Here is a 57,671-nt window from a genome sequence, read left to right as displayed (position 1 = left end):
TCCGGTCCCGCCCCGACGGCGAGCGCGCCTGGACCGACCACGCCTGCGGCACCCTCACCACCGGCGCCCGTCCCGCCGACTTCGACGCCACCGTCTGGCCGCCCACCGGCACCGAACCGGTCACCATCGATGGCATCCACGACACCCTGGCCGCGGCCGGCCTCTCCTACGGCCCGGCCTTCCGGGGCCTGCGCGCCGTCTGGCGCGACGGAGACCGCCTGTACGCCGACGTCGAGCTCCCGGCCGACGCGGAGTCCTATCTCCTGCACCCGGCCCTGTTCGACGCCGCTCTGCACATCCTGGCCCTCGACAGCGGCGAGCAGCGGGCCGCCGTCCCGTTCGCCTGGCAGGGCGTCGCCGTGCACGCCATCGGCGCGACCGCGCTGCGGGTCCGGCTGACCCGCGACGGCGACACCATCGCCCTCGCCCTCGCCGACCCGCGGGGTAACCCGGTCGCCACCGTCGACTCCCTCGTCGTACGCCCGGTCCAGACCACTGCCGCCACCGACCCGCTGTACCGCGTCGAGCACGTCGCGGTACCGCTACCCGCCGCCGGCGACCTCGATGTCGATGTCGATGTCGTGCACGTTCCGGCTGTCGGCGACGACGTGGTCGGGTCGGTGCACGAGGCTGCGGCGTGGGCGCTGAGTCTGTTGCAGGACAAGATGGCCGGTGATCGTCGTCTGGTGGTGGTCCTGCGCCCGGCGGAGTTGGCTTCGGCGGCGGTGCGTGGTCTGGTGCGGTCGGCGCAGTCGGAGAATCCGGGCCGGATCACTTTGATCGAGGGGGAGCCGACGCCGGAGGTGCTGGCCTGCGAGGAGCCTGAGCTGGTGGTGCGTGATGGTGTGGCGTACGCGCCGCGTCTGGCCCGCGTCGCCGGTGTGGGAGAGCCGCCGGAGTGGCGGGGCACGGTGCTGATCACTGGTGGTACCAGCGGCGTCGGTGCCGCGATTGCGCGGCATCTGGCCGGTCAGGGTGTGACTGATCTGGTGCTGGTGAGTCGTCGTGGCCCGGAGGCTGCGGGTGCTGGGGAGTTGCCCGGCCGGGTGCTCGTCTGCGACGTCACCGACAAGGCGGCGGTGGATGCGCTGGTGGCGGGTCTGCCGGAGCTGCGCGCGGTGATTCATTGCGCGGGTGTGCTGGATGACGGGGTGATCGGTTCGCTCACGCGTGAGCGTCTTGCCACGGTGCTGGCTCCGAAGGTGGATGCCGCCTGGAATCTGCACACCGCTACCCTCGGCCGCGACCTCGACGCCTTCATCCTGTTCTCGTCCGTCGCCGGCGTGTTCGGCGCCGCCGGGCAGGGCAACTACGCCGCGGGCAACGCCTACCTGGACGCACTCGCCGCCTTCCGCCACGAGAACGGCATGGCGGCCACCTCGCTCGCCTGGGGACCGTGGGCGCTGGGCATGACCGGCACGCTCAGCGGAGCCGACGCCGACCGCATCGCCCGCTCCGGCATGCCCGAGCTCAGCACCGACCGCGGACTCGCCCTGTTCGACACCGCCGCCGCGGCCGGCGGCCCGGCGTACGTCACGGCCCGCCTGGACCTGACCGCGATGCGCGCCCACGGCGACGTACCCGCCCTGATGCGCGGCCTGATCCGCACTCGCACCCGGCGGAACGCGGCGGCCACCGGCGTCGCCGCGCAGAACCTCACCCCGCGCCTCGCCGGCCGCCCGGAGGCGGAGCAACGAGAGATCCTGCTCGACGTCGTCCGCGCCGAAATCGCTGTGGTCCTCGGCCATTCCGGCGCCGGCGCGATCGACCCGGAACGCGCCTTCCAGGATCTCGGCTTCGACTCGCTCACCGCGGTCGAACTGCGCAACCGTCTCGGCGCCGCCACCGGGCTGCGGCTGCCCGCCACGGCGGTCTTCGACTACCCCAGCGCCCGGCAGCTCGCCGAATTCCTGCGTGACGAGCTGCTCGGCACGGTGGCCGAGATGGTTGCTCCCGCTGCGGTGTTGCCGCCGGTGTCGGACGACCCGGTCGTCATCGTCGGCATGGCCTGCCGCTTCCCCGGTGGTGTCACCTCACCGGAGGGTTTGTGGGACCTGGTCTTCGAGGGCGTGGACGCGGTCGGTGACTTCCCGGCCGATCGGGGCTGGGACGTGGACAGGCTCTACAGCACCGACCGCCACGAGCCGGGCACCTCGTACACCCGGTGGGGTGGCTTCCTGCACGACGCGGCCGGCTTCGACCCGGAGTTCTTCGGGATGAGCCCGCGGGAGGCCCTGGCCGCCGACGCCCAGCAGCGGCTGCTCCTCGAATCCACCTGGGAAGCCCTCGAGCGGGCCGGCATCGACCCGTCCACTCTCAAGGGCAGCCCCACCGGCGTGTTCGCCGGCGTCATGTACAACGACTACGCGGGCACACTCGACCCGGCTCAGTTCGAGGGACAACAGGGCAGCGGCAGCGCGGGCAGCATCGCCTCCGGCCGGGTCTCCTACACGTTCGGTTTCGAAGGCCCTGCCGTCACGGTCGACACGGCCTGCTCGTCGTCGCTGGTCGCCCTCCACCTGGCCGCGCAGTCGCTGCGCGCAGGGGAGTGCGACCTGGCCGTCGCCGGCGGTGTCACGGTCATGTCGACACCGCGGACGTTCGTCGAGTTTTCCCGGCAGGGTGGCCTGGCGGCGGATGGGCGGTGCAAGCCGTTCGCGGACGCGGCCGACGGGGTCGGCTGGGCCGAGGGTGTCGGCGTTCTGGTGCTGGAGCGGCTGTCGGATGCGCGGCGTCATGGTCATCAGGTTCTTGCGGTGGTGCGGGGTTCGGCGGTCAATTCCGATGGTGCGTCGAACGGGTTGACCGCGCCGAACGGGCCGTCGCAGCAGCGGGTGATCCGGCAGGCCCTGGCCAACGCCGGTCTGAGTGCCCGGGACGTGGATGTGGTGGAGGCGCACGGTACCGGTACCACGTTGGGTGATCCGATCGAGGCGCAGGCGTTGCTGGCGGCGTATGGCCGGGATCGTGAGCTGCCTTTGTTGCTGGGTTCGGTGAAGTCGAACATCGGGCACACGCAGGCGGCTGCGGGTGTCGCGGGTGTGATCAAGATGGTGATGGCGATGCGGCACGGGGTGGTGCCGCAGTCGCTGCATGTGGATGCGCCGTCGTCGCACGTGGACTGGGAGGCCGGTGCGGTGTCGCTGGCGCGGCAGAACATGGCGTGGCCGGAGTCGGCCCGGCGCCGGGCCGGTGTCTCGTCGTTCGGCATCTCGGGCACCAACGCGCACGTCATCCTCGAACAGCCCGACCCGCAGGAACACCCGCAGGAGCGGCCCGCTACCGGCGAGGTCGTCCCGCTGGTCGTCTCCGCCAAGTCCGCGGGCGCCCTGCGCGACCAGCTCGCCCGCCTCGCCACCGTCGACGCGGACCCGCGCGACGTCGGCTGGTCGCTCGCCACCACCCGGGCCCGGCTCCCGCACCGCGCGGTCCGCATCGGCGACCAACTCGTCCAGGGCACCGCCCGGCTCGGCCGCACCGCGTTCATGTTCACCGGTCAGGGCTCCCAGCGCGCCGCGATGGGCCGCGACCTGTCCGCCCGGTATCCGGTCTTCCAGCACGCCCTCGACGAGGTCACCGAACACCTGGACATCGACTGGAACGACCTGGACGCCACCGGTAACGCCCAGCCGGCGATCTTCGCGGTCGAGGTGGCCCTCTACCGGCTCCTCGAATCGTGGGGCATCACTCCGGACGTGGTGATGGGCCACTCGGTCGGCGAGATCGCCGCCGCCCATGTGGCCGGCGTGCTCAGCCTGCCCGACGCCTGCACCCTGATCACCGCCCGAGGCCGGCTCATGCAGGCGCTGCCCGCCGGCGGAGCGATGATCGCCGTCGAGGCGTCCGAGGCCGAGGTGCTGCCGCTGCTCAGCGACGGGGTCTCACTGGCCGCCGTGAACGGCCCGGAGGCGGTGGTGCTGTCCGGCGCCGAGGACGCGGTCCTCGCCGTGGCGGCCCGCTTCGAGCGCACCAAGCGGCTCAACGTCAGCCATGCCTTCCACTCGGCGTCGATGAACCCGATGCTGGCCGACTTCGGCAGGATCGTCGCGGATCTCGCCCTGCTCGTGCCCACCATGCAGCTGGTCTCGAACGTGACCGGCCGGGTGGAGACCGACCTGTTCACCGACCCGGCCTACTGGGTACGGCACGTCCGCGACACGGTCCGCTTCGCCGACGGGATCGCGGCCGCCACCGCCGACCGGTACCTCGAGGTCGGTCCGGACGCGGTGTTGTCCGCCATGACCGGAGGCACCCCGACGATGCGCCGGGACCGTGACGAGGTCACCACCCTGCTCGCCGCGGTCGGCGCCCTCTTCACCCAGGGCCAGCCGATCGACTGGGCCGCCGTCATCGGCCGCGGCCGCCGCGTCGACCTGCCCACGTACCCGTTCCAGCGGCAGCGCTTCTGGCCCGCGCCGCTGGTCGCGACCGCCGGTGACGTCGGAGCTGCCGGCCTGTCCGAGGTGGCCCACCCGCTTCTCGGCGCGGCCGTGCGCCTGCCCGAGGACGGCGGCCTGATCGCCACCGGGCGTATCTCCACCCACTCGCAGCCGTGGCTGGCCGACCACACCGTGCACGGCTCCGTGCTCGTCCCCGGCAGCGCACTGGTCGAGCTGGCGCTGCGCGCCGGCACCGAGGCGGGCACGCCCCACCTGGAAGAACTGACCCTGGCCGCACCGCTGGCGCTGCTGGCCGGCGACGCCGCGCAGATCCAGGTCCGCGTCGGCCCGGACGACGACGGTGGCCGCACCGTCACCATCCACTCCGGGCGCGAGGGAGTGTGGACCCGCCACGCGCAGGGCTTCCTCACCGCGAGCACCCCGGTCGCCCCGGCCGCCCTGGCCGAGTGGCCTCCACCGGGCGCGCAGCCGGTGCCGGTCGACGACGCGTACGCCATGTTCCGGGCGCACGGCTACTCGTACGGGCCCGCCTTCCAGGGCCTGCGCGCCGCCTGGCGGGCCGGCGACGACCTGTACGCCGAGGTCGCCCTGCCCGGTGCGGCCGCGGACGCCGACCGTTTCGGCATCCACCCGGCCCTGCTGGACGCCTGCCTGCACGCGGTCATCCTGGGCAGCGGCGAGCAGCAGACGATGATCCCGTTCGCGTGGAAGGACGTCACCCTGCACGCGGTCGGCGCGTCCGCGGTCCGGGTCCGGCTCACCAAGCCCGGCGACGACGCCACCACGATCGAGGTCGCCGACACCACCGGCCGCCCGGTGCTGTCGGTCCGGTCGATGACCGGCCGTCCGGTCACCGCCGATCAGCTTGCGGCCATCACGTCCGCCCCGCTCTACACCGTCGAGTGGCAGCCGGCGTCGGCCGGCGTCGAGGCGGTTGCGTCGGTGGTGCACGAGGTCGTCACTCCGGCCGGTGATGTGCCGTCCGCGGTGCGGGCGTTGACCCATGAGGTGCTCGGGGTGGTGCAGCGGCATCTGGCCTCGGACACGGTCGAGCGTCTGGTCGTGGTGACCCGTAATGCGGTCGCGGCGCGGGTGCCGGACGTGGTGCAGACGCCGGTGTGGGGTCTGGTCCGGGCCGCGCAGGCGGAGAATCCCGGTCGTATCGTGTTGGCCGACTCCGATGGCAGCGTGTCGGTGGACGGTGTCGACGAGCCGGAGTTCGCGGTCCGCGACGGCGCGATCCTCGTGCCCCGCCTGGTCCGTACCGAGCCCGCCGTCGACGCCCCCGCGTTCGACGGCCCTGTGCTCGTCACCGGCGGTACCGGCGGCATCGGCGCCGAGATCGCCCGCCACCTCGTCGCCTGGAACGGTGTGCGTAGCCTGCTGCTCACCAGCCGCCGCGGCCCCGACGCGCCCGGCGCCGCCGACCTGGTGGCCGAGCTGACCGCGGCCGGTGCCCAGGTGCGGGTCGTCGCCTGTGACGTGTCGGACCGTGCGGCTCTGCAAGCCCTTCTCGACGGGGAGAACCTGACCGGCGTGGTGCACGCGGCCGGGGTCGGCGACAACGGACTGATCACCGCGCTGACGCCCGAGCGCCTCGACGCCGTGCTCGCCCCCAAGGCGGACGCCGCCTGGTATCTGCACGAGCTGACCGCCGACATGGACCTGACCGCGTTCGTGCTCATCTCCTCCGTCGGCGGGCTTGTCCTCACGGCCGGGCAGGGCAACTACGCCGCCGCCAACATCTTCCTCGACGGCCTCGCCGAGCTACGCCACGCCCAGGGCCGGCCGGCCACCTCCATGGCGTTCGGCCTGTGGGACATGGACGCCGGGCTCGGGCAGCACCTCGCCGACGTGGACCGCCGCCGGATGGCCGCCCAGGGCGTGCCCGCCCTCGGCCGCACCGAGGGGCTCGCCCTGTTCGCCGCCGCGCTGCGCGCCGTCCCGGCCGCCGTCGCCCCGATCAAACTCGACAGGACCGCCCTGCGCGCCCGGACGGACGAGGTTCCGGCACTGCTGCGGGGCCTCGCCCCCACGGCCCGCCGCGCGGCCGCGGCCGTCGTCCCACCGGCCGCCGCCACCGCCGGGCACCAGGAGATCCTCGCCCTGGTCCGCGGGCAGGTCGCCGCGGTTCTCGGGCACGGCTCCGCCGACGCGATCGCCCCGGACCGCGCCTTCCAGGAGCTCGGCTTCGACTCCCTGGCCGCCACCGAGCTGCGCAACCAGCTGAACACCGCGACCGGCCTGCGGCTGCCCGCCACCCTGGTCTTCGACCACCCGAACGCCCGCGCGGTCACCGACGAGATCATGAGCCGGCTCGGCACCCCCGCCGCAGCCGCCCAGCCGGACCGGCCGGCCGTGAGGGCCCGCGTCGACGAGCCGATCGCCATCATCGGCATGGCCTGCCGCTACCCGGGCGGGGTCGCCTCCCCGGAGGATCTGTGGCGGCTGGTCTCCGAGGGCGCCGACACCGTCGCCGATCTGCCGACCGATCGGGGCTGGGACCTCGACGGCCTGTACGACCCGGAACCCGGCCGGGAGGGCAAGAGCTACACCCGCAAGGGCAGCTTCCTGTACGACGCCGGCAACTTCGACCCGGCCTTCTTCGGCATCTCGCCGCGCGAGGCCACCTACATGGACCCGCAGCAGCGTCTGCTCCTCGAAACGTCCTGGGAGGCCCTGGAACGCGCCGGGATCGACCCTGCGACCCTCAAGGGCAGCGCCACCGGCGTCTTCGCCGGCGTCATGTACCACGACTATGCGCTCAACGTGTCCCCGAGCGGCACGAGCGGCGGCAGCGTCGTCTCCGGCCGCGTCTCCTACACGTTCGGCTTCGAGGGACCCGCGGTCACCGTCGACACCGCCTGCTCGTCCTCGCTCGTCGCGCTGCACCTGGCCGTACAGTCGCTGCGGTCCGGAGAGTGCGACCTGGCCCTGGCCGGCGGTGCGACCGTGATGGCCACGCCGGGCATGTTCATCGAGTTCTCCCGCCAGCGCGGCCTGTCCGTCGACGGGCGCTGCAAGGCGTTCGCCGACTCCGCCGACGGCGTCGGCTGGTCCGAGGGCGTCGGTGTGCTGCTCGTGGAACGGCTTTCCGACGCGAAGGCCAACGGCCACGAGATCCTCGCGGTCGTCCGGGGTTCGGCGGTCAACTCCGACGGTGCCTCCAACGGCATGACCGCCCCGAACGGACCCTCGCAGCAGCGTGTCATCCGCGCCGCGCTGGCCGACGCGGGTCTCACCCCCGACCAGATCGACGTGGTCGAGGCGCACGGCACCGGCACCACCCTCGGCGACCCCATCGAGGCGCAGGCGCTGCTGGCCACGTACGGGCAGAACCGTACCGAGCCGCTGCGGCTGGGTACGGTCAAGTCCCACATCGGGCACACTCAGGCCGCCGCCGGGGTGGCCGGCGTGATCAAGATGGTTCAGGCCATCCGGTACGGCGAGATGCCGCGTACCCTGCACGCCGAGGTGCCGTCGTCGCACGTGGACTGGACCGAGGGCGCCGTCGAGCTGCTCACCGACGCCCGGCCGTGGCAGACCGGCGACCGGCCGCGCCGGGCCGCGGTGTCCGCGTTCGGCATCAGCGGCACCAACGCCCATGTCGTCCTCGAGGAGCCGCCGCCGACGGCGCCGGCTGCGATCACCCGCACCGAGGGCGTCCTTCCGTGGGTGCTGTCCGCCCGCTCGCCGGAAGCCCTGCGCCAGCAGGCGGCGCTGATCGCCGCGGTCGACGCGGATCCCGCCGACATCGGCCGCAGCCTGGCCCTGCGCGCCACGATGGACCACCGGGCGGTCGTGATGGGGCAGACCCGCGACGAGCTACGCGCCGCACTGGAGAACATCGAGCCGTCCGTCGCCACCGAGGGCTCCCTCGCCATGATGTTCACCGGTCAGGGTTCGCAGCGCGTGGGCATGGGTCGTGGGTTGTATGAGCGGTATCCGGTGTTCGCCGCTGCCTTCGACGCGGTGGTCGAGAACCTCGCCATCGACTGGGAGGATCTGGATTCCACGGGTAACGCCCAGCCGGCGATCTTCGCGGTCGAGGTGGCCCTCTACCGGCTTCTCGAGTCGTGGGGTGTGAAGCCGGATGTCTTGATCGGGCACTCGGTCGGGGAGATCGCCGCCGCGTACATCGCCGGGGTGTTCTCTCTGGAGGATGCGTGCACGCTCGTCTCTGCCCGCGGGCGGCTGATGCAGGAGCTTCCGGCCGGTGGGGTGATGATCGCCGTGAAGGCTGCCGAGTCGGATGTGTCGCCTGTGGAGGGGGTGTCGATCGCGGCCGTCAATGGCCCGGATGCGGTGGTCCTGTCCGGGGAGGCGGCGGCGGTCGAGGCGGTCGCGGCCGGTTTCGCCCGGGCCAGGCGTCTCAAGGTCAGTCATGCTTTCCATTCGGCGTTGATGGACCCGATGCTGCCGGAGTTCGCTGCGGTGGTGGCGGGTTTGACGCTGAACGAGCCGTCGGTCCCGCTGGTCTCCAACGTGACGGGGCAGATCGAGACGACGCTGTTCACGGATCCGGCGTACTGGGTGCGGCACGTGCGGGAGGCGGTGCGCTTCGCTGATGGGATCGCGGCGACCGGCGCGGAGCGGTTCCTGGAGGTGGGCCCTGACGGTGTGTTGTCCGCGATGACCGAGGGCATCGCGACGCTGCGCCGCGACCGTGACGAGGTCACCACCCTGCTCACCGCCGTCGCCCGGGCCTGGACCGTCGGCCTGCGGGTCGACTGGGCCGCCGTCGTCAGCGGCGCTCGCGTCGCCCTGCCCACCTATCCGTTCCAGCGCCGCCGCTACTGGGTCGACGCGACCACCGGCAGCGCCGACCCGGCCGCGCTCGGCTTCGGGGCCGACGAGCATCCGCTGCTCGGCGCCGCGCTCGACCTGCCCGGCACCGGCGGGCGCCTGTTCACCGGCCGGCTCTCCCTGGACGCCCAGCCGTGGCTGGCCGACCACGCCGTCCTCGGCGCCACCCTGGTGCCCGGCTCGGTCCTGGTCGAGTTGGCCCTGCACGCCGGCGCCGCCAGCGGCACCCCGCACCTGGAGGAGCTGACCCTCGGCGTCCCACTGGTGCTGACCGGCCCGCTGCCGCTGCAGGTCACCGTCGGCCCGGACGAGGACGGCCGCCGCACCGTGGCCATCCACACGCGCCGGGACGACGAGTGGCTGCGCCACGCCTCCGGCTCCCTCACCGCCGTCGCCCCCACCCCCACGTTCGACCTGGCCACGTGGCCGCCACCCGGCGCGCGGACGGTCCCGGTCGACGACGCCTACGCCATCGTCGCCGAGCACGGCTACGCCTACGGACCGGTGTTCCAGGGCCTGCGCGCGGCCTGGCGCGCCGGCGACGACATCTACGCCGAGGTGGTCCTGCCCGAGCCGGCCGCCGCGGACGCCGCCCGCTACGGCATCCACCCGGCCCTGCTCGACGCCACCATGCACGCCACCCTGCCCGGCCTGCTCGGCGACGCCGGCGCACCCACGTCCATCCCGTTCGCCTGGACCGACGTCACCCTGCACGCGATCGGCGCGACCGCCCTGCGGATCCGGGTGCGCCGCGCGGACACCGGCGGCATGGCCCTCGACCTGGCCGATGCGACCGGCCGCCCGGTGCTGTCCGTCGCCTCGATGGTGGGCCGCCCGCTCTCCGCCGACCAGCTCAGCCGCGACGAGTCCCTGTACGCCGTCACCTGGCGAACCGTCCCGGCCGGCGTCGAGGCGGTTGCGTCGGTGGTGCACGAGGTCGTCACTCCGGCCGGTGATGTGCCGTCCGCGGTGCGGGCGTTGACCCATGAGGTGCTCGGGGTGGTGCAGCGGCATCTGGCCTCGGACACGGTCGAGCGTCTGGTCGTGGTGACCCGTAATGCGGTCGCGGCGCGGGTGCCGGACGTGGTGCAGACGCCGGTGTGGGGTCTGGTCCGGGCCGCGCAGGCGGAGAATCCCGGTCGTATCGTGTTGGCCGACTCCGATGGCAGCGTGTCGGTGGACGGTGTCGACGAGCCGGAGTTCGCGGTCCGCGACGGCGCGATCCTCGTGCCCCGCCTGACCCGCGTGGCAGCGGACGGCGCGATGCCGGAGTTCGACGCCGGCCGCACCGTCCTGATCACCGGCGGCACCGGCGGCATCGGCGCCGTCGTGGCCCGCCGTCTCGTCGCGGAGCACGGTGCCCGACGTCTGCTGCTCACCAGCCGCCGCGGCCCCGACGCGCCCGGCGCCGCCGACCTGGTGGCCGAGCTGACCGCGGCCGGTGCCCAGGTGCGGGTCGTCGCCTGTGACGTGTCGGACCGTGCGGCTCTGCAAGCCCTTCTCGACGGGGAGAACCTGACCGGCGTGGTGCACGCGGCCGGGGTCGGCGACAACGGACTGATCACCGCGCTGACGCCCGAGCGCCTCGACGCCGTGCTCGCCCCCAAGGCGGACGCCGCCTGGTATCTGCACGAGCTGACCGCCGACATGGACCTGACCGCGTTCGTCATGTTCTCCTCGGCCGGCGGCACCGTCCTCACGGGCGGGCAGGGCAACTACGCCGCCGCCAACGTGTTCCTCGACGGCCTCGCCGAGCTGCGCCACGCCCAGGGCCGCCCGGCGACCGCCATGGCGTACGCGCTGTGGGAGGTCGGCGCCGGCCTCGGCGAACTGCTCGGCGAGGCCAATCGCCGGCGTATGACCGGACTCGGCATTCCGCCGCTGAGCCACGAGCAGGGTCTCGCCCTGTTCGCCGCCGGGTTGCGCTCCGGCCGGCCCGCGGTCGCGCCCATCCGGGTCGACACGGCGGCTCTGCGCGCCCGGACGGACGAGGTTCCGGCCCTGCTGCGCGACCTCGTCCCCGCCGCTCGCCGCGCCGCCGCGACCCTTACCGCGGCCCCGGTCACCGGCCTGGCGGCCCAGCTCGCCGGCCTGGACCCGGCCGAGCGGCACCGCGCGATCCTGCAGGTCGTCCGATCCCGCGTCGCCGCCGTGCTGGGCCACGAATCGGCCGACCCGATCGCCCCGGACCGTGCCTTCCAGGAGCTCGGCTTCGACTCCCTGGCCGCCACCGAGCTGCGCAACCAACTGAACACCGCGACCGGCCTGCGGCTGCCCGCCACCCTGGTCTTCGACGAGCCGAACGCCGCCGCGGTGGCCCGGTTCATCGACGCCGAGCTGGTTCCGGCCGGGCGGCGCGACCCGGAGCTCGCCCTGGTCCGCGCCGCCGACCCGCAGGAGCCCATCGCCATCGTCGGCATGTCCTGCCGCTTCCCGGGCGGGGTCGCCTCCCCGGAGGACCTGTGGCGGCTGGTCACCGAGGGCGCCGACGCGATCTCCGACTTCCCCGTCGACCGTGGCTGGGACCTCACCCCGCTGCGTACCCCGGACGGCGGCACCTACGCCGGCACCGGCGGGTTCCTCGACGACGCGGCCGGGTTCGACCCGGCGTTCTTCGGCATCTCGCCGCGCGAGGCGCTCGGCATGGACCCGCAGCAGCGCCTCACCCTGGAACTGACCTGGGAGGCGCTGGAGCGGGCCGGGATCGACCCGACCTCGCTGCGCGGCAGCCGCACCGGCGTCTTCGCCGGCGTGATGTACCACGATTATCCGGGCGCGGACGGCAACGGCAGCGTGGTCGCCGGCCGGGTGTCGTACAAGCTCGGCCTGGAGGGCCCGGCGGTGGCCGTGGACACCGCCTGCTCGTCGTCGCTGGTGTCGTTGCACCTGGCCGTGCAGGCGCTGCGCCAGGACGACTGCACCCTCGCCGTCACCGGCGGCGTCACCGTGCTGTCCACCCCCGGCGTGTTCGCCGAGTTCGGGCGCCAGGGCGGCCTGTCCCCGGACGGCCGGTGCAAGTCGTTCGCCACCGCGGCGGACGGCACCGGATTCGCCGAGGGAGCCGGCTTCCTGGTCCTGGAACGGCTCTCCGACGCGCGGGCCAACGGCCACGAGGTCCTCGCCGTCGTGCGGGGCTCGGCGGTCAACCAGGACGGGGCCTCGAACGGGCTGACCGCCCCGAACGGGCCGTCCCAGCGCCGGGTGATCCGGCACGCGCTGGCCCACGCCGGCCTCACCGCCGCCGACGTCGACGTGGTGGAGGCGCATGGCACCGGCACCACGCTCGGCGACCCCATCGAGGCGCAGGCGCTGCTCGCCACGTACGGGCAGGACCGCGGCGAGCCCCTCTACCTGGGCTCGGTCAAGTCCAACATCGGCCACACCCAGGCCGCCGCGGGCGTGGCCGGCGTGATCAAGATGGTCATGGCGATGCGGCAGGAGACGCTTCCGGCCAGCCTGCACATCGACGAGCCCTCGTCCGAGGTGGACTGGACGGCGGGCGCGGTCGAGCTGCTGACCGAGGCGCGGCCGTGGCGCCGCGACGACCGGCCGCGCCGCGCGGGCGTCTCCTCGTTCGGCATCTCCGGCACCAACGCGCACGTCATCATCGAGTCCGTCCCGCCCACCCCGGCCGAGCCGGAGCCGGCCGGCACGGTCGTCCCGTGGGTGCTGTCCGCCCGGTCCCCGCAGGCGCTGCGCGAGCAGGCCACCCGGATCGCCGCCGTGGACGCCCACCCGGCCGACATCGCCCGCAGCCTCACCACCCGTGCCGCCCTGGACCACCGCGCGGTGGTCGTCGGCACGACGCGCGACGAGCTGCGCGCCGCCCTGGCCACGGTCGAGCCCTCCCTGGCCGCCGACGGCCGCCTGGCGCTCATGTTCACCGGTCAGGGTTCGCAGCGCGCCGGCATGGGCCGGTCACTGTACGCCCGATACCCGGTGTTCGCCGAGACCTTCGACGCGGTGACCGAGCACCTGAACATCGACTGGGACGACCTGGACTCCACCGGCAACGCGCAGCCGGCCATCTTCGCTGTCGAGGTCGCGCTCTACCGTCTCCTGGAGTCGTGGGGGATCACGCCGGACGTGATGCTCGGCCACTCGGTCGGTGAGATCGCGGCCGCACACCTCGCCGGAGTCCTGAACTTGGTGGATGCCTGCACATTGATCTCGGCTCGTGGTCGCCTGATGCAGCAACTTGCGGCCGGCGGGGTGATGGTCGCGGTCGAGGCGTCCGAGGAGGAGGTTCGGTCCCTTCTGGTCGACGGGGTGGACATCGCCGCCGTCAACGGATCGAACGCGGTCGTGCTGTCGGGTGTGCAGGATGCCGTGGAGAAGGTCCGAGAGCAGATCCCGGGGCGTAGCACGGCGTTGAGGGTGTCGCACGCATTCCACTCGGCGTTGATGGACCCGATGCTCGACGCCTTCCGGCAGGTGGTCGACGTGCTGACCCTGAGCCGTCCGAAGGTCGCTCTGGTCTCCGGTGTGACCGGACGGGTCGAGACCGACCTGTTCGCCGACCCGGAGTACTGGGTCCGGCACGTACGCGAGGCGGTCCGCTTCGCCGACGCAGTTGCGGCCGCGGGTGAGGCATGCTTCCTGGAAGTGGGTCCGGACGCGGTGCTGTCGGCGGTGGCCGAGGGTGTCCCGGTGATGCGCCGTGACCGTGATGAGACAACCACCCTGCTCACGGCAGTGGGCGCGCTCTACGCGCAGGGGCAGCACGTCGACTGGGCCGCGGTCGTGGACGTCGGACGTCGGATCGATCTGCCCACCTACCCCTTCCAGCACCAGCGTTTCTGGCCGGCCAGCATGACCCTCGGCGGCGCCGTGCCCGGCCTGGACGCGTCCGGGCACCCGCTGCTCAGCGGCGCCACCAGCCTGCCCGGCTCCGACGCGCTGCTGTTCACCGGCCGCCTGTCCACCACCGCCCAACCGTGGCTGACCGACCACGAGATGCACGGCACGGTCATGCTGCCCGGCACCGCGCTGGTCGAGCTGGCCCTGCACGCCGGCGCCGAGGCCGGCACCCCCGGCCTGGACGAGCTCACCCTCGCCGCGCCGCTGGTCCTGCCCGAGCGCGGCGCCGTGCAGGTGCAGGTGTGGGTCGGCGCCCCGGACGGCTCCGGCCGCCGCGCGGTGACCATGCATTCGCGCCCGGACGGCGACACCGACGCGGTCTGGACCGAGCACGCCACCGGCCTGCTCGGCGCGACCCGCAGCCCGGTCGCCTTCGAGGTGGCCGTCTGGCCGCCGCCCGGCGCGCAACCCGTCGGCGTCGACGGCCTCTACGACCGGCTCGCCGACGGCGGATTCGTCTACGGCCCGGTCTTCCAGGGATTGCGCGGCGCCTGGCGCGACGGCGAGCACGTGTACGCCGAGGTCACCCTCCCGGACGGCGCCGACGACGAGCGGTACGGCCTGCACCCGGCCTTGTTCGACGCCGCCCTGCACGCCCTCATGCTGGACGCCGCCGACGGCCCCGCGGGCATCCCCTTCGCCTGGCACGGCGTAGCCCTGCACGCCACCGGCGCCGCCACCGCCCGGGTCCGCCTCACCCGGATCGGGGACGGCTTCGCCATTGCCGTGGCCGACCCGGCCGGTACACCGATCGCCTCGGCAGACTCGCTGCGCGTACGCGCCCCGCAGCGGATCACCGCCACCGACCCGCTGTACCGCGTGGACTGGGTGCCGGTGCGTCTGCCGGACGCCACCGCCGCGGCCACCGTGGCCGTGGTCGAGGCGGGCACCGAACCCCGTGCGGCGGTCCTGGACGCGCTCGGCCGGGTGCAGGCGTTCCTGGCCGACGCGGACCCGGAGCACCGGCTGGTCTTCGTGACCCGCCCCGGCGACCTGGCCGGGGCGGCCGTGTCCGGGCTGATCCGCTCGGCCCAGTCCGAGCATCCCGGCCGCTTCGGCCTGATCGAGACCGGCGGTGACGTACCGGAAACCGCCCTGGCCACCGACGAGCCCCGCCTCGCCCTGCACGACGGCGTCGCCACCGCCCCGCGCCTGGCCCGTGTCCCGGCCGCGACGTCGGAGCCGGACCCGCTGAGCGGCACCGTCCTGATAACCGGCGGCACCGGCGGCCTGGGCGCGACCATCGCCCGGCATCTGGCCGGTCAGGGCGTCACCGATCTGGTCCTGGTGAGCCGCCGCGGCCAGGACACGCCCGGCGCCGGCGAGCTGCCCGGCCGCGTGGTCGCCTGCGACGTCACCGACCGGGCGGCGGTGGACGCCCTGATCGCGGACCTGCCGGACCTGCGTGCGGTCATCCACGCGGCCGGCGTCCTGGACGACGGTGTCATCGAGTCGCTCACTCCCGAGCGGGCCGACAGGGTCCTGCAGCCCAAGATCACTGCGGCCTGGAATCTGCACGCCGCCACCCGTGACCGGGACCTGTCCGCGTTCGTGCTGTTCTCCTCGGTCGCCGGCCTGCTCGGCAACCCCGGACAAGCCAGTTACGCGGCCGCAAACGCCTACCTGGACGCGCTCGCCGAGTCCCGGCGCGCGGACGGCCTGCCGGCCACGTCGCTGGCCTGGGGACCCTGGGTCCGCTCCGGCGGCATGACCGCCGAACTGACCGACGAGGAGGTGGCCCGGATGACCCGCGGCGGCCTGCCGCCGCTGACCGAGGAACAGGGTCTCGCCCTGTTCGACGCCGCGCTCGCCATCGACGCCGCCACCCTCGTCCCGGTACGCCTGGACACCGCCGCGCTGCGCGCCCTCGGCGACGTCCCGCCGATGCTGCGCGGCCTGGTCCGCGGGCCGTCGCGCCGGGCAGCGGCCGCGGGCGGGGCCGCCCTGATCCAACGACTCGCCGCACTCGGACCGCAGGAACGCACCGAGGCCCTGCTCGACGTCGTCCGCGCCCAGATCGCCCAGGTGCTCGGCCACACCGGCACCGGCCAGGTGGATCCCGGCCGGGCCTTCCAGGATCTCGGCTTCGACTCGCTCACCGCGGTCGAACTGCGCAACCGTCTCGGCGCCGCCACCGGGCTGCGCCTGTCCGCCACCGTGGTGTTCGACTACCCGAACGCCGCCGCCCTGGCCGCCTACCTGTGTGACGAGCTGCTCGGCACGGTGGCCGAGATGGTTGCTCCCGCCGCGGTGTTGCCGCCGGTGTCGGACGACCCGGTCGTCATCGTCGGCATGGCCTGCCGCTTCCCCGGTGGTGTCACCTCACCGGAGGGTTTGTGGGACCTGGTCTTCGAGGGCGTGGACGCGGTCGGTGACTTCCCGGCCGATCGGGGCTGGGACGTGGACAGGCTCTACAGCACCGACCGCCACGAGCCGGGCACCTCGTACACCCGGTGGGGTGGCTTCCTGCACGACGCGGCCGGCTTCGACCCGGAGTTCTTCGGGATGAGCCCGCGGGAGGCCCTGGCCACCGATTCGCAGCAGCGGTTGCTCCTCGAGTCGGTGTGGGAGGCGGTGGAGCGGGCCGGCATCGATCCGCACACCCTGCGCGGCTCGCAGACCGGCGTCTTCGCCGGCGTCATGTACAACGACTACGCGAACCTGCTGGGCGGTGGCCAGTACGAGGGCTACCAGGGCAGCGGCAGCGCGGGCAGCATCGCCTCGGGCCGGGTTTCGTACACGTTCGGTTTCGAGGGTCCGGCGGTCACGGTGGATACGGCCTGTTCGTCGTCGCTGGTGGCGTTGCATCTGGCCGCGCAGGCGTTGCGGGCGGGGGAGTGCAGTCTGGCGTTGGCCGGCGGGGTGACGGTGATGTCGACCCCTACCACGTTCGTCGAGTTTTCCCGGCAGGGTGGCCTGGCGGCGGACGGGCGGTGCAAGCCGTTCGCGGACGCGGCCGACGGGGTCGGCTGGGCCGAGGGTGTCGGCGTTCTGGTGCTGGAGCGGCGCTCCGACGCGCTGCGGCACGGGCACCGCATCCTCGCCGTGGTGCGGGGTTCGGCGGTCAATTCCGATGGTGCGTCGAACGGGTTGACCGCGCCGAACGGGCCGTCGCAGCAGCGGGTGATCCGGCAGGCCCTGGCCAACGCCGGTCTGAGTGCCCGGGACGTGGATGTGGTGGAGGCGCACGGTACCGGTACCACGTTGGGTGATCCGATCGAGGCGCAGGCGTTGCTGGCGGCGTATGGCCGGGATCGTGAGCTGCCTTTGTTGCTGGGTTCGGTGAAGTCGAACATCGGGCACACGCAGGCGGCTGCGGGTGTCGCGGGTGTGATCAAGATGGTGATGGCGATGCGGCACGGGGTGGTGCCGCAGTCGCTGCATGTGGATGCGCCGTCGTCGCACGTGGACTGGGAGGCCGGTGCGGTGTCGCTGGCGCGGCAGAACATGGCGTGGCCGGAGTCGGCCCGGCGCCGGGCCGGTGTCTCGTCGTTCGGCATCTCGGGCACCAACGCGCACGTCATCCTCGAACAGCCGGCCGACGTCGCGACGTCCGCGTCGTTCACGAAGGCCGACGGCATCGTGCCCTGGCCGGTGTCCGGCAGGAGCCCGGCGGCGCGCCGCGACCAGCTCGCCCGCCTCGCCGCCGTCGACGCGGACCCTCGCGACGTCGGCTGGTCGCTCGCCACCACCCGGTCCGAGTTCCCGCACCGCGCGGTGCTGCTGGGTGACACCCTGATCGAGGGGGAGGCGCGCACCGGCCGTACGGCCTTCATGTTCACCGGTCAGGGTTCGCAGCGCGTGGGCATGGGTCGTGGGTTGTATGAGCGGTATCCGGTGTTCGCCGCTGCCTTCGACGCGGTGGTCGAGAACCTCGCCATCGACTGGGAGGATCTGGATTCCACGGGTAACGCCCAGCCGGCGATCTTCGCGGTCGAGGTGGCCCTCTACCGGCTTCTCGAGTCGTGGGGTGTGAAGCCGGATGTCTTGATCGGGCACTCGGTCGGGGAGATCGCCGCCGCGTACATCGCCGGGGTGTTCTCTCTGGAGGATGCGTGCACGCTCGTCTCTGCCCGCGGGCGGCTGATGCAGGAGCTTCCGGCCGGTGGGGTGATGATCGCCGTGCAGGCTGCCGAGTCGGATGTGTCGCCTGTGGAGGGGGTGTCGATCGCGGCCGTCAATGGCCCGGATGCGGTGGTCCTGTCCGGGGAGGCGGCGGCGGTCGAGGCGGTCGCGGCCGGTTTCGCCCGGGCCAGGCGTCTCAAGGTCAGTCATGCTTTCCATTCGGCGTTGATGGACCCGATGCTGCCGGAGTTCGCTGCGGTGGTGGCGGGTTTGACGCTGAACGAGCCGTCGGTCCCGCTGGTCTCCAACGTGACGGGGCAGATCGAGACGACGCTGTTCACGGATCCGGCGTACTGGGTGCGGCACGTGCGGGAGGCGGTGCGCTTCGCTGATGGGATCGCGGCCACCGGCGCGGAGCGGTTCCTGGAGGTGGGCCCTGACGGTGTGTTGTCCGCGATGACCGAGGGCATCGCGACGCTGCGCCGCGACCGTGACGAGGTCACCACCCTGCTCACCGCCGTCGCCCGGGCCTGGACCGTCGGCCTGCGGGTCGACTGGGCCACGGTGATCGGCCACGGCCGCCGCGTCGACCTGCCCACGTACGCCTTCCAGCACCAGCGGTTCTGGCCGCAGGGCTCGGCGATGCCCGGTGGCGACGTGCGCCGGGCCGGCCTGAGCGACGCCGGGCATCCCATGCTCGGCGCCGCCCTCGACCTGGTCACCTCGGACGGCTACCTGTTCACCGGCCGGCTCTGCGCGCAGGCCCAGCCGTGGATCACCGACCACGAGGTGTTCGGCAGCGTGCTCGTGCCCGGCACCGCCCTGGTCGAGCTGGCGCTGCACGCCGGCGCCCGGGCCGGTGCCCCCGGCGTCGAGGAGCTCACCCTGGCCACGCCGATGGCGCTGCCCGAGCGCGGCGCCCTGCAGGTGCGGGTCAGCGTCGGCGCGGCGGACGACACCGGCCGCCGTCCGGTCGCGGTGCACTCCCGCCCCGAGAACGACCCGAACGGCGACTGGACCGAGCACGCGAACGGTGTGCTCGGCGCGGCAGGCGCCGCGGAGACCTTCACCGTCACCGGCGAACGGATCGACCTGACCGGCGCGTACGAGCGGATGGCGGACGCCGGGTTCGCGTACGGGCCGCTGTTCCAGGGCCTGCGCGCGGCCTGGCGCGACGGCGACGACCTGTACGCCGAGGTGGCCCTGCCGGACGATGCCGGTGCGGACCGCTACGGCCTGCACCCGGCCCTGTTCGACGCCTGCCTGCACGCGGTCATGGCGGCCGGCGGCGAGGGCCCGGCCGGTGTCCCGTTCGCCTGGCAGGGCGTCACCCTGCACGCCGAGGGCGCCACCACGGTCCGGGTCCGGCTGCGCCGCACCGGCGACGCCCTCGCCCTGGCGGTCGTGGACCCGGCGGGTGCTCCGGTGGCCACGGTCACCTCGCTGATCACCAGGCCGTGGGACGCGAGCGCGCTGAGCGCCCGCGACCTCTACACCGTGGAACGGAGGGCGGCGCGGCTGCCGGAGACCGGTCCCGCGTCGGCCGCCGTGCTCGGCGCGGATGGGGAGGCCTTCGCCGGACTGGACGCCAAGGCGTACCCGGACCTGGACGCCCTGGCCGCCTCCGGGCCTACCGAGGTGGTGCTGACCCCGGTCGCGGCTGCCCCGGGTGCGGACGCCGCGGATGCGGTGCACGCCGAGACCGCGCGGGTCCTGGCGCTGCTGCAGGACTGGCTGAGCGACGACCGCTTCGCCGCGACCCGGCTGGTCCTGGTCACCCGCACCGGCGACCTGGCCGGAGCCGCGGTGCGCGGCCTGGTCCGCAGCGCCCAGACGGAGAATCCGGACCGGCTCGCACTGATCGAGCTGGACGGAGGGACACTCACCGCGGCGGCGCTGACCTCCACCGAGCCGCACCTGATCCTGGCTGCCGACGGCCCGTACGCACCTCGCCTGACCCGGACCACGGCAGGCCCGGAACCGACCCGGTGGGCCGGCACCGTCCTGATCACCGGCGGCACCGGCGGCCTCGGCGCGACCATCGCCCGGCATCTGGCCGCCCAGGGCGTCACCGATCTGGTCCTGGTGAGCCGCCGGGGCCCGGACACGCCCGGCGCGGACGAGCTGCCCGGCCGCGTGGTGGCCTGTGACGCCACCGACCGGGACGCCGTCGAGGACCTCGTCGCGAGCCTGCCGGAGCTGCGCGCGGTCATCCACGCGGCGGGCGTCCTGGACGACGGTGTCATCGGCTCGCTCACCCCGGACCGCCTCGACGCCGTGCTGCGTCCCAAGGTGGACGCCGCCTGGAACCTGCACAAGGCCACGAAGGACCTCGACGTCTTCGTGCTGTTCTCGTCGATGGCGGGCCTGCTCGGCAACCCCGGGCAGGCCAGCTACGCCGCGGGCAACGCATTCCTCGACGCCCTCGCCGCCGAACGCGCTGCGAACGGCCTGCCCGCCACCTCACTCGCCTGGGGACCGTGGGTGCGCACCGGCGGGATGACCGGAACGCTCAGCGACGAGGACGTGGCTCGGATGGCGAAGGGCGGCATGCCGCCGATCACCGTGGAGCAGGGCCTGGACCTGTTCGACGCGGCCCTGACCACAGGCGCCGCCACGGTGGCGCCGGTGCGGCTCGACCCGGCCGCCCTGCGGGCACGCGGCGAGGTACCCGCGATCCTCGGCGGGCTCGTCCGCACCCCGGCGAAGCGGGCCTCCGCGGCCGGGGACGGCGGCGCCGACCTGGCCCGCCGGCTTGCCGGACAGTCCGTGCCGGAGCGGCGGGAAACCCTGCTGGACCTGGTCGCGACGCAGGTGGCCGTGGTGCTCGGGCACACGGGCGCGGAACGGATCGCGGCGGACAAGGCGTTCCAGGACCTCGGATTCGACTCGCTCACGTCGGTCGAGCTCCGTAACCGGCTCACCGCGCTCACCGGAGTGCGGCTACCCGCCACCCTGCTGTTCGACCACCCGACGCCGGACGAGCTGGTGGCCTATCTGCACGCGCAGGTGGCCCCGGCGCCCGTGTCCGGCAGCGAGGCCCTGCTGGCCGAGCTGGAACGCCTGGAAGGCACCTTCGGCGAGATCGACGCCTCCGAGAGGCAGCACGAACAGATCGCCGGACGGCTCGAGGTGCTGCGCACCAAGTGGAACGACCTGCGCTCACGCTCCGGCGAGGAGCAGTCGTTCGACTTCGACAGCGCTTCCGACGACGACGTCTTCGCCCTGCTCGACAACGAACTGGGACTCTCCTGACCTTCCCGAGGGAGCAAGCCATGACCATCGGCACACTCATCGACGCGGCGGTCGGTCCGATAGCGGAGGGCATGAGCCCCACCCCGCACCGCGACGCCGAGGAGCTGTACGCGCTTGCGGCCGGCATCGACGTCGCGGACATCGATCGCGACGGCGAGCCGGACGAGCAGACCACCGACGAGTTCCAGCGCCTCACCCGCAGCCGCGTCTCCGGAGTGCCGATGGCCTATCTGACCGGTGTGGCCCCGTTCGCCGGGCTGGAGCTACGGGTCGGCGCAGGCGTCTTCGTGCCCCGGCGTGACTTCAGCGACGTTGTTGAGCCCGTCCTGTCCCACCTCACCGGCGTCACCGCGCCCGTGGTCGTCGACCTGTGCGCGGGCGCCGGGGCGCACGCCCTGGTGATCGCCCACCGCCGCCCCGACGCCGAGGTGCACGCGGTGGAGATCGACGAGGAGGCGTACGGCTTCGCCGAGCTCAACGCCGCCGAGCGCGTGGCCGGGGGCGACACCGGCATCCACCTGCACCGGGGCGATGTCACGCGTCCCGGCGTGCTGGCCGATCTGGACGGCACGGTGGACGTGGTGGTGTCGAACCCGCCGTTCGTGCCCGAGCAGGCGCAGCTTCCGCCCGAGTTCGCGGTGCACCAGCCGCGGATCGCCGTCTTCGCCGGCGGCGACGGCCTGGAGGTGATCCGCGGCGTCATCGACACCGCGGCCCGACTGCTGCGGCCCGGCGGCCGGCTCGTTCTGGAACACGGCCACCTGCACGGCGAGACGATGCCGGCGCTGTTCGCCGCGGACGACCGCTTCACGGACATCGCGCTGCACACCGACCAGTTCGGCTACCCGCACTACGTGGTCGCCACCCGCGTCTGATCAGGACGCGTCGTCCATCAGGCGGAACAGCTCGTCGTCGCTGGCGGAGTCAAGATCCAGGCGTCCGCCCGCGAGCGCCCGCAACCGCCCGGACGCCGCCGCGTCCAGGGTCGCCCCGTCGGCCAGCCTGCGCTCCAGGCGGGTGATCAACTCGTCCACCGAGGTCTCCGCGGTGGACGCGAGGGACTTGCGGATCAGCCGCACGACCGCGTTCGGCGTCGGGTGGTCGAACACCAGCGTGGCGGGCATGGTCACCCCGGTCCGCGCCATCAGCCGATTGCGCAGCTCGATCGCGTTGACCGAGGTGATGCCCAGCTCGACGAGCGGACGGGAGGGGTCGATCACGGCAGGGATGCCGTCGCCCAGCACCGCCTGGAGCTCGGCGGAGACGATGCCGAGGACCACATCGTCCTGCTCGACCTCGCCGAGCCCGGCCAGGCGGGTCGTCAGCGACGGCGCGGCCGCCACGGCCGGCTCGGGGATGCTCAGCGACGCGGACGGGGCGGCGCAGACCCAATACCGTTGGTGCTGGAACGCGTACGTCGGCAGCGGCACGGCCCGCGCGCCGGGCAGCACCGCGGCCCAGTCCACCCGTACGCCGGCGCCGTGCAGGCGGGTGACCGCCTCCAACAGCGCCGAGTCCTCGGCGCGGTCCCGGCGGGCGGCGGGGATGACCGTGCCCTCGATCGCGGGCGCGAGCACCGCGTCCGGCCCGACCTCGAGGAAGGTGGTGACCCGCTGGCCCTTGAGCGTGGTGACCACGTCGGCGAAGCGGACCGTGTCGCGCACGTGCCGCACCCAGTGCTCGGGGCCGGCCTCGGTGACCGGCGCGCCGGTGGTGTCCGAGATCAGCGTCAGCGCCGGCGGATGGTAGGTGAGTCCCTCGATGGCCGCACGGAAGTCGGCCAGCATCGGCTCCATCAGCGCCGAGTGGAAGGCGTGGCTGACGTTCAGCCGCTTGGTCCGTGCGAAGCCGGCCGCCATCGCCTCGACCGCGGTCGCCTCGCCGGACAGCACCACGGCGTCCGGGCCGTTGATCGCCGCGAGGGACACCCCGTCGGTGAGCGTGATGTCCGCCTCGGCGGCTTGCACGGCGATCATCGTGCCGCCGGGCGGCAGCGCCTGCATGAGCCGGGCCCGCGCAGCGACCAGCGTGCACGCGTCGGTCAGCGACAGCACCCCGGCGACGTGGGCCGCGACGATGCCGCCGATCGAGTGCCCGGCGACCGCGTCCGGCCGTACGCCCCACGACTCGAGCAGGCGGTACTGCGCCACCTCGAAGGCAAAGATGGCCCGCTGCGCATCGCCGGTGCGGTGCAGGTCGTCCCAGTCGATGTCGCCGAGGTGTGCACAGGTCTCCTCGAAGGCGGCCGCGAAGACCGGGAAGCGGGCGGCGAGCGCCCGTCCCATTCCGGCGCGTTGGCTGCCCTGCCCCGAGAAGACGACACCTAGCTTGCCGTGTACGTACTCACGCCGGGTGATCTGCGGTCCGCCGGCCCCGTCGGCGAGCGCGTCGAGCTGCTCCGCCGCCGTGATCACGGCCTGATACTCGTGCACCGCGCGTCCGGTCGCCAGCGCGTATGCCACGTCGGCGGTGGCGGCGGGCATCCGCGCCCGATGGTCGGCGAGGCGGCGGGCCAGGGCCCGCAGGGCGGCCTCGCTGCGGGCGGTGAGCAGCCACGGCGCCGCGCCGGTCCCGGTCGTCGCCGGCGCCGTGGCAGGCACCTCCTCGAGGACCACATGGGCGTTGGTGCCACTGATCCCGAACGACGACACGGCCGCCCGGCGGCGATCGGTGGCGGGCCACGGCCGGGCCTCGGTGAGCAGCCGCACCGAGCCGCGCGACCAGTCCACCTTCGTGGACGCGACCTCCGCGTGCAGGGTTCGCGGCAGCACTCCGTGCCGCATGGCGAGCACCGCTTTGATCACCCCGGCGACGCCGGCGGCCGCCTGGGTATGGCCGATGTTCGACTTGACCGAACCGAGCCACAGCGGACGGTCCGCGGGGCGGCCCTCGCCGTACGTGGCCAGGATCGCCTGCGCCTCGATCGGGTCGCCCAGCGCGGTGCCGGTGCCGTGCGCCTCGACCAGGTCCACGTCGGCGGGGGAGAGCCCGGCGTCGGCCAGGGCCTGCCGGATGACGCGCTGCTGCGACGGGCCGTTCGGGGCGGTCAGGCCGTTCGACGCGCCGTCGGAGTTCACCGCGGAGCCGCGCACCACGGCGAGCACCGGGTGCCCGTTGCGGCGGGCGTCGCTCAGGCGCTCCAGCAGCAGCAGTCCGGCGCCCTCGGACCAGGCCGCGCCGTCGGCGCCGTCGCCGAACGACTTGCACCGCCCGTCCGGCGCCAGGCCGCGCAGCCGGGAGAACTCCACGAACGATTCCGGGGTGGCCATCACCGCGGCGCCTCCGGCCAGCGCCAGCGACGACTCGCCACGGCGCAGCGACTGGCAGGCCAGGTGCAGCGCGACCAGCGACGACGAGCAGGCGGTGTCGATCGTCATGGCCGGGCCGTGCAGGCCGAACTGGTAGGCGATACGGCCGGACATGGCGCTGGCCGAGCGCCCGATGGCGAGCAGGCCCTCCAGCTCACCGGCCGCCCCGCCGGCGTAGTCGTGGTACATCGCGCCGGTGAAGACGCCGGTCTGCGATCCCCGTACGGTCTGCGGGTCGATCCCGGCCCGCTCGAACGCCTCCCACGCCGCCTGCAGCATGAGCCGGTGCTGCGGATCGGTGGCCAGTGCCTCGCGGGCGGAGAAGCCGAAGAAGCCGGCGTCGAAATCGGCCGCGTCGCGCAGGAAGCCACCCTCGCGGGCGTACGTGGTGCCGGCGTGGTCCGGATCGTCGTCGAACAGGGTGTCCAGGTCCCAGCCGCGGTCGTCCGGGAAGGCGGAGATGGCGTCCACCCCGCCGGTGACCAGATTCCACAGCTCCTCAGGGGAGCCGACGGCTCCGGGCAGGCGGCAGGCCATGCCGATGATCGCGATCGGTTCCCCGGGCCCGGCCGTGCGGATCGGCACCGGGTCGTTCTCGTGCCGGCCGACCAGATGCCGGGCCATGGCGATGGGGGTGGGGTGGTCGAAGGCGATGGTGGTGGGCAGGTTCAGGCCGGTCGCCTCGGCGATCGCGTTGCGCAGGCGGATCGTCCGGATGGAGTCCAGCCCGGCGCCGCGGAAGCTGTCATCCGGTCCGATGCCGACGCCCTCACCGACCTCCGCGACGCAGGCGAGGACCAGGTCCAGCGCGTCCTGCAGGTCGCCCGGGTACGCCGCCGGGCGATCCGGGCGTGTGCGCAGCAGATCCTCCAGCGCGCGCCGGTGCAGTTTGCCGGCGGGCGTACGCGGCAGTTCCGGCAGGAAGATCAGGTCGAGCGGGATCTTGTAGTCGGCGACGCCGAGCCCGCGCAGGAAGTCGGTGACCGTCGCGATGTCGACGCGGCCGCGGGCAGCCTCGGTGACCACCAGGCACGGAAGCTCGCCGAGGCGAGGGTCGGCCTGAGCGACGACCGCCTGCGGCCCGATACCGGGCAGGTCGGCGAGCAGGCTCTGCACCTCCACCGCGCTGACCTTGCGGCCGCCCACGTTGATGATCTCGGCGGATCGGCCGTGGAAGACGATCCGGCCTTCCGGGCCGACCGCGGCCATGTCCCCGGTTCGCAGCCAGCCGTCCGTGGTGAGCGACGCGGCGGTCAGTTCGCGGTCGCCGTAGTAGCCGCGGAACAGGTTCGGTCCCCGGTATTGCAGCTCGCCGGCGACGCCGTCCGGAACCGGACCACCGTCGGAATCGCGGATCCGCAGCTCGGAACCCGGGCCGGGCCGGCCGATCGTGGTGGCCGCCACCATCGGATCGTCGCCGGCACGGGTACGCGTTCCCGTCCCCAGCTCCGACATGCCCCAGACGACGACGACCGCGGTGCCCAGCGCCGTGCGGACGTCGCTCACCGCGGCCGGCGGCAGGGCGGCACCCGCGGTGCGCAGTTCCCGCGGTGCGAAGCCGGCGGGCTCGCCGCATTCGGCGAGTCGCGCGACCAGGTCGTAGATCTGGGTCGGGACCAGGAACACCACGCCCGGCTGCGCCGACCGCCCGAGTGCGAGGAAGCGGTCCGCGTCCCAGCCGTCCAGGATGGTCTGCGGACAGCGGGCGAACAGCGCATGGTGGACCGACTGCAGGCCGAAGAGGTGGCTCATCGGGCATGCGGTGATGATGCCGGCCGCGAAGGACTCGGCCGCCTCGGCGGTCACCGGGGCGATGTTGGACAGCAGCCCGTCGTGGTGATGCACGCAGATCTTCGGACGCTGAGAGGTGGTGCCGGACGACGGGATCAGCACCATGGGCGACTCCGGAAGTACCTCGACCGGTTCCGGCCGGTGCCCCTGCCACCGCGCGGCGGCGGTCCACAACGCGTCCAGGGAGAGGACGACCCGCAACGACGGCACCCCGGCCTGCACCTCGGCCGCCGACCCGTCGGCGGTCAGGACGAAGGCGACCGGGTCGACGCGGCGCAGCAACGCGAGCACGTCGCGGGTGCCACTGCCCATGTGCACCGGCATCAGCACCGCGCCGATCTCGGCGACGGCGAGATGCACCGTCTGGAAGCCGGTGCCGTTCGGCAGCTGGACGGCGACCACGTCACCGGGTCCGACGCCCGCCGCCTGGAGCGCACACGCCACCGCGTCCACCTCGGTACGCCATTGGCGCCACGTGGACGACCGGTCCCCCTCCCGCAGCGCGACCGCGTCCGGGTCGGCGGCCACCGCGGCGGCGAACACGGCGGGCAGGGTGTATCCGCCGAGATGGTGGACGAGTTCCTCGGGCGGGTCCAGATGGTAGTCCGCGGTCGTGATCGGCATGGTGTCTCCGAAGGTCAGGCCTGGGCGAAGGCGGGCGCGGCTCCGCGCTCGGGAAACTCCGCACCGAGCAGGGTGAGCACGGGACGGGCCTTGACGGCGGTCTCCTCGTACTCGGCCGCGGGATCGGACAACGCGATGATCGCTCCGCCGACGCCGTAGCGCAGATGGCCGTCGTGCAGCACCACCGTGCGGATCACGATGCTCAGATCGGCGGCACCGGTCAGCGAGAAGTACCCGATCGCGCCCGAGTAGAGGCCGCGCGGACCCGCCTCCAGCCGGTCGATGATCTGCATCGTGCGGATCTTCGGCGCGCCGGTCATCGAGCCGCCCGGGAACGCGCAGCGCACCCCGGCCACCGACGTGCTACCCGCGGCCAGCCGGGCCCGCACGGTGCTGACCAGCTGGTGCACGGTGGCGTACGTCTCGACGTCGAAGACCTTGGCCGCGTGCACCGAGCCGATCTCGGCGCGGCGGCCCAGGTCGTGCCGCACCAGGTCGACGATCATCAGGTTCTCGGCGCGGTCCTTCTCACTCAGCGCGAGATCCTCGACCAGCAGGGCGTCCTCCTCCGCCGTACGCCCTCGCGGCCGGGTTCCCTTGATCGGCTTGGACTCCATGTCGCCGTGCCGGTCGATCTGGAGGAACCGCTCCGGTGACGTGCTGAGCACGGACACGCCACCGAAGTCGAGGAACGCGGCGAACGGCGCGGGGCTGTACCGGCGCAGGAAACGGTATGCCTGCCAGGGGTCCAGGTCGGTGTCCGCCTCGATCATGTTGGTGAGGCAGACCTCGTACGTCTCGCCGTGGAGGATCTCCTCCTGGCACCGCTCGATCAGGGCCAGATATGCCTCCCGATCGTGCCGCAGGCGCAGCCGGGAGGTCACCGCGTCCGGCGGCCCGTCGCACGGCTCGGGCTCACGGCCGGTGAGTGACCGCAGCGCCGCGGCGGTGTCGGCCAGCCACGCGCGTGCCGGGGCCTCGTCGCCGTCCTCGGCCAGGGCGAGCAGGTAGGTGCACCGCGTGCGGTGGTCGAGGACGATCGCCCGGTCGGCGAAGACCATGACGGCGTCCGGCTCGGCCGACGGGTGCCCGAGGTCGCCGTCGCACTCGGCCTTCAGTTCGTAGCCGAGCGCGCCCACCCAGCCGAGTCCGAAGTCGAACGGGAGGAACGGCACCCGGGTGTCGAGTGACCGGAGATCGGCCTCCAGCCAGTCGAGAAAGGCACCGGACAACACCTCCGTACCGGACGCCGCGCGGATCGTGACGGTTCCGGCGGCGACGTCGGCGGAGGCGATCCGGGCCAGCGGGCCGCCGGCGTCACCCATGACCGACACCTCGCCGGGGCCTCCGGTCCGGCTGCTGTCCAGCCAGTACGGGTGCTCTCCGCCTCGCAGAAGCGTGTCGAACACCACCTCGGCGTCCCAGCGGGTGCCCATCGCCTCGACGAGTACCTCGAGCCGGCGGCGCCGTGCGGACTCGGCGATGGCGGGGCCGGCCGCCGGTGCGACCACCTCGATGGTCTCCCGCGTCCCGCGGTGCCGTTCGGTCAGCCGGCCGAAGTTGGCCAGCAGCCGGCGGCCGCCGACCGTGCCGATGGACTCGGGATGGAACTGCACGCCCCACAACGGCAGGTTGCGGTGCCGCAGCGCCATGACGACGCCGTCGTCGGCCCAGGCGGTCGCCTCCAGATCGCCGGTCACGCCGGTGACGGCCAGCGAGTGGTAACGGACCACCTCGAGCGGGGACGGCAGGCCCTCGAACAGCTCCGTGCCGTCATGGCGGATCAGCGAGACGCGGCCGTGACGTGGTTCCGGCGCCAGGCTCACCTGCGCACCGTGCGCCAGGGCGATGCCCTGATGCCCGAGGCAGACGCCGAGTACGGGCAGCCGGCCCTCGGCGGCGATGGCGGCGCAGAGGCCGAAGTCCGCCGGCCGGTGCGGGGTGCCGGGGCCGGGGGAGAGAACCACGTTGTCGAACTCCGACAGCCGCTCGGGCCGCCACGCCGGGTCGTCGTTGCGGATCACCTCGGGTCGTCGGCCGTTCACCTCGGCCAGGTAGTGGACGAGGTTGTACGTGAACGAGTCGTAGTTGTCGACCAGCAGCGTGCGCATGTGCGGTTCCTAACCTGGTCCTCGGAGCGGCGGAGGGTCAGCCGACGGGCGTGACGGCGGCTCGGTGGGCGGCGGCCAGGTCCCTGGCGATCTCGGCGTTCACCGCGGCCTGGTGTGCGGCGATGAAGAAGTGACCGCCGGGAAATCCGGCCATCCGGAAGGGGCCCGCGGTGTGGCGCTGCCAGGCTGCGGCCTCGTCGGTGGTGGTGAGCGGGTCGGCGTGTCCGGTGAGGACGGTGATGCCGGCCTTCAGCCGGGCGTCCGGGGCACCCCGGTACGTCTCGATGGCCTCGTAGTCCGCGCGGATCGCGGGCAGCGCCATCCGGAGGATCTCGTCGTCGCCGAGCAGGCCGGAAACGGTCCCGTTGAGGCGCCTCAGCTCGGTGATGACGCCCTCGTCGTCGCGTGCGTGGACGGTCTCGGCACGTACCGTCGAGGGTGCCCGGCGGCCGGAGGCGACCACCGTGTGCGGTCCGGAGAGCGTGCGTTCGAGCCGCAGCGCGGCCTCGTACGCGAGGATGGCTCCCATGCTGTGCCCGAAGAACACCGTCGGTTTCGGGCTCAGCACGCGCAGCTCGGCGACGACGGCGTCCGCCAAGGAGGCGATACTGGTGTGACAGGTCTCCAGGCGGCGGTCCTGCCGTCCCGGGTACTGGAGACAGACGACGTCGGCCGTTGCTCGGTGCGCGGCGGAGACCGGATGGTAGAAGCTGGCCGATCCGCCCGCGTGCGGGAAGCAGACCAGTCGCACCGGCCGTCCCGGGTTCGGGTGGTAGCGGCGCAGCCACGCAGTGGTCACGTCATCGGCGATGGTCACGGCAAGTCTCCTTCTCGCGGGGATGTCGCTCATACAAACCGAGCGCCGGCACGGGGATTGCTAGTCCTCGACAGTGACCGCCCCGGCCGGGCACAGGTCCCGGGCCAGGTACACCGCCTCGGCGTGGCCGGCGCCGGGCTCGGCGTCCAGCACCTCGACCACGCCGTCGTCGTCCTGGTCGAAGACATCGGGTGCGGACAGCACGCACTGGCCCGCGCCGACGCAGGTCTGGGTCGACACCGTGATACGCAACTCGTCCTCCAGGGATGTGGCTGGTAGGCCTACCAGCGGACCGGCAGTGCGTGCAGTCCGTGCAGGACTCCGTCGTACTTGTAGGGCAGGCCTTGCTCGCCGACCGCGAGCCGCAGTCCGGGGATCCGCTCGAACAGCGTCCGGTACGCCAGCTCCATCTCCACCCGGACCAGGTTCTGCCCGAGGCACTGGTGCACGCCGTAGCCGAACGCGACGTGCTGCCGGGCGCTGCGTCCGGGATCGAACAGGTGCGGGCAGCCGAACACCGTCTCGTCGTGGTTGGCCGCGGCCACCAGCGGCACGACGCCCTCGCCCGCCCTGATCATCTGACCGCAGATCTCGACGTCCTCGACGGCCACCCGCAGCGACACCAGGTCGGCGACCGAGTGCAGCCGCAGCAGTTCCTCGACGATGCGGTCGTCGCCGATCCACCGGGGGTTCTCCAGCAGCGTCACGATGCCCAGGCCGATGTTGTTGGCCGTGGTCTCGTGCCCGGCGATCAGCAGGAGCAGCAGCACACCGGGCAGCTCCCGCGGCTCCAGCGCGCCGCCGGCCAGCAGCCGGCTGGGCAGATCGTCGCCCGGCCACTTCGACTTGATCTCGATCAGCCGGTTGATGTAGCGCAGCAGCTCCCGGCTGGCCAGGTCGCGCTGCTGGTCGGTCGAGGCGCGGATGGCGATCAGGGTGCGGGTCCGTGACTCGAAGAACTCGCGGTCCGCGACCGGCACACCGAGCAGCGCGGAGATGACCAGCGACGGGATCGGCAGCGCGAAGTCCGCGATCAGGTCCGCCTCCGAGCCGCCCGCGAGCAGGTCGTCGACGACCTTGTCCACGACGCCCTGGATCGCCGGGCGCATCGCCCGGATCCGGCGCACGGTGAACTCCGGGATCAGCGCCTTGCGGAACCGGTCGTGCTCGGGCGGATCCAGGCCGACGAACCAGCCGGGGATCTGGTCCTGGCGCGGCACCCCCATCGTTTCGCCGATGTGGGGGAAGCCCTCACGGTCCGGATTGGAGCTGATCTTCCTGCTGGTGAGGATCTCCCGGACGGCGGCATGCCGGGTGACGAGCCAGACGGGCTTGCCGTCCGGCAGGTACGACAGCACCAGCCCGTCGCGTTCGCGGTATTCCACGTACCGCGGGGGTGGAAACGACTCGCCCTCCTTGCGGAGCGGAAAGTCGACCACCAGCGGTTCGGAGTCGGTCACGTCCGGCGTCCTTCCTGGCGACTCGGTGCGCTCGGTCATGCCCGCTCGCAGAACCCGCGGACGGCGGCCACGATGGTGTCGATGTCGGTGGCACTCAATGACGTGTACGTGGGCAGGTAGAAGCCGTCCTCGCTGAAGCGGGTCGCGTTCAGGTGGTGCCAGCGCTCGTCGTAGTAGCCGGGCTGGCGGCTCATCGGCTTGAAGAACAGGCGCGTCTCGATGCCGTTGGCGCTCAGGTGCGCCCGCAGCTCGTCGCGGCGTTCGGCGCGGACGTCGTACATCCACAGCACATCGCGAGGCGGCATGAGGGTGATGCCGGGGATGCCGCGCAGACCCTCGTCGTAGCGCCGTTCGATCTCCCGGCGGGCCGCCAGGATGTCGTCCAACCGTTCCGTCTGGGCCAGGGCGACGGCGGCCTGCATGGCGGTCATCCGGAAGTTGTAGGCCAGCTTCTTGTGCAGGAAGCTGTGGTCCCGGGTGAACGCCATGGCGCGGAGGTGGGCCATCTGACCGGCCAGGGCGGCGTTCTCGGTCACGCAGATGCCGCCCTCACCCGAAGTGATGATCTTGTTGGCGAACAGCGAGAAGCAGGCGATGTCGCCGACCGGGCGGACTCCATGGGCCTCGGCGGAGTCCTCCACCACCCGCAGGTTGTACTGGAACGCGAGATCCATGATCGCGTCCATGTCACAGCGCCGGCCGTAGATGTGTACGGGCATGATGACCTTGGTCCGCGGGGTGATCGCCGCCTCGATGAGGGTGACGTCGAGGTTCAGGTCGTCGCCGCAGTCCACGAAGACCGGCGTGGCGCCGGTGTAGGTGACCGCCCACGCCGAGGCGATCATGGTGAACTCGGGGACGATGACCTCGTCTCCCGGCCCGACGTTCAGGGCTCGCAGCGCGAGGGTCAGCGCGGCGGTGCCCGAGGAGCAGGCCACGCCGTGCGCGACGCCGTTGAACTCCGCGAAGGCGCTCTCGAAGCGGCCCACGGCCGGCCCCTGTGAGGAGATCCAGCCGTCGGTGAGGGTGTTGGTCACGTACTCGAGCTCGCGTCCGTCCAGCGTCGGCATGGAGACGGGGTACTTGAAGGTCATCGCGTCACCACCTGGTTGATCAGATCGGCCGCGGCCCGGACACCGCCGGCCTCGCGCTGGCGAGCGCCGAGCTGAGCGGCGCGGGCAGTGAAGGAGGGGTCGTCCAGGACCCGGTTGAGCTTGTCGAGCACGTCGTCGGGATCGACGGTCTCCGGGTGGTCCAGGGTCAGGCTCACGCCGGCGTCACGGCCCCGGATCGCCTGGTCGAAGCAGTCCACCCAGAGCGGCCGCACCACCAGGGGCTTGCCGAAGTAGACGCCCTCGTGGAAACCGTTGCCGCCGCCGTGGGTGAAGAACACCTTGACCGCCGGATGGGCGAGCACGTCCAGTTGCGACGGCAGCCAGTTCTCGATGCGCAGGTTCGCCGGCAGGGGACCGGCGTCCGCCAGGAGGTGCTGTTGCTCCGACGGCAGTCTCCACAGCACCGAATGCGTGCCGTCGAGCCGTCGAGCCACTTCCACCAGCGCACCGGCCTGCGCGGTGCTGAGGCGGGTGATCGTGCCGAAACCCATGTAGACGACCGACCGCTGGGCGGCGAGCCAGCGCATCACCTCGTTGTCCGTGGAGGCCTCGGGCAGCGGCGGCATGAGCGCGCCGACCAACTTCAGCTTGTCCGGGATGTCGAACGGGTAGTCCAGCTCCGGGATCGAGTTGCAGATGACCATCTCGGCGCGATCGACCCGCGTCATCGGGCTGGGGACGGAGAGGCCGAGCTCCTTGCGGATCCGGGCGTCCTCGGAAAGGACCCTGCCCATGGCCGGATGGAAGAACATCGCGAGGGTGCGCAGCTTGAACATCTCGTTGCTCAGCCGCTGCCACGGTGTCATGCGGGCGGGCAGGCCGGAGTGCGGCACCGGGAAGCCGCGCGGCGTGTAGGACCTGGCGAACGGATTGTGTGCGGTGAGGACATTGCTCGGCAGGAACGGAACGCTGAGCACGAACGGGATGCCCCGGGTCAGGGCGAGGTCGACGGCGAAACTGCACAGCGACTCGATGACCATCAGCTCCGGCTGGATCTCGTCCACCGCGGCGGCGAGAGCCCGGAACTTGGTCGCCTGAAGGTCCGGCCGGTACGTGTGCCGGATGACCGCGCGATGCGCCTTGAACCGCGACCGCTGGGTGACCCTGCGGTAGGTGGCGTCGTCCCAGGTGACGGCGGACAGCTCGGGGACGACCTCGCCGAGTGACGCGAATCGCACCGGGTGGTCGCCGGAGATCGTCTCGATGTCCGTACGGCGGGACTCGTCGGTGGCGAAGGACAGGCCTGGCACGCCGCGGCGTGCCAGCTCGGCGGCGAGCACCAACATCGGGTTCAGCAGTCCGCTTTCGGGCAGGCTGACGAACATGACGGCGCGCGGGTCGGTGTTCACCCTTCCTTGATCCCACGAACCGGACGGGGGTTTTCCTTAGACCTCTGGCGATGTGCGGAGGTGCCCGGACGCACGAGGCGGGATGAAGGGCGCCTATCGGACCGCGGCGTCAGGACCTCTTGCCCGTTTCGCGGTAACAGCCCGTCCTCGACGGACCGGATCGTCCAGTTGATCTTCATTGGTAGGGTTGCGCGTCGGCAAAGGGGACTTGCCGGAGTCGAATGCTCGGACGGGTCGACCGGCGCTGACGCGTGAATCGATTGTGATCAATTCAAGGAACAGAATTGTGGTAGCGGTCTCATCAGGGTGCGATGACGAGACATGGTCGGCCGGCATGCTGCGGGAGGCTGCCGCGGAGGCGATCGCTCAGGGCCGCGAATCCGATGCGCGTGAACTGCTCGAGCTGGCCCTGCGTGACCAACCGGACGGTCCGGCCGCCGCCGAGCTGGCTGACCTCGCGTGGTGGCTCGATCCGCCGGCTGGTGCACGAACACTGACGCAGCCGGCCCGGCAAACCGGGTTGACCGGCCCGGCAGCCTCGGTGCTGGCCCGCCGGCTGGCCTGGCACGGCCTCGCCGACGAGGCGGCAGCCGTGCTGGATGCGCATCCCGACACCGGTATCGAGCGCATCGTCACCGGCGTGTGGCTGAGCCGACTGTATCCCGGCAGCTTCACACCGAGCGCCGGGGAGCCGGCCGCCGACCGCATCGCCGCCACCCACCCGTGGCTGCGGGGCACCGCTACGCCGGACGCTGTGCTCCAAGGCCTGCGCCTCCACCGCGCGGCCCTGGAACCACTGGTGATGTCGTTGCTGGCGCTGGAGAATGCCCAGGCTCTCGACCCGGACGTGCCCTGGTTCACGGACCTGATCGCCGCGGCGGGGCGCTCCGGCTCGCGGCTGCCCGAGGCGCTGCTCACCGCGGCGCGGGCGCGGGCCGAGCTGCGCCGTGGCGCTCTGGCCGAGGCTGCCGGATCCGCGGAGGCGGCATTGCACGCCGTGGGCCCGGCCGGTTGGGGCGTTGCCGTGGGCCTGCCGCTGGGCACGATCCTGGAGGCGTTCACCGCGCAGGGACGTCACGAGGAGGTCGCTGATCGGCTGTGGACGACGGTGCCGCGCTCGCTCTGCCGCACCCCGTACGGACTGATCTATCTGCGCGGCCGTGGCCTGCACTACCTGGCTACGGGCCGCGAACGGGCGGCACTCAGCGAGTTCATGGCGGCCGGTGACGTTCAGGCGGGGTGGGGCGTCTCGTATCCGGGACTGTCGCCCTGGCTCCTCGACGCCGCCCGGGCCCACCTCGCCCTCGGTGAGCCGGACCAGGCTCGAGCGCTGGCGGACCGACAGATCGCGGCCATCGGCAGCGATCATCCCCGAGTCCGGGCCGGCGCGCTCCGCGTGCGGGCGGCGACGCTCGATCCGGCCTACCGGCCCGGCCCGCTGCGCGAGGCGATCAGCGTGTTCGAGCGTTGCGGGGACCGATGGGAACTGGCGCACAGCCTGGCCGAACTCGGTCAGGCCTTCGACGACGCCGGGCAGCCGTCGTACGCACACGCCCCGCGCAGCCGGGCACGCAGTCTCGCCGAGGAGTGCGGCGCCGGCCCGCTGTCCCACGTCATGGCGGCCCGTGGAGAGGCGGAAGAACACCGTGCAGGTCGGAGCACCGCGTCGTTGCGGGCCCTCAGCGACGCCGAGCGCCGGGTAGCCGAACTGGCCGCACAGGGCTACAAGAACCGGGAGATCGCCCGGCGGCTGTTCCTCACCGCGAGCACGATCGAGCAGCACCTCACCCGGATCTATCGCAAGCTCGGCGTGTGCCGGCGCAGCGGACTGGTCTCCGTTCCCGGCCTGGTCCCCCAGGCCGGGCCGGGGTCCGCGGTCAGCGGTCGCCCTCCGACGCGGCGACCGTGAGCTGGACCGGCAGGTGGTCGGAGCCCACCGGGGGCCCCACCCTCGCGTGCGTGGCCGTCAGGCCGGGGCCCAGCAGGACATGGTCCAGCTGCGCCATGGGCCGGTGCGCCGGCCACGTGCGACCGCGGACCGCCGGTCGATAGGGGTGTGCCACCCGCACCGTGGGGCGGCACATGTTCAGGTCCCCGGCGATCAGCGTCGGGATGCCATGCCCACGCAGCCCGGCGACCAACCGGCGCAACTGGGCGGGTCCGTGCAGCACCCGGTGGGTGAGGTGGACGTTGACCGCGCGCAACCCGGCGAACGTGACGACCTGGGCGCTCCGGATCCCTACCACGTCCCCGCGTGCGGCGCCCAGGGCCAGCGGCCAGACGCTTTCCCACGGCACCCGGCTCAGTACAGCCAGGCCGAAGGAGCCGGTCTCCTCGGGCACTTCGCCGTCGACGATGTCCAGCCGGGCCAGCGGGACCCCAGAGATCAGGTCCAGTTCGGTGACCGACCCGTAACCACAGTCGGCCGCCGCTGCCGCGGCGAGACTCGTCGATCCCTCGACGCGCCAGTTCTCCTGCACCAGCACGACGTCGGCGTCCAGGGCGGCGATCGCCTGCTTCACCGGGAAGGGCCGGCCGTTGCGGTCCAGCCCGCAGTGCAGGTTGACGCTGGCGAGGGTGAGAGTCATGGCCGCCTTTCGCATGGGACGGTGATCGTCCAGTGAGCATGGCGGCGTCAACTCTAGGGAAACCCTCGGAAGCCAGGACGCAGGCTGGGTACCTGAGGAGTCGTACACCGGAGGAGGCGTCGTGGGCTTGGTCCGTCTCCTCCGTGCCCATCTGCCGTCGTACCGTCGCGACCTGGGACTGCTGGCCGGGCTCCAGATGGTGCAGACGCTCGCCACCCTGAGCCTGCCGGCGTTGAGCGCCACCGTCGTGGACAACGGCGTTGTCGCCGGCGATGTCGGTCACATCGCCCGCACCGGACTAGTCATGACCCTGATCACCGTGGTGCAGGTCGTGGCCAGCGTCGCGGCCGTGTGGTTCGGGTCGCGCACAGCCGCCGCGGTGGGCCGTGACATTCGTTCCTCCGTGTTCCGCCGCACCCATGACCTCTCCGTCGCTCAGGCAGCCAGGTTCGGCACCTCGTCCCTGGTGACCCGGACCGTCAACGACGTCCAGCACGTGCAGGCACTCGTGCTGACCACCCTCAACGTCGCTCTCGCCTCGCCGTTCGTGTGCGTCGGCGGCGTCGTGCTGGCGGCCCGCTCCGACGTACCTCTGGCCGGGTTGCTGACCGCGATCGTGCCGGCCGTGACACTCACTGCGACGATCATCCTGACCCGCATGAGCCCGCTGTACGCACGGATGCAGATCGGCCTCGACGGTATCGGCCGGGTGCTGCGCGAGCAGATCACCGGTGCCCGCGTCGTCCGCGCATTCGTGCGGGAGGACCATGAGCGTCGTCGCTTCGCCGCGGCGAACGCCGGGCTGCTGGATGTGTCGCTGCGGGTGGGCCGCCTGACCGCCGCCATGTTCCCGGCGGTGCTGCTGCTCATGAACCTGTTCAGCGTCGCCCTGCTCTTCACCGGTGCGGTGCGGGTCGACGGCGGCGATCTGCAGGTCGGCACTCTCACCGCATTCCTGGGCTACCAGGCGCTGATCCTCATGGCCACCGTTTCCGCCATGCTCGTCATGCTCGCCCTGCCGCGCGCCGAGGCGTCCGCCCGGCGCATCGTCGAGCTGACCAGTACGGTCGCGGGCTTGCCGGTGCCCGTGCGTGACGGCCGGCCGCTCCGGCCGCGCGGCCTGGAGCTGCGGGATGTGCGGGTCTGCCGGGACGGCGCTGAGCGACCCCTGCTGGACGGGATCGACCTGCTCGTGCGGCCGGGGGAGAACCTGGCGGTGGTCGGCAGCACCGGCAGCGGAAAGACGACGCTGCTGGAGCTCATGGTGCGGCTGCTCGACGTGACGAGCGGGCTGATCCGGGTGAACGGGATGGACGTCCGCGAGATCGGCCCGGCGCACCTGAGCCGGATCGTCGGCCTGGTGCCGCAGAAACCGTATCTGTTCTCCGGAACCGTCGCCGAGAACCTGCGCTTCGGCAACCCGGACTGCACCGACGCCGAGCTCTGGCGGGTCCTCGAGGTGGCGCATGCCCGCGACTTCGTCGAACGGATGCCGGGCGGCCTGGATGCCATCCTGGCCGAGGGCGGCGCCAGCCTGTCCGGCGGACAGCGCCAACGGCTCACGATCGCCCGGACGCTGGCACGCCGGCCCCAGATCTACCTGTTCGACGACTGCCTCTCGGCGCTGGACGCGGCGACGGACGCGGGTGTCCGCGCTGCGCTGACCGCGGACACGTCCGGCGCCACGGTGGTGACGGTCGCCCAGCGGATCAGCGCGATCCGGCATGCCGACCGCATCCTGGTCCTGGACGCAGGCCGCATGGCGGGCCTCGGCACTCACCGGCAGCTCATGGCAGCCAGCGAGACCTACCGCCAGATCGCGGCCTCGCAGCGCGAACCGCGCGGTGCGGCCTCGTGACCCCGCGCGACCTTGCGGAGGCGAACGCCGGAGTGGGTCAGGTTCTCGCGCTGTTGCGCCCGTACCGCTCGCGAGTCATTCTGATGAGCCTGTTCGGACTCGTCGGGGTGGCGCTGAACTCCGTCGGCCCGCTGCTGCTGGGTCGCGCCACCGACCTGATCTTCGCCGGGGCGCTCAGCCGCGGCCTGCCTACCGGGATCAGTCGGGATCAGCTGATCGCCCAGTATCGGCAGCAGGGCCAAGACACCCTCGCCGACGTCCTCACCACAGTGCATCTGGTGCCCGGCGGCGGGCTGGACCTCCCGGCGATCGGCCGGGTGCTGGCACTCGCCGTGGTGCTCTTCGTGGCCGCGTCGGCCGTGAAGTGGGCACAGGATCGGATGGCCACCCGGGTGGTGCAGTCGGCGGTGGCCGACCTTCGAGCGCAGGCACAGGGCAAGATGTCCCGGCTGCCGCTGAGCTACTTCGACCGCGTCCCGCGCGGTGAACTCATCAGCCGGGTCACCAACGACATGGACAACGTCCAGCAGACTCTGCAACAGCTGTTGAGTCAGCTCATCACGGCACCGTTCGCGGCGCTCGCCGCGCTGGTGTTCATGCTGTTCGTGTCCCCGCTGCTGGCCCTGGTCGTCCTGATCAGCCTGCCGATCTCCGGTGCGGTCGTGTCCTGGCTCGTGAAGCGCTCGCAATCGGCATTCGACCGGCAGTGGGCGACCACCGGCTCGCTGACCGCACAGGTCGAGGAGGCGTACGCCGGTCATGCCCTCATCAAGATCTTCGATCGGCGGGCGCACGCCGAGGCGGCGTTCGACATGGAGAACGAACGGCTGCGGGAGACCGGCGCGCGGGCGACGTTCGTGTCCGCGGTGATCGAGCCCGCGATGATGTTCGTCAGCAACCTCAACTATGTGGCGGTGACTGTGATCGGCGCATTGCGCGTCGCCGCGGGCGGCCTGTCGCTCGGCGACGTGCAGGCGTTCGTCCAGTACTCGGGCCAGTTCAGCCAGCCGGTGGGCCAGCTCGCCAACGCTTCGGGCCAGTTGCAGTCCGGCGTCGCGTCGGCCGGCCGGGTCTTCGAGCTGCTCCGCGCGCCGGAGCAGCAGCCGGATCCCGAGCGGCCGGTGCCCCCCGCCGATGTGCGGGGACGGGTCGAGTTCCGGAGCGTCTCGTTCCGCTACACCCCCGACGAACCGCTGATCAGGGACCTCAACCTGGTCGTGGAGCCGGGGCAGACGGTGGCGATCGTAGGGCCGACCGGTGCGGGCAAGAGCACGCTCGCCAACCTGCTGATGCGCTTCTACGATCCCGACGGCGGACAGATCCTGCTCGACGGTCACGACATCAGCAGGATGACACGGGCCGGCCTGCGATCCTGGACCGCCGTGGTGCCGCAGGACACCTGGCTGTTCGCAGGAACGATCGCGGACAACATCGCGTACGGGCGTGAGGGCGCGACGCGCGAGGACGTGATCGCCGCCTCCCGCACGGCTTGCCTGGACCCGTTCGTCAGGACGCTGCCGGCCGGCTACGACACGATGCTGGAGGAGGACGCGTCCATCATCAGCGCCGGCGGCCGGCAGCTCGTCACGCTGGCCCGGGCGTTTCTCGCAGAGCCGCGACTGCTGCTGCTCGACGAGGCCACCAGCTCCGTCGACACCCGGACCGAGGCGCTCGTGCAGCGAGGCATGGCCGCGCTGCAGGCGGGACGCACCACGTTCGTGATCGCGCACCGGCTCTCCACCGTGCGGCACGCCGACCTGATCATCGTCATGCGTGACGGCCGGATCGCTGAGCAGGGAACCCACGACGAGCTGGTGCGATCCGACGGCCCCTACGCAGGCCTTATACGGGCACAGGCCGGTGCAGTGCGCAAGGTCTGACGGCGATACCGGTGTTCGGCGACCGCACCCATCGCGCTGGCAGCGGGTATCGCGTCGCCGATGCCATGAGGGCTGGAGGTGTGCCCGGCAATGACGCAGCATTCGCGCGCCAAGTGAGCGCACCGACCTGAAGCAGATCCAGCCCCGGCATCTTGATCAAGCTCTCGGGCTGGGTTTCGCGTAGGCCTGCTGGCCGGCGCGGTAGACGGCGCGTACCTGGTGCAGGGCGGTGAGGTCGGTGAGGGGGTCGCCGTCGATGATGAGGAGGTCGGCGTCGTAGCCGGGGGCGAGGCGGCCCTTGCGGTCGGCGATGCCGCAGGCTTCGGCGGCGACTGAGGTCGCCGCCGCCAAGGCGTCGGGGTTGGCCAGGCCATATCGGCCGAGGCGCACCATGCCGTGGGCAAGCACGCCGTGGGGCTTGCGGGGGACCACTCCAGCATCGGAGCAGCAGACCAGGCGCACCCCGGCGGCGTGCATGCGGACGAAGTTGATGCTGCGTTGCTCGAGTTTGGCGAACACGGCCGGGTTGCGGATGTCCCCTTCCGGCAGGGCAGCCTCGGTGGCCCCCACGTGTACGCCGGCGGCGGCGATGGCGTCCACGGTCGCCCAGTCCACGTCGATGCCGTCGGCGGTGAAGAAGGAGACGTGTTCGAGCCCGGCCACGCCGGCGGCCAGCGCGTCGGTGATCCCGGGACCGCCGTGCGCGTGTGCGGTTACTCCGAGCCCTTCGGCGGCTGCGGCCTCGACCACTTCGGTGAGCTCGGTCCGCTGGTACTGGGACTCGTGCGTGCGGAAGCCGGGCGTGATCGCTCCGCCGGTAGCCATGATCTTGATGACGTCCACGCCGCGGCGGGCATGGTCGGCGACCGCGCGGCGCAGCGCTGCCTGGTCGTCGGCCTCGCCGCCGAGGAACCAGCAGTGCCCGCCGGCGCGGGTCAGCGGGGGACCGGAGGCCAGGATCTCCGGCGCGGGCGCGCCGCTGGCCCGGAGCTGTTCACGCAACCTGAGCGCGAGGAAGTCGCGGTCGCCGAGGTCGCGCACCGTGGTGACACCGGCGGCCAGGTGGGCCTGGGCGTGGGCGGCCATCCGGTCCAGGAGGACCGGCTCGGGAACCGTGGCGAGTCGTTCGGGCGGCTCGGCCGGGTCGAAGGCGAGGTGGACGTGCGCGTCGACGAGCCCGGGCAGCACGGTTACGTCGCCCAGGTCGCGCACCGGTAGGTCGGTGGCCGGCGGCGCGCCGGTGGTGTCCACGGCGGTGATACGTCCGCCGTCGATGACCACGAGCACCGGCCCTGGACGACCGTCCCGGCCGTCGAACCAGCCCGCGGCCCGCACCGCCCATGGCCGGTCGCCGCGAGGTTCACTGTGTGCCTCCGTGGGCATTCGCCCTCCCTCGATCACCGATGCCGGGAGCCGGCCGTCGGATCCTCAGTCGCGGCGGGCGTACCCGCGGACGCGTTCCCGGAACGCGCTGAGGGCGCCGGGGCCAGGCCGCTGGCGAGAAGCCGGTGTTCGCGTCGATGGCCTCGGCGCCGACATGCCCGTAGATCATGTGTCCAAGCTCATGGGCGATGATGTGCTTTCGATGGGTTCCGGTGCTTGCCTGGTCGGAGAAGACGAGGTCCGTGTCCTCCATTGACAACCACATACCGCAGGCGCCTTCTGTCGATGGCATGGGGCGATGACAATCGGACGTCCACGTGCGTCCCCGAGTCCCTCGCACAACGACGTCACTGATGTCGCCCTTTCGAGGGGAAGCTCAGCAATCAGCCCGGCGCACCTACGGCGGATGTGCCGCAGGGACGTGGAGCCGGCACCACCCCTGCCTCGCTCGCTCATCCCCGGCACCGTGGGGGTTCGCCCTGGCGACGCCGACGCATCGAACTCGACGTCGTCCATCCGGGTTGGACCGGTCGGCGACGCCGGTGACGTGGACAAGAGGCCTGCCCGCCGGGTCCGTGTCCCGGCGCGGTCCCGTCGCTCCTGTTAACATGCGGACCACGCGCAGGTCCCCTTAGGCGTCGGCGGCCTTCGATGCCCCAGCGATCATCCTACCGACACGTACTCGTGAAGATGAATACGGTTACATGTCGAGTACGCTCCCGCTCCCCGCATCGGCGCGTCGACCCGTCACCCTTTCGCCAGGGAGTGCGCATGGATCTGGATCCGGCCCGGCTGGGAAGGCTTGAGGCCCAGCAGTTGCTGACCGGCGCCGTGGTGCCACGGCCCATCGCGTGGGTGAGCACAGTGTCCAGAGAGGGACAACCCAACCTCGCGCCCTTCTCATACTTCGCGCCGGTCTGTTCCGAGCCGATGACGCTTCTGTTCTGTCCGGTCGCCGGCCCGCCCCCACGTCCCAAGAAGGACACGCTGAGCAACGTCGAGGCGGTGGGGGAGTTTGTGATCAACGTTGCCGAGCAGAGCACCGTCGCGGCGGTGAACCAGTCCTCTGCCGCCGTGCCGCACGGACGATCCGAGTTCGAGCTGGCTGGGGTCACACCAGTTCCGGCACGGCGGGTTCGGCCACCGCGGGTGCAGGAGGCAAGCATCGCCTTCGAATGCCGGCTGCGGCAGATCGTCCGCGTCGACGATCCCCCCCCCCCCCCCGCGGGAGGCTGCATCGTCATCGGGACCGTCGTCATGGTGACCATCCGTGATGACATGTACGACTCGGCCAGCGGCCGGGTCAAGCTGGACAGCCTGAAACCGGTGGCCCGCCTTGGGGGCACCGACTACCTCCGCGCTACCGACACTTTCTCCATGGCTCGTGCCGCGGCAACGTAGCCCTGGTCGGTATGCGTGGCGGCGGGCTCGCACATCAGACACAGGCGCGTAGCATCGGCATAGACACACATCTCACCCATGAAGCTCAACTGTCGGTGGGGCTCTTCGGTGCCTCAGGGCCAATGCCGATGCGGAGCAAAGTGAAGGTGTCCTGTGTGGTTCACGCCGTCCCCGAGAAATTGTCAAGAGTTGTGGACTGGGTCGCTGACGTCTACCGAGGCTTTTCCCACTCAGCTCGGGTGAGTTCGTACTCGACTTCACCGTGCTCGGAACCCTCGATCGCTTCCGGCCAGTCTTCGGTGAAGGTCCGGACGAGGGACAGGCCCGACTTCTCCATGACGCGACGGGAACGGGTGTTGACGGCCATGGTGTTCGCCGTGACCCGCTCGACCTTCTGGTCCGTGAACCCTTTGCGGATCAGTGCCCGGGACCCCTCGGTGGCGTAGCCGCGCCCCCATGCCGCCTGGTTCAACCGGTAACCGAGTTCGACCACGGCAGGGCTGTGCTCCTGCAACGGCCGGAACTCGAACCACCCCAGGAAGGTGCCGGTGGTCTTCTCCTGCGCGGCCCAGTAACCGCGGGTCTGCCAGCACGGGTAGTCGTGCAACAGTCGCGGCAGGGTCCGCGTCTCGATCGCCTCGCGGCTGGTGGGTCGGCCACCGTTGATGAAGCGCATGACCTCGGGGTCGTTGTCCAGGGCGAGCAGATGGTCGGTGTCGGCCGCTGTGAACGCGCGCAGGATGAGCCGGTCGGTCTCCAGGAACGTGGACATGCCGCGATCTTGACCATCAGCGGGCCGGGCCTGCCACCGGTTTTCCGGCGGGCGGCAGTTGGTGGTGTTCATGCCGCGCGGGCTGCGGATCGCTCGACCAGCACGCCGCCTGGCTCAGCAGCCATATCTTCAGCTCAACCCATGCCGGTCGCTCCGCCGGCCGATCCTCCCATCGTTCATCGATCAAGAGCAGCACGCATACCCACCAGTTCGCTTTCGGGGGCGCCGGCTGACGGTGGTCGAGCCATCGCAGACGGCCGTCCTCGTCCGACCGCAACAGCTGATCGAGTTCCCCGCCGGAAGTCCCCGCGGCGCGGGTGGCGGACGGGAACCAGAGGGCGCCTCTCGGTGGAGTGCTTTACTTCGACGACGCCAGAGTTACCACTTCTCCTGGCTCCCGGTCAGGAAGTCGGATTCGACCATCTCCCACGAGACCGCTGCGTGCGCGAGGCTCAGCAGGACGAGCGTGGCGCCGGCCAGGGTCCCGAGCAGTAGCCACAGTGCCAGCGGGCGAGTACGCGTGAAGATTGCGGCGGCAAGCGTCAGCAGCAACATGGCCGGGACGATGATCAGCTCTGACTTGCTGTAGAGGGCGAACGGAATCAGCTCTTCGTGGCCTTCGAACCAGGAAAAGTACACGTCTCGGGGCAACCAGATGTGCCCTAACACGGCGAGATGCGGCCCTGCCCCGACAAGGCTCGCCAGCCACCAGCCGCGTGGCCGTGTGGATGACGACGTGGTCTCGGTCATATGATCAAGCTACGGTGAATCTCCGTCGGAAGATCACATTCAGACGGATCTTGCGTGCAGCGCCCCCGCGCCCCACCGCAGTTGGACAGGGTGGACTTTGCACCGGGCGTGGAGACTCAGTCATGCCCGCATGTGTATCACTCGCGCCGGAGTGTTTCCGCCTCCCTCGACGACGCCAGAGGTGCTGCCGCCTGGTCCTAAATTCCCTCCGGAGAGCGCGGGCCGGTTTCCTGCACTTCCCGGCTCGGAATGCGTAAATGCTCGATGTACGCCATTGCCACGGTTACACCAACCGGCACGGCGATCGCCCACCAGACTCCGTAGGCAAAGCCCAGCACAACCGCGACGGGCAACCCTAGAGTCAGCGTCAGGCAGCCGGCGAAGAAGACCGGCGGGGGAACGGACTGATCCGGTTCAGCGGGCGGGACCACGGTAACCGGCAGCTTCGGATGAGGCACTGGGAGATCGGCGAAGAGCCGCAACAGCTCCGACTGAGTGCGTGCCAGCCGCGAGGCTTCCACGCGCCGCTCGTACTCGGTGGAATCGAGCCTCTTCGCGATGAGGTGCTCCTCCAGCGCCTCGTGCGCCGAGTTGCGCTCGGGGGTACCGATCAGCACCTCAGGCGCTTCCGTGCCGTCGCCGTCGTCAGTGCCTGTCACGGCGGCAGCCTAGCGACCATGGCCGGGAGCAGCGGCCAGCCATAAAGACCCTGTGACCTGGACGTTCGGACATCAGGAGCTCGCTGAGCCTAAACATACAAGTGTGGTAGATCTTCCCCGTGGCTGACATCGACTTCCGTACCGGGGACGTGCTGGAGATCTTCTGCCCGTTCACCGAGGCGAGGGTGGCCGGCGTTTCCGCCGGAGACGTGTCGATTCGCTGGCCCTGGTGGCGAAACGATGCGGATGTCGAATGGATCGACTGGAACGGGAACGTCGCGATCGCCGGCGGACCGGACACGCCTGGCTGGAGCAACGAGCTGTTCCGTACCGAGCCTCCCGCCGAACTGCTTCAGGTGGGAGCAGACTGCCGCGTCGGCATTCCTCCCACCGTCGTGCACGTGATCGAGGTACAGAGGTTCGACCCACCGCTTGAGACGGGTCGGCTGCCGCGACCCCACCGCGAGATTGTGGTTCTGACCCGCGGTGTGTCCGAGGACCTCAACGCCGTTGAGCAGGGAATCGGCTTGAACCCGGATGACGACATTCCCCTGATGATCAGACTGGTGTTCCGGCCGTACGCCTTCCTGGATCTCGGCGACGATGTCGCCGACCGCCACGGTCGCGCCTGGTGCTTCGACGGACCGTGGGAATGGCGTGCTTACGACGGGCAGGGCGGAACTCCCGCTTGGCCTTTGACCTTGCTTACCGGCGGCGACGGCCTGGGCGATGCCAAGCGTTCCGCGACGGTGAGCACCGCCACACAGACCGGCTCCCACGAGATCGAGGTCGAGAGGTGGCGGCGAGCCGCTCATGCAGAACCTCCGGTCCGCTGAGGTCGGCGACTACATGAGGCAGGTGGTTGGCCAAGGTCGTCGAGCGAGGAATGTGCGCACCGAATTTCGTGCCACCCAAGCCGATCCGCCAGTTGCGCGACCTCACCCGCTATCGCCGCTCACTGATCCGTGACCGCACCCGCGCTGCTCTGCGCCAAGATGTTCGCTCCACGCATGAAGCAATCCGCCGGCAGAACGAAACAGGCAACCACCGGCAAAGGCGATCCCTGGCTGGCCAGCACTTTCGGCGAGATCACTGCGGTCCTGGCCCGCAGCGACACCTTCCTCGGCGAGCGTTATCGGCGGCTCTCGCGACGCCGAGGCAAGCTGCGCGCGATCGTCGCCACGGGCAACAGCTGCGATCCCTGCCGACCGTCGGTTCTCGTTCCCAGCGAAGATCATTTGCTTGCTAGGGTGCGCGGGTGGGAATCAAGCCATGGCACCTCATGGTCCTGCTTTGCGCCTTTGCTGTGGCGATGGTCGTGGCCGGACTGCTCGTCTACGCGTATCGCCAGCGCAAGTAACGGGCCGCGGCACTGCTGCACTATGCCCGCTTGTGGTGGCTGTGACCGTTCCGTCCTCATGGTTGTGGCACACGCCTGTCGGCTTGTGCCAGGCAGTGTCGTTCCGCGCCATAACTGTTGATCACGCATGGATCATGTGGCCTGCCCGTGGATGCCGCCACGAGCGCTGACTGCCGTGCGGGATCGCTTTATGCTCCGTCACCCACCCGCACCCGGCCCGCGACTGGACGGTGCCGCCCCGCCAGGGGCCGCCGGGCGGGGCCGCTGGCTCAGCCGGCGACCGACCACCAGGCCGCCGTGTCGGGAGGCAGCATGCCACCGGCGACGGCGCTGCTGGCGAGCAGTGGCGCGTCGGTCACCGGTATCCCGGCCGCAGCCAGGTCGACCGGGGCGTCGGTCAGGTTGACGGCGCAGACCAGCGACGGGGCGCCGGCCCGGCGGAACGCCAGTACCCCGACCGGGGCGGGCAACCACTCCAGCTCCTCCGAACTGCCCTGACCGAGCGCCGGGTGCTCCCGCCGGGTGCGCAGCGCCGCCCGGTACAGCGTCAGCATCGACGCCGGGTCGCCGTGCTGCGCCGCCGCGGTGAGCTCGGCCCAGTCGGCCGGCTGCGGCAGCCAGGGCGTCGAGCTCGCCGGCCCGAACCCGTACGGCGGCGCGTCGCCGGACCAGGGCAGCGGCACCCGGCAGCCGTCGCGGCCCGGCTCGGCCCCGCCGGAGCGCAACCAGATCGGGTCCTGCCGCGCCTGGTCCGGGAGGTCCAGCACCTCTGGCAGCCCCAGTTCCTCGCCCTGGTACAAGTAGGCCGAGCCGGGCAGGGCGAGCATCAGCAGCACCGCGGCCCGGGCTCGGCGGAGCCCGGCCTCGCCGCCGCCGAACCGGGTGACGTGCCGCCGCTTGTCGTGGTTGGAGAGGACCCACGTGGTCGGCGCACCGACCGCCCCCATCGAGGCGAGGCACTGGTCGATCACCCCGCGCAGCTCGACGGCGTCCCAGGGCGCGCGGAGAAACTCGAAGTTGAACGCCTGGTGCAGCTCGTCGTAGGCCACGTACCGGGACAGACGTTCGTAGGTGGAGGCCCAGGCCTCGGCGACGGCCATCCGCTGGCCCGGATAGCCGTCCAGGATCTTCCGCCAGGAGCGGTAGATGTCGTGCACGTCGTCCTGGTCGAAAAAGGGCAGATCGCCCTTGCCGAGCAGTCGTACCTGCTTCCGGGGGCCCACGTCGGGCAGGCCGTCCGCCTTGATCATTCCGTGTGCCACGTCGACCCGGAAGCCGTCGACGCCGCGGTCCAGCCAGAACCGCAGCACGTCCTCGAACTCGCCGCGCACCTCCAGGTCGCGCCAGTTCAAGTCGGGCTGGGCGGGGTCGAAGAGGTGCAGGTACCACTCGCCGTCGGCGACCCTGGTCCAGGCCGACCCGCCGAAGACCGACTCCCAGTCATTGGGCGGTTTCTCCCCCGTGGCTCCCTTTCCGGGCCGGAAGAGGTACCGCTCCCGCGCGGCGGAGCCGGGCTCGGAAGCCAGGGCCTCGGCGAACCACGGGTGCTGGTCCGAGGTGTGGTTCGCGACCACGTCGATGATCACCCGCAGGCCGAGCCGGTGCGCCTCGGCGACCAGCGCGTCGAAATCGGCGAGGGTACCGAACATCGGGTCGACGTCGCGGTAGTCGGAGACGTCGTACCCGGCGTCGACCTGGGGGGAACGGTAGAACGGCGACAACCACACCGCGTCCACCCCGAGGTCGCGCAGGTGAGTCAGGCGGTCCCGGATGCCGGGCAGGTCACCGATGCCGTCCCCGTTCGCGTCGGCGAAGCTGCGCGGGTACACCTGGTAGATCACGGCGGTGCGCCACCAGGGCGCGGCATCGGCTCTTGGACGCGCCGGGGGCGCGTCGATGTTGTCGGCCACGGGAAGTCCTTACGAGAGGGGGTACGGGACTCAGGCAGGGGTACGGCTGCGGACCCCGTGCCGGCTCAGGGCCGGCGTCAACAGAGGGTAGGCCCCAAGATCCAGTGCCATCGCCGGACATCATTGCGATGCAGCCGATCTGCGCGGTTTGTGTCTCATGCGTCTTGGCGAGTCTCAATGGATCGGCGTGGGTTCGAGCATGGAAGGCTCGTCGGAACTTCGGTCTTGGGCCCTGCCCCGCTGGTCAACCATCACCGTGCGTGATGTTCCCGCTCGTGTCGTATCGCTGCCCGATGGGCGGACCTGCCTGATATGCAGATGAGCGGGCGTATCGAAGTTTGCGGTTGGCTCTGGCTAGGGTGATGTCGTGTCGCTCTACGCCGGGTTCGACGGAACCCCACTGCACTACTCGGAAAGTCGTCCCGATCCCCATCGCCATCGGCTGCCCGTGATCGTGCTCGCTGGGGGCGCAGCCAGGCACCCGAGCTACCTCGGCGATCTGGCCGGTCTTGACGGGCGTTTCCCGCTGATCATCCCTCATCTGCGCGGCGTGGGTCATTCACCCGCACCGTCTCAGGACGAGGTGGGATCGTTCTGGCGTCAGGCCGAGGACCTTGAGCTTCTGCGGAAGCATCTCGGTCTCGATCGCGTCGTGCTCGCTGCGCACTCGGCTGGCACGCGGCTGGCCATCGCGTACGCGGCGCAGTTCCCCCAGAGGCTCGCAGGGATGGCTCTGATCACGCCTCCGGCCGGGTACCTCGTCGACGCACCCTCCGATGCGGAGCAGTTGATGGTCCGCCATCGTGGGGAGCCGGCGTTCGATGCCGCCGTTCAAGCGTCGGAGGCCGGCCCGGACTTGAGCGACGATGACGCGTTCAACGCGTGGCAGATACGCGTCGCGCCGATGGGATACGCCTCGTGGGGAGCGGCAGAGCAGGCACACGCGGTGATCGGCCGGTGGAACCTGGCGGCCGCCAAGGCCTACTTCAGCGTTGAACCCCCGGGCGACCTTGTCGCCCGGGTCGGCAGGGTGACTGCGCCTGTGCTGGTCATTGCGGGGGCAGACGACTGCCTGACGGGTCTGGCGCCCGTCAAGGCGCTGGCGGCGCGGTTTCCTTCCGGCCGGCTCGAGGTGCTCGAGCGATGCGGGCACTACCCGTGGGTGGAGCGGCCGGAGGCGTTCCGGCGAGCAATCGACCCGTTCCTCGACGAGCGGGAACGCGCGAAGAGCCCGCCTCCGGCGGACTTCTGAACCAGACCTTCGACAAGGCGAGGCCAGGCGGAAGCTACGAGCTGTGATGGACGAGGTGTTCGGCTGATCGCCTTGTTCGTCTCCATCTACTTGTCGCAGCTCGGCTCCCCGCATGGACTCCATGCTGTTGTCGATGTGATGGTCCGCGACGTGTCTGAAAGGCCGACCGCCGCACCTTGCCGAGTTCGGCAGACTGCGGCAAGCGAGGTCAGATCTGCGGCTGTCCACCTTCCCGAAATCCGGCGGTCCGGTCCGGTGCCGCGTGGGACGGCTCGTGCGGACCAGGTTTCCACCGGCTGCCGAAGGCGGCCGGTGCCGTCAAGACCGGTTCCCGGTGGGCTGTCCGAGGATCGCGATCCCGCCGTCCGCGAGGCCGACGTGGACGCGCAACGGCCCGGCCGACCCGCGGTGCACGACCACGCCGCGGGGTGGTCCGCCGCACCACGCCGTGATCTCCTCGGCCGGACCCGAGACGTCGAGTGTCAGCTCGCCGGACGGCCGTCGCGTGTGCGGGGCGGTCCGGGCCGCCAGTCGCTCGCCCGGTGGCTGCGGCCAATGGATCAGTGCGGGAAGCCACGGCCGGGTCAACGCGGGCCCGAAGCCACCGAGTAGGAACTCCGGAACCGCGCCCCTTGCCGGTATCTCGTCCACCGAGCATCCGTCGGCGGCCGACACCTCCCGCAGCCGCTCCACGTCGTCGAAGCGCACGAGCCAGGTGACCGGGAGCAACGCCACATCGGGGTGTGCCGCCAAGGCATCCCGCTGGATCTGGGCGTACGGCGGCCCGGCGGCGGTCGCCGGCTCCCCGTTGGGATAGTGCACCTCGAGCATGGCCGAGCCAAGCGGGATGAACACATTGGACAGGCCCATTCCGTCCATCGTGCGGCCGGCGATGACGCTCAGCCCGGTCTCGCCGAGCGCTCGCTCGGCATCGTCGCGGCTCCGCGCGGCGAAGACCACATGATCAAGGATCGGCTCCGTACCGTTCGCAGTCATGACACGACATTAGAGTTGGTTTTCATTTCCATCAAGGGTCGAGCGCGCAAGGCCGGCGCATTGGGCGGAAGTCCGCGCAGAGTACGGCGGCTTCGGCGTCTCGGTTGCCGTCGTCCTGACCATCGCGGGGCCTGAACCTCGGTGGTTGTCGACGGCGCCACGTAGCTGAGTTGACGGGGACCGGCGCGAGCCAGGCCCCCGTACCGACCTCAGTAGACCTCCAGACCGATGGAGAAGCCGTCCGGGTCGAAGGCGTTCGAGTCGTACGCCCATCCGCTGAACCCGCCGCCGTCGTACAGCCACGGCGTGAACTGCCGAAGTCCGTTCTGGTCCCCCCCGCCCAGGTCGACGGTCTTGATGGAGGCTCTGATGTCGTAGAGGTCGATGCCGGCCGGCATCAGCCGGGTCTCCAGGCAGACCCGGGCCCGGTCGGGGTCGAACCGGTTGGCGTCGTACGCGACTGCGCTCATGCTTCCCCCCTCGCTCGCCCACTTGGTCCACTCCACCGGCCCGCGCTCGCTGCCGTTGCGGTCCTCGACCTGGATGCCGAACCGCAGGTCACGGTCACCGAGCCGGCCACGCGGGGCGGGCATGAGCTGCACGCGGGCGCCGTCCGGGTCGAAGGCGTTCGGGTCGCCGGCCCACTCGGAGCAGCCGCCGCCGAAGGTGGCGAACGGGGTCATCTGCATCTGCCCGACCTCGCTGCCGTTGTCGATGAGCTGGATGCCGAGCTGGAAGTTCGGCAGGTCGGAGTCTGCCATCGCCGGGGTGGCCCCGGCGAAGGCCATCGCTCCGGCGGCCGTGGCGGTCGCCAGCGTACGAAGGATTGCTCGTCGCATTTGTTCTGTCCCTCCTGGTCATCGGTTGATGTCTGGGACGGAACGTAGGACGGGGCGCTGGTCAAGCACTGGACGCCGGCGGGCCGGTACTGGACAGCCCGCGGACGGCTCGCTCCCGCTGGTGGTGGTCGCCGATCTCGGCGGCCAGGGTGAGCGCCGACTCGTGGTACGCCCGCGCCTGTTGCACCTGCCCCGACGCGGCCAGCGCCTCACCGAGGCTGTTGCCGGCGTTTGCCTCACCGGCCCGCTCACCGAGGCGGCTGAAGGTGACCAGCGACTGCCGCAGCAGGTCCAGCGCGGCGGCGTGGTCACCGGCACCGAGCCGGGCCAGGCCGAGCGCGTCGAGCGCGTACCCCTCGCCGGCCGGCTCGTTGTTGTTCCGGCACAGGTTCAGGGCCGTTCCGCACAGTTCGGCAGCCCGGTCATGGTCGCCCTGCTGCAGCGCGATGTGCCCGAGGCTGATGAGGGCGTACGCCTCGCCGACCGCGTCACCGGTGCGCCGGTTGATGGTGAGCGCCGCGCGCAGCCGTTCCCCGGCCGGGCCGGACAGCCCGCGCCGGAGCAGCACCTGGCCGAGGTTGCCGAGGGCGCGGGCCTCGCCGGTGCCGTCGCCGGCCGCCCGGCACAGCGTGATCGCTTCGTCGAGCCGGTCGGCCGCCTCGGCGTACCGGCCCTGCCGCTCGTGCAGGTAGCCCAGGTTGCCGAGCGCGCGGGCCTCCGCGACCGGGTCGGAGATCTTCGCGGCCAGGTCGGCGGCGTGCCGCAGCCGGAGTTCTGCCTCCGGGTACCGCCCCTGTTGAGCGAGGATGACGGCGAAATTGGTCTCCAGGTGCGCCTGCTGGCGGGTGTCGCCGAGCTGTTCGGCGGCCCGCAGCGCGTGCGTGTGCAGGGCGGCGGCCTCGTCGTGGTGCCCGCCGGCCTCCACGTAGCGCAGCAGCACCAGGGTCAGTGCGGTGGTGTGCGCAGGCAGCCCGTGTCGTTCGGCGTGCACGGCGGCCGCAACCAGGTTGGCCCGTTCCGCGTTCAGCCAGGCGAGGCTGCGGGCGGCGGTGTCCAGTGAGGGCCCCGGTGTTTCCGGGGGCGCGCCGGCGACGAGGCGGTGCCGTTCGGCGGGGTACATCGTCTCGACGGCGGTCTGCGCGGCGTACCGGTAGTAGTTCAGCAGCCGGTCCAGGGCGGTGTCGCGTTCGGCGTCGTCGGCGGCGAGCCGGGCGGCGTAGGCCTGCAGCAGGTCGTGCAGCACGAACCGGTCGTCGTCTTGACGCCGGATCAGGTGCGCCCGGGTCAGCTCGTCCACCGCCCGCCGGGTGACGGCCGGTTCCCCGCCGCAGAGCGCGGCCACGGCGTGGCCGTCGATGTCCGGGCCGGGGTGCAGCCCGAGCAGCCGGAACACCCGGGCTGTGGCCGGTGGCAGGTGGCCATACGACCAGGAAAGCACCACTCCGACGTCGGTCTGCGGGTCCGTCCCGGTGGCCAGCAGGTCCAGGCGCCGGTGCCGGTCGGACAGTTCGCCGACCAGCGCGGCCAGCGGCGCGGTGCCGCGCATCAGGGCCAGCTCGGCCGCGATCCGCAGGGCCAGCGGCAGGCGGGCGCACTGGACGGCGAGAGCGGCCACCGCATCCGGTTCGCCGTCCGTTCGTGACCGCAGCAGCCGGCCGGCCAGCGCGACCGCGTCGGCGAGCGGCAGCAGGTCCAGTTCCAGGCGGTCGGCGCCCTGCCCGGCGACCAGGCCGGCCAGCGAATCCCGGCTGGTCACCAGCACCATGCACGATCCGGTGCCGGGCAGCAGTGGGCGGACCTGCTCGACCCTGGCCGCGTTGTCCAGCAGCAGGAGCATCCGCCGGTCGGCGAGCAGGCTGCGGAGCCGGGCGGACCGTTCGGCGAGGTCGGACGGCACCGAGTCGGCGGGCAGCCCGAGCGACCTGAGCAGCCCGGCGACCGCGTCACCGGCCGCGACCGGCTGCTCCGGGTGGTACCCTCGCAGGTTGACGTAGAGCTGCCCGTCCACGAACCGGTCCCGCGCCCGGTGGCCCCAGTGCACCGCGAGGCTGGTCTTGCCGACCCCGGCGGTCCCGGACAGCACGATGATCCGCAGCGCCTCGCCGGGGTCGTCGAGGGCGAGCCGGTCCAACTCGTCGAGTTCGGTCTGACGGCCGGTGAAACCCCCGATGTCGGGCGGCAGTTCGGCAGGCGGCGGCGCCGTCCGCGCCTCCGGCGGATGCGGGGGTACGGCTACCGGCCGGCTGGTCGATGCGGACACCGTCCGGCGCACCGGCTCCTCGGCGAACAGGGCCTCGTGCGCCGCGGTGAGTTCCGGCCCCGGGTCTACGCCCAGTTCCTCGGCCAGATGTTTCCGTACTGCGTGGTAGGTGCCGAACGCCAGGGCCCGCCGCCCCGCCGCCTGGTAGGCCCGGATCAACCGGGCCTGACCGGTCTCGTCCAGTGGGCTGGCGGCGGCCGCCTCCGCGAGCAACCGCACCGCCCGGTCGGTGTGCCCGTCGGCCAGCATCGCCGCGGCGTACCGGGTCAGCGCCGACCGCCGCTCCTCGGCCAGCGCGATCACCGCCGGATGGCGGCCGAGCACCGGCACGTCGGCGAACGGCTCGCCGTGCTGCCACAGCCGAAGCGCCTCGCCGATCCGACGGTCGTCGTGCTCCTGCCCGGCCAGCCTGACCAGCCGCCGGAACTCGGCCAGATCGACGCTGCCGGGCGGGGCATTCAGCCGGTACCCGTCCCCGGCCAGCGGGATCAGCTCGCTGGGCTGCCTGGCCGGGCGCCGCGGTTCCAGGTGGCGGCGCAGATGCTTGATCCGGGTCTGGAGGATGTTGACGGCGCTGTCCGGCGGTTTGTCCTCCCACAGGGCGTGGATCAGCGCGGACCGGCTCACCGGCCGCCCCTCGGCGAGGAGCAGCAGCCCGAGGACGGCCCGTTGGCCGGCCGGGCCGAGGTCGGCCTGTTCCCCGCCGACCCACGCCCGGGTCAGGCCGAGAACCTGTATCCGTAGCACCAGTCTCCATCCAGTCGCTGTCCAGTGACGGCCGTCATCGTCTGCAGTCGAGCATGGAGAGCACGAACACAGAGGGGAACTGGTATGTCGCGAATTTTTCGATTTCTGGCCGCGGGACTTCTTTGCCCGGCGGCCGCCCTGCCGGCCGCCCTGCCGGCCGCCCTGCCGGCCGCCCTGCCGGCCGCCCTGCCGGCCGCCCTGCCGGCCGGAGCCGTCGTTGCGGCTCCGACGGTGGGCTGTTCCGTCGGCTACTACGGGCAGCAGGTGGACGCGTCGGTCCATCAGGCGGTGTTGAGGATCAACAACACCGGCACCGAGGCGATCGAGGGCTGGACGCTGCGCTTCAGGCTGCCGCCCGGACAGACGATCCTGCTGGTCAAGGGCGCATCCCTGGAGACCACTTCGGGTGCGATCGTCGCGCACGACATCGTCACGAACGCGACCGTCCGTCCCGGCGGCACGGTCACCGTCGCCTACCAGGCCACCGGCCAGGCCACCCGGCCAGCCACATTCACCGTCAACAGCGTCCCCTGCACCTGACAGGGGTTCCCCAAAACGCGGTCGCGATCGAGTCGGTCAGGTCGCAGGAGGCCACCTCGACGGCCACCCCGGCCTGGCGGATGCCGTCGAGCGCCGCAGAACCCACGTGCGGCGCGGTGCCTTGGACGACGAGGTTGCCGTCGACGCACTGCACCCGAGGACCGCCCTCCGCGAGAAGGACGTCGTAGGGCGGCGACGCGGCGGGAAGCGCGATCGGACGATCGAAACGGCCCGCCTGGTCCAGGCCGACACGGCCGTGGTGGTCGGGGACGCCGACTCCCGGGGCGCCGATGATCTCCATGCGGCGACGGGTGGCCGCCCGGCGGCTGCGGGCGGGGCCGGATCGTCAGAGGAGATCGTCGTCCAGATCGGCCAGCAGGGTGTCGCCACGGGCGAGCAGGTCCAGCCACGGTCCCGTACGTGGCAGCTCATGGTCGAAGAAGTACGTCGCCGCCAGGCGCTTGCCGTCGTAGAACGCGCCTCGCTTGCCGTGGGCGGCGATCGCCTGTTCCAGCCACATCCATGCGACGACGATGTGCCCGGCGGCGTCCAGGTAGGCGGTGGCGTTCGCCAGCGCGGTCCGGGGATCGCCCGAGGCCCACAGCGTCCGCGTCACCTCGGCCAGGCGTCCCCGGGCCGCATCGAGCGCGCGGGCCATACCCGACAGCTCCCGAGGGGCCCGCGACGTCGTCTCGCCCATCGTGCGCAGTAACAGGGACAGACCCGCGCCGCCGTCCATCGTGACCTTGCGTCCGAGCAGGTCCAGCGCCTGGATGCCGTCGGTGCCCTCGTGGATCGGGTTGAGCCGGTTGTCGCGGTAGAACTGCTCGACCGGGTACTCCCGGGTGTAGCCGTATCCGCCGTGCACCTGGATCGCGTAGTCGTTGGCCTTGAGGCACCACTGCGACGGCCACGCCTTCACGATGGGGGTCAGCACGTCCAGCAACAGTGGGGCGTCCGGGGAGTCCTCGTCGAGCAGCTTGGCGGCGTACAGGATGAGGGCGAGACCCCCCTCCACGTAGGTCTTCGATGCCAGGAGCATCCGGCGTACGTCCGGATGCCGCACGATCGGCACCGGCGGTGCCGACGGGTCCTTGTCTCCCGGCGGCCGGCCCTGGACGCGTTCACGCGCGTACGCCAGCGCGTGCAGATATCCGGTGTAACCGAGCGCGACCGCGCCGGCCCCGACGCCGATCCGCGCCTCGTTCATCATGTGGAACATGTATGCGAGCCCGCGGCCCTCCTCGCCGACGAGGTAGCCGACCGCGCCCGCGGCGCCGCGCGGCGCGTGGGTTCCGTCCCCGAACGACAGCACGGCGTTGGTGGTGCCCCGGAAGCCCATCTTGTGGTTCAGTCCGACGAGCACGACGTCGTTGCGCTCGCCCGGCGCACCGTCGGGCCCGAGCAGATGTTTCAGGACAATGAAGAGCGACAGCCCCTTGACCCCGGCCGGCGCGCCGGCGACCCGGGCCAGTACCAGGTGCACGATCGTCTCGCTGAGCTCGTGGTCGCCCCCGGAGATCCACATCTTGCTGCCGTGCAGCCGGTAGGTCCCGTCGCCCGCGGGCACGGCCCGGGTCGTCACGTCGCTGAGCGACGATCCGGCCTGCGGCTCCGACAGGCACATCGTGCCGGTGAACCGGCCCTCGACCATGGGCCGGACGAAGGCGTCGACATGCTCCTGGCCCGCGTACGCCAGCAGCAGGTTCACGGTCGCCATCGTGAGCATCGGGTACGCCGAGGTCGCGATGTTCGCGGCCTGGAACCACGCGAAGCAGGAGCGTGTGATGACGTGCGGCAGTTGGAGGCCGCCGATCTCCTCGTCCAGCGCGCCCCCGAGCAGCCCCGACTCGTGGAATGCCCGCAGGGCGGACTCGACCTCGGGGATGACCGTGACGCGCCCGCCGTCGAAGGTCGGTTCCTGCAGGTCGCCCTTGCGATTGTGGCCGGCGAACTCGCGCTCGGCGATGCGCGCCGAGACCTCGAGGACAGCGTCGAAGGTCTCCCGGGAGTGCTCGGCGAACCGGGAACGCTTGGTCAGCGCCTCGACGTCGAGCCACTCATAGAGGAGAAACTCGAGGTCACGCGCCGAGAGAATCCGAGACATCCGCTGAGCTTAATAGCTCCGCGGGGTTGTCCCGGCGACGTGCCGACCGGAGACGCTGAGCAACTGGACAGGAAGGAGACAGAACCGGCGAAACCGGGCCGGGGACTCGAACCCCGAACCTAAAGATTAATAGGTTGGGTCCGGCTGAGTCCGGTGGGGGTACGGAACATCCGAGCGACCACGGTTCGACGTAGGCGGGGTTTGCTGCAGCTTGCCGCAGCACTGGGCTTTTGCGCGTCAGTTCAGGAGGCGCTGTGCCCAATAGACTTGCCCGTCGGATCCCGCGCTGATCAGGGCGACTAGCAGGTCTTCCGGCTTAGCAGGCCCCGTGGCCACCATGTTCTCAGGTGGCGTCTGCGGTCGTGCCGGGCGGAGTACAAATTGGAAGGTCACCGGCGACGCGTCCAC

The 57,671-nt window shown here is 71.7% G+C and carries 29 protein-coding genes (2 of these 29 cut by a window edge); 9 read left to right on the top strand and 20 right to left on the bottom strand.

Annotated features, from left to right (window positions below):
- Nucleotides 1-21,386: the 3' portion of a type I polyketide synthase gene (locus EDD30_RS05485; protein WP_123678092.1), read on the top strand. The gene continues 7,666 nt to the left of window position 1, outside the view; only the last 21,386 of its 29,052 coding nucleotides appear in the window; its start codon lies beyond the left edge, outside the window; it ends in the stop codon at nucleotides 21,384-21,386.
- Nucleotides 21,387-21,406: 20 nt separating this feature from the next.
- Nucleotides 21,407-22,261, top strand: a complete 855-nt coding sequence (locus EDD30_RS05480) for a N5-glutamine methyltransferase family protein (protein WP_071802612.1) — start codon at nucleotides 21,407-21,409, stop codon at nucleotides 22,259-22,261.
- Here EDD30_RS05480 and EDD30_RS05475 read toward each other — a convergent pair whose 3' ends face one another.
- The 7 genes from EDD30_RS05475 to EDD30_RS05445 are packed head-to-tail and all read right to left on the bottom strand — an operon-like array spanning nucleotide 22,262 to nucleotide 33,961.
- On the bottom strand, nucleotides 22,262-27,109 hold the full coding sequence (locus EDD30_RS05475) for a type I polyketide synthase (protein WP_071802613.1): 4,848 nt from the start codon (nucleotides 27,107-27,109) through the stop codon (nucleotides 22,262-22,264). It abuts the gene before it with no gap.
- A 14-nt stretch (nucleotides 27,110-27,123) separates the two neighbouring features.
- Entirely contained in the window at nucleotides 27,124-29,220 is a 2,097-nt protein-coding gene (gene pabB / locus EDD30_RS05470) for an aminodeoxychorismate synthase component I (RefSeq protein ID WP_071802614.1), read from the bottom strand.
- A 37-nt stretch (nucleotides 29,221-29,257) separates the two neighbouring features.
- The gene (locus EDD30_RS05465) at nucleotides 29,258-30,037 is read right to left on the bottom strand and encodes a thioesterase II family protein (RefSeq protein WP_071802615.1); all 780 of its coding nucleotides are present in this window, start codon (nucleotides 30,035-30,037) and stop codon (nucleotides 29,258-29,260) included.
- A gap of 60 nt (nucleotides 30,038-30,097) precedes the next feature.
- Nucleotides 30,098-30,289, bottom strand: coding sequence for a ferredoxin (locus EDD30_RS05460; RefSeq protein ID WP_071802616.1), 192 nt, complete (start codon nucleotides 30,287-30,289; stop codon nucleotides 30,098-30,100).
- A 29-nt stretch (nucleotides 30,290-30,318) separates the two neighbouring features.
- Nucleotides 30,319-31,497, bottom strand: coding sequence for a cytochrome P450 (locus EDD30_RS05455; protein ID WP_244945128.1), 1,179 nt, complete (start codon nucleotides 31,495-31,497; stop codon nucleotides 30,319-30,321).
- A gap of 35 nt (nucleotides 31,498-31,532) precedes the next feature.
- Nucleotides 31,533-32,591, bottom strand: coding sequence for a DegT/DnrJ/EryC1/StrS family aminotransferase (locus EDD30_RS05450; RefSeq protein ID WP_071802618.1), 1,059 nt, complete (start codon nucleotides 32,589-32,591; stop codon nucleotides 31,533-31,535).
- Nucleotides 32,588-33,961, bottom strand: coding sequence for a glycosyltransferase (locus tag EDD30_RS05445; protein WP_071802619.1), 1,374 nt, complete (start codon nucleotides 33,959-33,961; stop codon nucleotides 32,588-32,590). Before EDD30_RS05445 ends, EDD30_RS05450 begins: the two co-directional genes overlap by 4 nt.
- A gap of 334 nt (nucleotides 33,962-34,295) precedes the next feature.
- Between EDD30_RS05445 and EDD30_RS05440 the strand changes: the two genes are divergently transcribed.
- Nucleotides 34,296-35,870, top strand: coding sequence for a helix-turn-helix domain-containing protein (locus EDD30_RS05440; protein ID WP_071802620.1), 1,575 nt, complete (start codon nucleotides 34,296-34,298; stop codon nucleotides 35,868-35,870).
- On the opposite strand, the gene EDD30_RS05435 is transcribed toward EDD30_RS05440, so the two are convergent.
- On the bottom strand, nucleotides 35,839-36,549 hold the full coding sequence (locus tag EDD30_RS05435) for an endonuclease/exonuclease/phosphatase family protein (RefSeq protein ID WP_170047042.1): 711 nt from the start codon (nucleotides 36,547-36,549) through the stop codon (nucleotides 35,839-35,841). The two genes, EDD30_RS05440 and EDD30_RS05435, sit on opposite strands and share 32 nt — an antisense overlap.
- 121 nt (nucleotides 36,550-36,670) lie before the next feature.
- On the opposite strand from EDD30_RS05435, the gene EDD30_RS05430 reads away from it, so the two are divergent.
- Both EDD30_RS05430 and EDD30_RS05425 read left to right on the top strand, forming a co-directional pair.
- Entirely contained in the window at nucleotides 36,671-38,407 is a 1,737-nt protein-coding gene (locus EDD30_RS05430) for an ABC transporter ATP-binding protein (protein WP_244945127.1), read from the top strand.
- Nucleotides 38,404-40,287 (top strand): ABC transporter ATP-binding protein, encoded by a 1,884-nt coding sequence (locus EDD30_RS05425; RefSeq protein WP_071802622.1) that lies wholly within the window; start codon nucleotides 38,404-38,406, stop codon nucleotides 40,285-40,287. The genes EDD30_RS05430 and EDD30_RS05425 overlap by 4 nt, the downstream gene beginning before the upstream one ends.
- A gap of 156 nt (nucleotides 40,288-40,443) precedes the next feature.
- On the opposite strand, the gene EDD30_RS05420 is transcribed toward EDD30_RS05425, so the two are convergent.
- Nucleotides 40,444-41,670 (bottom strand): amidohydrolase family protein, encoded by a 1,227-nt coding sequence (locus tag EDD30_RS05420; protein WP_071802623.1) that lies wholly within the window; start codon nucleotides 41,668-41,670, stop codon nucleotides 40,444-40,446.
- Between the two features lie 771 nt (nucleotides 41,671-42,441).
- Between EDD30_RS05420 and EDD30_RS05415 the strand changes: the two genes are divergently transcribed.
- Nucleotides 42,442-43,071, top strand: coding sequence for a flavin reductase family protein (locus tag EDD30_RS05415; protein WP_170208253.1), 630 nt, complete (start codon nucleotides 42,442-42,444; stop codon nucleotides 43,069-43,071).
- Between the two features lie 211 nt (nucleotides 43,072-43,282).
- On the opposite strand, the gene EDD30_RS05410 is transcribed toward EDD30_RS05415, so the two are convergent.
- From EDD30_RS05410 to EDD30_RS05400, 4 genes are all read right to left on the bottom strand, one after another.
- Nucleotides 43,283-43,843 (bottom strand): GNAT family N-acetyltransferase, encoded by a 561-nt coding sequence (locus EDD30_RS05410; protein ID WP_071805175.1) that lies wholly within the window; start codon nucleotides 43,841-43,843, stop codon nucleotides 43,283-43,285.
- Nucleotides 43,844-43,859: 16 nt separating this feature from the next.
- Entirely contained in the window at nucleotides 43,860-44,039 is a 180-nt protein-coding gene (locus tag EDD30_RS38790) for a hypothetical protein (protein ID WP_143162661.1), read from the bottom strand.
- 182 nt (nucleotides 44,040-44,221) lie between these two features.
- Entirely contained in the window at nucleotides 44,222-44,593 is a 372-nt protein-coding gene (locus EDD30_RS05405) for a hypothetical protein (protein ID WP_143162660.1), read from the bottom strand.
- 197 nt (nucleotides 44,594-44,790) lie between these two features.
- A complete protein-coding gene (locus tag EDD30_RS05400; protein WP_084556356.1) occupies nucleotides 44,791-45,252 on the bottom strand; it encodes a DUF1707 SHOCT-like domain-containing protein in 462 nt (153 codons plus the stop codon).
- 119 nt (nucleotides 45,253-45,371) lie between these two features.
- Here EDD30_RS05400 and EDD30_RS05395 point away from each other — a divergent pair, with 119 nt between their 5' ends.
- Nucleotides 45,372-46,088 carry a hypothetical protein gene (locus EDD30_RS05395; protein WP_071805172.1) on the top strand — a complete coding sequence of 239 codons (717 nt, stop codon included), beginning with the start codon at nucleotides 45,372-45,374 and terminating at the stop codon, nucleotides 46,086-46,088.
- Nucleotides 46,089-46,881: 793 nt separating this feature from the next.
- Here the strand turns inward: EDD30_RS05395 and EDD30_RS05390 are convergent.
- Nucleotides 46,882-48,510, bottom strand: a complete 1,629-nt coding sequence (locus EDD30_RS05390; protein WP_071805176.1) for a glycoside hydrolase family 13 protein — start codon at nucleotides 48,508-48,510, stop codon at nucleotides 46,882-46,884.
- Between the two features lie 379 nt (nucleotides 48,511-48,889).
- Between EDD30_RS05390 and EDD30_RS05385 the strand changes: the two genes are divergently transcribed.
- Nucleotides 48,890-49,774, top strand: a complete 885-nt coding sequence (locus EDD30_RS05385) for an alpha/beta fold hydrolase (RefSeq protein WP_071805171.1) — start codon at nucleotides 48,890-48,892, stop codon at nucleotides 49,772-49,774.
- A 318-nt stretch (nucleotides 49,775-50,092) separates the two neighbouring features.
- On the opposite strand, the gene EDD30_RS05380 is transcribed toward EDD30_RS05385, so the two are convergent.
- The 3 genes from EDD30_RS05380 to EDD30_RS05370 form a co-directional block, all read right to left on the bottom strand.
- Nucleotides 50,093-50,770 (bottom strand): VOC family protein, encoded by a 678-nt coding sequence (locus EDD30_RS05380; protein WP_071805170.1) that lies wholly within the window; start codon nucleotides 50,768-50,770, stop codon nucleotides 50,093-50,095.
- Nucleotides 50,771-50,979: 209 nt separating this feature from the next.
- A complete protein-coding gene (locus EDD30_RS05375; protein ID WP_071805169.1) occupies nucleotides 50,980-51,609 on the bottom strand; it encodes a hypothetical protein in 630 nt (209 codons plus the stop codon).
- Between the two features lie 61 nt (nucleotides 51,610-51,670).
- On the bottom strand, nucleotides 51,671-54,616 hold the full coding sequence (locus tag EDD30_RS05370; protein ID WP_170208252.1) for an AfsR/SARP family transcriptional regulator: 2,946 nt from the start codon (nucleotides 54,614-54,616) through the stop codon (nucleotides 51,671-51,673).
- 84 nt (nucleotides 54,617-54,700) lie between these two features.
- Here EDD30_RS05370 and EDD30_RS40395 point away from each other — a divergent pair, with 84 nt between their 5' ends.
- On the top strand, nucleotides 54,701-55,156 hold the full coding sequence (locus EDD30_RS40395; RefSeq protein WP_148088117.1) for a cellulose binding domain-containing protein: 456 nt from the start codon (nucleotides 54,701-54,703) through the stop codon (nucleotides 55,154-55,156).
- Here the strand turns inward: EDD30_RS40395 and EDD30_RS05360 are convergent.
- From EDD30_RS05360 to EDD30_RS05350, 3 genes are all read right to left on the bottom strand, one after another.
- A complete protein-coding gene (locus EDD30_RS05360) occupies nucleotides 55,134-55,457 on the bottom strand; it encodes a hypothetical protein (RefSeq protein ID WP_071809869.1) in 324 nt (107 codons plus the stop codon). The genes EDD30_RS40395 and EDD30_RS05360 overlap by 23 nt on opposite strands.
- A 45-nt stretch (nucleotides 55,458-55,502) precedes the next feature.
- Nucleotides 55,503-57,263: an acyl-CoA dehydrogenase gene (locus EDD30_RS05355; protein ID WP_071809872.1), complete on the bottom strand. Its 1,761-nt coding sequence runs from the start codon at nucleotides 57,261-57,263 to the stop codon at nucleotides 55,503-55,505.
- Nucleotides 57,264-57,500: 237 nt separating this feature from the next.
- Nucleotides 57,501-57,671 carry the final stretch of a hypothetical protein gene (locus EDD30_RS05350; protein ID WP_071809874.1) on the bottom strand. The gene runs 438 nt beyond the window's last position, so the window shows 171 of its 609 coding nt (coding positions 439-609); its start codon lies off the right edge, out of view; its stop codon occupies nucleotides 57,501-57,503.

The sequence above is a fragment of the Couchioplanes caeruleus genome, from assembly GCF_003751945.1.
Lineage (GTDB): Bacteria > Actinomycetota > Actinomycetes > Mycobacteriales > Micromonosporaceae > Actinoplanes > Actinoplanes caeruleus.
Note: the sequence above shows the minus strand (reverse complement) of the source record. Positions and strands in the feature narration are given on the sequence as shown.

Excerpts from the sequence above, each read along its gene's own strand:
- EDD30_RS05415 (WP_170208253.1), top strand. The coding sequence starts at position 42,442 with ATGGATCTGGATCCGGCCCGGCTGGGAAGGCTTGAGGCCCAGCAGTTG.
- EDD30_RS05480 (WP_071802612.1), top strand. The coding sequence starts at position 21,407 with ATGACCATCGGCACACTCATCGACGCGGCGGTCGGTCCGATAGCGGAG.
- EDD30_RS05475 (WP_071802613.1), bottom strand. The coding sequence starts at position 27,109 with ATGCCGATCACGACCGCGGACTACCATCTGGACCCGCCCGAGGAACTC.
- EDD30_RS05440 (WP_071802620.1), top strand. The coding sequence starts at position 34,296 with ATGCTGCGGGAGGCTGCCGCGGAGGCGATCGCTCAGGGCCGCGAATCC.
- EDD30_RS05360 (WP_071809869.1), bottom strand. The coding sequence starts at position 55,457 with ATGGAGATCATCGGCGCCCCGGGAGTCGGCGTCCCCGACCACCACGGC.
- EDD30_RS05420 (WP_071802623.1), bottom strand. The coding sequence starts at position 41,670 with ATGCCCACGGAGGCACACAGTGAACCTCGCGGCGACCGGCCATGGGCG.
- EDD30_RS05435 (WP_170047042.1), bottom strand. The coding sequence starts at position 36,549 with ATGACTCTCACCCTCGCCAGCGTCAACCTGCACTGCGGGCTGGACCGC.
- EDD30_RS05410 (WP_071805175.1), bottom strand. The coding sequence starts at position 43,843 with ATGTCCACGTTCCTGGAGACCGACCGGCTCATCCTGCGCGCGTTCACA.
- EDD30_RS05450 (WP_071802618.1), bottom strand. The coding sequence starts at position 32,591 with ATGACCTTCAAGTACCCCGTCTCCATGCCGACGCTGGACGGACGCGAG.
- EDD30_RS05375 (WP_071805169.1), bottom strand. The coding sequence starts at position 51,609 with ATGCGACGAGCAATCCTTCGTACGCTGGCGACCGCCACGGCCGCCGGA.
- EDD30_RS05355 (WP_071809872.1), bottom strand. The coding sequence starts at position 57,263 with ATGTCTCGGATTCTCTCGGCGCGTGACCTCGAGTTTCTCCTCTATGAG.
- EDD30_RS05380 (WP_071805170.1), bottom strand. The coding sequence starts at position 50,770 with ATGACTGCGAACGGTACGGAGCCGATCCTTGATCATGTGGTCTTCGCC.
- EDD30_RS05405 (WP_143162660.1), bottom strand. The coding sequence starts at position 44,593 with ATGACCGAGACCACGTCGTCATCCACACGGCCACGCGGCTGGTGGCTG.
- EDD30_RS40395 (WP_148088117.1), top strand. The coding sequence starts at position 54,701 with ATGTCGCGAATTTTTCGATTTCTGGCCGCGGGACTTCTTTGCCCGGCG.
- pabB (WP_071802614.1), bottom strand. The coding sequence starts at position 29,220 with ATGCGCACGCTGCTGGTCGACAACTACGACTCGTTCACGTACAACCTC.